This window comes from Streptomyces sp. BHT-5-2 (assembly GCF_019774615.1).
Lineage (GTDB): Bacteria > Actinomycetota > Actinomycetes > Streptomycetales > Streptomycetaceae > Streptomyces.
The window spans coordinates 5,952,991-6,010,661 of the sequence record NZ_CP081496.1 but is presented as its reverse complement, the minus strand read 5'-3'; the positions used below and the strand labels follow the sequence as shown (position 1 = coordinate 6,010,661).

47 protein-coding genes (2 of these 47 only partly in view) are annotated in these 57,671 nt (G+C 72.6%); 21 read left to right on the top strand and 26 right to left on the bottom strand.

Annotated elements, in window-relative coordinates:
* On the top strand, window positions 1–1,985 hold the 3' portion of the coding sequence (locus tag K2224_RS26590; protein WP_221909020.1) for an ATP-binding protein. Its footprint begins 2,626 nt before the window's first position; 1,985 of the gene's 4,611 nt are visible here — the last part of the coding sequence; the start codon falls outside the window, past its left edge; it ends in the stop codon at window positions 1,983–1,985.
* A 350-nt stretch (window positions 1,986–2,335) separates the two neighbouring features.
* Here K2224_RS26590 and glnA read toward each other — a convergent pair whose 3' ends face one another.
* Entirely contained in the window at window positions 2,336–3,745 is a 1,410-nt protein-coding gene (gene glnA / locus K2224_RS26585; protein WP_221909018.1) for a type I glutamate--ammonia ligase, read from the bottom strand.
* A 306-nt stretch (window positions 3,746–4,051) separates the two neighbouring features.
* Here glnA and K2224_RS26580 point away from each other — a divergent pair, with 306 nt between their 5' ends.
* Window positions 4,052–4,519, top strand: a complete 468-nt coding sequence (locus K2224_RS26580; RefSeq protein WP_221909017.1) for an RDD family protein — start codon at window positions 4,052–4,054, stop codon at window positions 4,517–4,519.
* A gap of 285 nt (window positions 4,520–4,804) precedes the next feature.
* On the opposite strand, the gene K2224_RS26575 is transcribed toward K2224_RS26580, so the two are convergent.
* From K2224_RS26575 to lipB, 4 genes are all read right to left on the bottom strand, one after another.
* Complete coding sequence (locus K2224_RS26575; RefSeq protein WP_221909016.1) at window positions 4,805–5,515, bottom strand: DUF4191 domain-containing protein; 711 nt, start codon at window positions 5,513–5,515, stop codon at window positions 4,805–4,807.
* A gap of 10 nt (window positions 5,516–5,525) precedes the next feature.
* Window positions 5,526–5,741 (bottom strand): hypothetical protein, encoded by a 216-nt coding sequence (locus K2224_RS26570; RefSeq protein ID WP_066987420.1) that lies wholly within the window; start codon window positions 5,739–5,741, stop codon window positions 5,526–5,528.
* A 220-nt stretch (window positions 5,742–5,961) separates the two neighbouring features.
* Window positions 5,962–6,912: a lipoyl synthase gene (gene lipA, locus K2224_RS26565; protein ID WP_221909015.1), complete on the bottom strand. Its 951-nt coding sequence runs from the start codon at window positions 6,910–6,912 to the stop codon at window positions 5,962–5,964.
* Window positions 6,913–7,053: 141 nt separating this feature from the next.
* Window positions 7,054–7,869 (bottom strand): lipoyl(octanoyl) transferase LipB, encoded by an 816-nt coding sequence (lipB, locus tag K2224_RS26560; RefSeq protein ID WP_260693329.1) that lies wholly within the window; start codon window positions 7,867–7,869, stop codon window positions 7,054–7,056.
* A 313-nt stretch (window positions 7,870–8,182) separates the two neighbouring features.
* Between lipB and K2224_RS26555 the strand changes: the two genes are divergently transcribed.
* A complete protein-coding gene (locus K2224_RS26555; RefSeq protein ID WP_221909014.1) occupies window positions 8,183–9,640 on the top strand; it encodes a regulator in 1,458 nt (485 codons plus the stop codon).
* A gap of 81 nt (window positions 9,641–9,721) precedes the next feature.
* On the opposite strand, the gene K2224_RS26550 is transcribed toward K2224_RS26555, so the two are convergent.
* The 3 genes from K2224_RS26550 to K2224_RS26540 form a co-directional block, all read right to left on the bottom strand.
* Window positions 9,722–10,978, bottom strand: coding sequence for an FAD-dependent oxidoreductase (locus tag K2224_RS26550; RefSeq protein WP_221909013.1), 1,257 nt, complete (start codon window positions 10,976–10,978; stop codon window positions 9,722–9,724).
* Between the two features lie 186 nt (window positions 10,979–11,164).
* Window positions 11,165–12,058, bottom strand: coding sequence for a TIGR01777 family oxidoreductase (locus K2224_RS26545; RefSeq protein WP_221909012.1), 894 nt, complete (start codon window positions 12,056–12,058; stop codon window positions 11,165–11,167).
* Window positions 12,059–12,120: 62 nt separating this feature from the next.
* Window positions 12,121–12,639, bottom strand: coding sequence for a DUF4240 domain-containing protein (locus tag K2224_RS26540; protein WP_221909011.1), 519 nt, complete (start codon window positions 12,637–12,639; stop codon window positions 12,121–12,123).
* A 250-nt stretch (window positions 12,640–12,889) separates the two neighbouring features.
* On the opposite strand from K2224_RS26540, the gene K2224_RS26535 reads away from it, so the two are divergent.
* Window positions 12,890–14,785, top strand: a complete 1,896-nt coding sequence (locus K2224_RS26535) for a hypothetical protein (RefSeq protein WP_221909010.1) — start codon at window positions 12,890–12,892, stop codon at window positions 14,783–14,785.
* A gap of 277 nt (window positions 14,786–15,062) precedes the next feature.
* Window positions 15,063–16,004: an SDR family oxidoreductase gene (locus tag K2224_RS26530; protein WP_221909939.1), complete on the top strand. Its 942-nt coding sequence runs from the start codon at window positions 15,063–15,065 to the stop codon at window positions 16,002–16,004.
* On the opposite strand, the gene K2224_RS26525 is transcribed toward K2224_RS26530, so the two are convergent.
* The 12 genes from K2224_RS26525 to K2224_RS26470 form a co-directional block, all read right to left on the bottom strand.
* Window positions 15,956–17,050 (bottom strand): YafY family protein, encoded by a 1,095-nt coding sequence (locus tag K2224_RS26525; protein ID WP_221909009.1) that lies wholly within the window; start codon window positions 17,048–17,050, stop codon window positions 15,956–15,958. The genes K2224_RS26530 and K2224_RS26525 overlap by 49 nt on opposite strands.
* Window positions 17,051–17,348: 298 nt before the next feature.
* A complete protein-coding gene (gene aceE, locus K2224_RS26520; protein ID WP_221909008.1) occupies window positions 17,349–20,036 on the bottom strand; it encodes a pyruvate dehydrogenase (acetyl-transferring), homodimeric type in 2,688 nt (895 codons plus the stop codon).
* A gap of 384 nt (window positions 20,037–20,420) precedes the next feature.
* Window positions 20,421–21,044 carry a GntR family transcriptional regulator gene (locus tag K2224_RS26515; protein WP_221909007.1) on the bottom strand — a complete coding sequence of 208 codons (624 nt, stop codon included), beginning with the start codon at window positions 21,042–21,044 and terminating at the stop codon, window positions 20,421–20,423.
* 210 nt (window positions 21,045–21,254) lie between these two features.
* Complete coding sequence (gene sucB, locus K2224_RS26510; RefSeq protein WP_221909006.1) at window positions 21,255–23,012, bottom strand: 2-oxoglutarate dehydrogenase, E2 component, dihydrolipoamide succinyltransferase; 1,758 nt, start codon at window positions 23,010–23,012, stop codon at window positions 21,255–21,257.
* Window positions 23,013–23,065: 53 nt separating this feature from the next.
* Window positions 23,066–24,454 (bottom strand): dihydrolipoyl dehydrogenase, encoded by a 1,389-nt coding sequence (lpdA, locus tag K2224_RS26505; protein WP_221909005.1) that lies wholly within the window; start codon window positions 24,452–24,454, stop codon window positions 23,066–23,068.
* Between the two features lie 359 nt (window positions 24,455–24,813).
* Window positions 24,814–26,358 carry a leucyl aminopeptidase gene (locus K2224_RS26500; protein ID WP_221909004.1) on the bottom strand — a complete coding sequence of 515 codons (1,545 nt, stop codon included), beginning with the start codon at window positions 26,356–26,358 and terminating at the stop codon, window positions 24,814–24,816.
* Between the two features lie 192 nt (window positions 26,359–26,550).
* Window positions 26,551–27,348, bottom strand: a complete 798-nt coding sequence (locus K2224_RS26495; RefSeq protein ID WP_221909003.1) for an adenosylcobinamide-GDP ribazoletransferase — start codon at window positions 27,346–27,348, stop codon at window positions 26,551–26,553.
* Window positions 27,349–27,397: 49 nt separating this feature from the next.
* The gene (locus tag K2224_RS26490; RefSeq protein WP_221909002.1) at window positions 27,398–28,126 is read right to left on the bottom strand and encodes a hypothetical protein; all 729 of its coding nucleotides are present in this window, start codon (window positions 28,124–28,126) and stop codon (window positions 27,398–27,400) included.
* On the bottom strand, window positions 28,123–29,955 hold the full coding sequence (locus K2224_RS26485; RefSeq protein WP_221909001.1) for a phosphatidylglycerol lysyltransferase domain-containing protein: 1,833 nt from the start codon (window positions 29,953–29,955) through the stop codon (window positions 28,123–28,125). Before K2224_RS26485 ends, K2224_RS26490 begins: the two co-directional genes overlap by 4 nt.
* A gap of 106 nt (window positions 29,956–30,061) precedes the next feature.
* Complete coding sequence (gene cobT, locus K2224_RS26480) at window positions 30,062–31,108, bottom strand: nicotinate-nucleotide--dimethylbenzimidazole phosphoribosyltransferase (protein ID WP_221909000.1); 1,047 nt, start codon at window positions 31,106–31,108, stop codon at window positions 30,062–30,064.
* Window positions 31,109–31,199: 91 nt separating this feature from the next.
* Window positions 31,200–31,865 carry a class I SAM-dependent methyltransferase gene (locus K2224_RS26475; RefSeq protein ID WP_221908999.1) on the bottom strand — a complete coding sequence of 222 codons (666 nt, stop codon included), beginning with the start codon at window positions 31,863–31,865 and terminating at the stop codon, window positions 31,200–31,202.
* Between the two features lie 62 nt (window positions 31,866–31,927).
* Window positions 31,928–33,157 carry a bifunctional adenosylcobinamide kinase/adenosylcobinamide-phosphate guanylyltransferase gene (locus K2224_RS26470; RefSeq protein WP_221908998.1) on the bottom strand — a complete coding sequence of 410 codons (1,230 nt, stop codon included), beginning with the start codon at window positions 33,155–33,157 and terminating at the stop codon, window positions 31,928–31,930.
* A gap of 213 nt (window positions 33,158–33,370) precedes the next feature.
* Between K2224_RS26470 and K2224_RS26465 the strand changes: the two genes are divergently transcribed.
* Window positions 33,371–33,583: a hypothetical protein gene (locus tag K2224_RS26465; RefSeq protein WP_221908997.1), complete on the top strand. Its 213-nt coding sequence runs from the start codon at window positions 33,371–33,373 to the stop codon at window positions 33,581–33,583.
* 61 nt (window positions 33,584–33,644) lie between these two features.
* Here the strand turns inward: K2224_RS26465 and K2224_RS26460 are convergent, their stop codons facing one another.
* Window positions 33,645–34,241 carry a DUF3043 domain-containing protein gene (locus tag K2224_RS26460; RefSeq protein ID WP_221908996.1) on the bottom strand — a complete coding sequence of 199 codons (597 nt, stop codon included), beginning with the start codon at window positions 34,239–34,241 and terminating at the stop codon, window positions 33,645–33,647.
* Window positions 34,242–34,551: 310 nt separating this feature from the next.
* Between K2224_RS26460 and K2224_RS26455 the strand changes: the two genes are divergently transcribed.
* The 6 genes from K2224_RS26455 (at window position 34,552) to K2224_RS26430 (ending at window position 42,678) form a co-directional block, all read left to right on the top strand.
* Window positions 34,552–35,337: a PspA/IM30 family protein gene (locus tag K2224_RS26455; RefSeq protein ID WP_221909938.1), complete on the top strand. Its 786-nt coding sequence runs from the start codon at window positions 34,552–34,554 to the stop codon at window positions 35,335–35,337.
* 79 nt (window positions 35,338–35,416) lie between these two features.
* On the top strand, window positions 35,417–35,695 hold the full coding sequence (locus tag K2224_RS26450) for a PspA-associated protein PspAA (protein ID WP_221908995.1): 279 nt from the start codon (window positions 35,417–35,419) through the stop codon (window positions 35,693–35,695).
* A gap of 124 nt (window positions 35,696–35,819) precedes the next feature.
* Window positions 35,820–37,100 carry a sensor histidine kinase gene (locus K2224_RS26445; protein ID WP_221909937.1) on the top strand — a complete coding sequence of 427 codons (1,281 nt, stop codon included), beginning with the start codon at window positions 35,820–35,822 and terminating at the stop codon, window positions 37,098–37,100.
* Between the two features lie 10 nt (window positions 37,101–37,110).
* Window positions 37,111–37,794: a response regulator transcription factor gene (locus K2224_RS26440; protein ID WP_221908994.1), complete on the top strand. Its 684-nt coding sequence runs from the start codon at window positions 37,111–37,113 to the stop codon at window positions 37,792–37,794.
* 234 nt (window positions 37,795–38,028) lie between these two features.
* Window positions 38,029–41,202, top strand: a complete 3,174-nt coding sequence (locus tag K2224_RS26435) for an efflux RND transporter permease subunit (RefSeq protein WP_221908993.1) — start codon at window positions 38,029–38,031, stop codon at window positions 41,200–41,202.
* 279 nt (window positions 41,203–41,481) lie between these two features.
* On the top strand, window positions 41,482–42,678 hold the full coding sequence (locus K2224_RS26430) for a glutamate--cysteine ligase (RefSeq protein WP_260693317.1): 1,197 nt from the start codon (window positions 41,482–41,484) through the stop codon (window positions 42,676–42,678).
* 38 nt (window positions 42,679–42,716) lie between these two features.
* On the opposite strand, the gene K2224_RS26425 is transcribed toward K2224_RS26430, so the two are convergent.
* Together K2224_RS26425 and nadA are read right to left on the bottom strand one after the other, a co-directional pair.
* Window positions 42,717–43,637, bottom strand: coding sequence for a 4Fe-4S domain-containing protein (locus tag K2224_RS26425; protein WP_221908992.1), 921 nt, complete (start codon window positions 43,635–43,637; stop codon window positions 42,717–42,719).
* Window positions 43,638–43,900: 263 nt separating this feature from the next.
* Entirely contained in the window at window positions 43,901–45,079 is a 1,179-nt protein-coding gene (gene nadA / locus K2224_RS26420) for a quinolinate synthase NadA (RefSeq protein WP_221908991.1), read from the bottom strand.
* A 338-nt stretch (window positions 45,080–45,417) separates the two neighbouring features.
* Between nadA and erpA the strand changes: the two genes are divergently transcribed.
* On the top strand, window positions 45,418–45,771 hold the full coding sequence (gene erpA, locus K2224_RS26415) for an iron-sulfur cluster insertion protein ErpA (protein WP_221908990.1): 354 nt from the start codon (window positions 45,418–45,420) through the stop codon (window positions 45,769–45,771).
* A gap of 111 nt (window positions 45,772–45,882) precedes the next feature.
* On the opposite strand, the gene K2224_RS26410 is transcribed toward erpA, so the two are convergent.
* Window positions 45,883–47,364, bottom strand: a complete 1,482-nt coding sequence (locus K2224_RS26410; protein WP_221908989.1) for a hypothetical protein — start codon at window positions 47,362–47,364, stop codon at window positions 45,883–45,885.
* Window positions 47,365–47,673: 309 nt separating this feature from the next.
* Between K2224_RS26410 and K2224_RS26405 the strand changes: the two genes are divergently transcribed.
* Complete coding sequence (locus tag K2224_RS26405) at window positions 47,674–48,648, top strand: carbohydrate kinase family protein (protein ID WP_221908988.1); 975 nt, start codon at window positions 47,674–47,676, stop codon at window positions 48,646–48,648.
* Window positions 48,649–48,681: 33 nt separating this feature from the next.
* Here the strand turns inward: K2224_RS26405 and K2224_RS26400 are convergent, their stop codons facing one another.
* Window positions 48,682–50,112, bottom strand: coding sequence for a cysteine desulfurase/sulfurtransferase TusA family protein (locus K2224_RS26400; RefSeq protein WP_221908987.1), 1,431 nt, complete (start codon window positions 50,110–50,112; stop codon window positions 48,682–48,684).
* Window positions 50,113–50,406: 294 nt separating this feature from the next.
* On the opposite strand from K2224_RS26400, the gene coxB reads away from it, so the two are divergent.
* The 4 genes from coxB (at window position 50,407) to K2224_RS26380 (ending at window position 54,899) form a co-directional block, all read left to right on the top strand.
* Complete coding sequence (coxB, locus tag K2224_RS26395; RefSeq protein ID WP_018539638.1) at window positions 50,407–51,369, top strand: cytochrome c oxidase subunit II; 963 nt, start codon at window positions 50,407–50,409, stop codon at window positions 51,367–51,369.
* The gene (gene ctaD, locus K2224_RS26390) at window positions 51,366–53,096 is read left to right on the top strand and encodes a cytochrome c oxidase subunit I (protein WP_221908986.1); all 1,731 of its coding nucleotides are present in this window, start codon (window positions 51,366–51,368) and stop codon (window positions 53,094–53,096) included. The genes coxB and ctaD overlap by 4 nt, the downstream gene beginning before the upstream one ends.
* Window positions 53,093–53,491 (top strand): cytochrome c oxidase subunit 4, encoded by a 399-nt coding sequence (locus K2224_RS26385; protein WP_221908985.1) that lies wholly within the window; start codon window positions 53,093–53,095, stop codon window positions 53,489–53,491. The genes ctaD and K2224_RS26385 overlap by 4 nt, the downstream gene beginning before the upstream one ends.
* A gap of 130 nt (window positions 53,492–53,621) precedes the next feature.
* Entirely contained in the window at window positions 53,622–54,899 is a 1,278-nt protein-coding gene (locus K2224_RS26380) for an Ig-like domain-containing protein (protein WP_260693309.1), read from the top strand.
* Between the two features lie 31 nt (window positions 54,900–54,930).
* Here the strand turns inward: K2224_RS26380 and K2224_RS26375 are convergent, their stop codons facing one another.
* Window positions 54,931–55,344 carry a hypothetical protein gene (locus K2224_RS26375; protein WP_221908984.1) on the bottom strand — a complete coding sequence of 138 codons (414 nt, stop codon included), beginning with the start codon at window positions 55,342–55,344 and terminating at the stop codon, window positions 54,931–54,933.
* Window positions 55,345–55,627: 283 nt separating this feature from the next.
* Here K2224_RS26375 and K2224_RS26370 point away from each other — a divergent pair, with 283 nt between their 5' ends.
* From K2224_RS26370 to K2224_RS26360, 3 genes are all read left to right on the top strand, one after another.
* Window positions 55,628–56,248 (top strand): heme-copper oxidase subunit III, encoded by a 621-nt coding sequence (locus K2224_RS26370; RefSeq protein ID WP_067352482.1) that lies wholly within the window; start codon window positions 55,628–55,630, stop codon window positions 56,246–56,248.
* 88 nt (window positions 56,249–56,336) lie between these two features.
* Window positions 56,337–57,146 (top strand): c-type cytochrome, encoded by an 810-nt coding sequence (locus K2224_RS26365; RefSeq protein ID WP_221908983.1) that lies wholly within the window; start codon window positions 56,337–56,339, stop codon window positions 57,144–57,146.
* On the top strand, window positions 57,143–57,671 hold the 5' portion of the coding sequence (locus tag K2224_RS26360) for a ubiquinol-cytochrome c reductase iron-sulfur subunit (RefSeq protein WP_221908982.1). 515 nt of this gene lie beyond the right edge of the window; the window shows 529 of its 1,044 coding nt (coding positions 1–529); it begins with the start codon at window positions 57,143–57,145; the stop codon falls past the right edge of the window. The genes K2224_RS26365 and K2224_RS26360 overlap by 4 nt, the downstream gene beginning before the upstream one ends.

Below are 57,671 nucleotides of genomic sequence, written 5' to 3'. Positions count from 1 at the left end.
TCGGCGACTACGAACATGCAGCTCGGGCACTGGCCTACCTGGCTTCCTACCACGGCGGCGTCGGTCACCTCGATGAGGCGGAAACGTACTTTGCCGACGCCCGAGACATGGCCAACCACCTAGGAAACCCCATCGTTATCGCCCAGACTCTGCAGAAGAACTCGGAATATCTATGGCACCGGGGCCGGATCGGCGAGGCCGTCACCAATCTGACGGAGGCGGTTCGCCTACTGGAAGGGACCGAAGAGAAACGCGGCTTGGCCCAGGCCAGGACCGCGCTGGGAGAAGCCCTGCTCGTCGCAGGTCGATGGCAGGAGGGTGCCCAGGCGCTGGAGTCGGTTGTCTCCGTGATGTCGGACGATGCATCCCCCGCCACCAGGGCTCAGGCGTCCCGTGCGCTTGCCGTCCTCTACTCGCGCCGGGGCCTTCACAGGGAGGCCATGTCGACGATCACCAAGGCGCTTGACCAGTGTGAGCGGGCCGGCGACAAGTCGGCCGTCCTGCACTGCAGGATGGCCTTGGCCAATGTCCACGCCCGGAACGAGGAGTGGAGCGAGGCGCTCGATCAGTACGACAAGGCCACCGAACTTGCTATGGAGCAGAAGGACCTTCATGTGCTCCTCACCGCCCGCGGCATGGCCGCGGTGGGACGACTGCACGGCGAGGAGAAGGAACAAGCTGTCGCCGAGATCGCCAAGCTCATGCCTGTGACCGAACAGTTGGGGATGCAGTCGCTTGAGGCCGCCTTGCATGTCAACGTCGGGGCATACCATGCATGCTCCGGTGATCACGAGAAGGCGATTACTGAATTCTGCAAGGCGTTGGCCCTCGTCGAGCAGCTCCAGGACGACACCCTGCGAGCCCCCTGTTTGCTCAACCTGGCTCGCTCCTACCGGGCGCTCGGCGATAGCGAGCGCTCCCGCGCGTATGCACGCGAAGCCTTCGGTGTCCACCACGAACTCGGCAGTTGGTCAGACGCCGGCGAGGCGCTTGTTCTACTCAGAGGGCTGTACTTCGACGCAAAATCGGACGACCCGGTTGAGCCGACGCTCGACGAGCTGGTAGGCACCGAGCAGAAAGTCGACGATCGTGTCTTGGAAGCCATCGGCTCTCGTCTCCGCGCTGTCAGCGATGGATCTGTCGCAAAGGCCCATCGCGAGGTTAGCCGTTCCGCTGCCGCCGTCGCCGTCGGGAGGAAGATCAATGTCTCGGATGCCGTACGACAGGCGCTAGCCGAGGTCAATCTCGAACAGCTCACCGCCCACCTCGGGAACTCTCGGCAGACATGCGTGGCCTGCAATCTCTTGATCGACGAGACAGGGGAGGCCGAACTACTCCAGATGAACCACCCGAGTATGAACCACCTCATGCTGCGGCTGGCGCACCCCCACTGCGTAGCCTCCAAGGTGGTTCAGCTGACGGGGAAGGCACCGAAGGAGCCGAAGGTCGTATTTGAAGTGGAATGCATCCTGTTCGGCGGAGACCGAGCCGGGATCATCGCTGACTGTTACGGCGGTTGGGGCTCATATGGCGACGGGCAATTCCAAGACCTCGTCCTCGCGAGCTACCGCAAGGCCGGATTCATCAACCTGCAGAACCTGCTCCAGATGGAGGACAGTAAGCCGCTGGACCTGCGTGACATCCCTGGTGTCGATGGAGGCGTTCAGGCTCGGCTCGAAGACAACGACCTCGCGATTACCGGCCCGGACGGCCAGCTCCTGCACCGAATGCCGCTGAATTTTCTCCCCCGCTGGTACCGGAGAGCGGCCGAGGGATCGTTGATCGTCGTGGTGGGCAGGAACCTACAGGGAATGGCTGCAGATGATCCCTCCTACCTGGTGCGCGCTATGGCCCTGGGAAACGCGGTTGGCGGCGCCGTACCGCTGACCGTGGTTCGGCCCAGCAGGAACCGCCTCTGCCCCTGCATGATGCGCACCGGACGTAAGTTCAAACACTGTTGCGGGCGCAGCACGGCCTTGAAGTAGCTGCTTCCGGGGGACATGTAGGGGCCGTCGCCAGCAATCAGTAAGGGGCCAGGCCAGCGACCTGTAGCAACCATCGCCGCAGGTTGCCGACTTGGCCCACTACTAGGAGACAAAGTCTTCTGAGCGGACGCTGAGCGACCCATCACACAAGTGAGGGCCGCCACCTCCTTCCCGGAGATGGCGGCCCTCACTCTCGTAACTGATTGTGGGTCAAGTGCCGAGGCGGTCGGTGCACACCCGGTGCACAAGACCCTGGAAAACAGCTGGGAACAGCGGGAACCGCTGAGCAGCGTTTTCCCAGGTCAGGGCGGGTCTCTGAGCCTCAGGCCCAGCTCACCCACCCCCACCCTTTAGATGTCGAAGTACAGCTCGAACTCGTGCGGGTGGGGGCGGAGCTGGATCGGGGCGATTTCGTTGGTGCGCTTGTAGTCGATCCAGGTCTCGATCAGGTCGGAGGTGAAGACGCCGCCCTGCTGGAGGTACTCGTTGTCCTCTTCGAGGGCGTCGAGGACCGCGGGGAGGGAGGTCGGGACCTGCGGGACGCCGGCGTGCTCCTCCGGGGCGAGCTCGTAGAGGTCCTTGTCGATCGGCTCGGCGGGCTCGATCTTGTTCTTGACGCCGTCGAGGCCGGCGAGGAGGAGCGCCGAGAAGGCGAGGTAGGGGTTGGACGACGGGTCCGGGGCGCGGAACTCGACGCGCTTGGCCTTCGGGTTGGAGCCCGTGATCGGGATGCGCATGGCGGCGGAGCGGTTGCGCTGCGAGTAGACGAGGTTGACCGGGGCCTCGAAGCCCGGGACCAGGCGGTGGTAGGAGTTCACCGTCGGGTTGGTGAACGCCAGCAGCGACGGGGCGTGCTTGAGGATGCCGCCGATGTAGTAGCGGGCGGTGTCCGAGAGGCCCGCGTAGCCCTGCTCGTCGTAGAAGAGCGGCTGGCCGCCCTGCCACAGCGACTGGTGGACGTGCATGCCGGAGCCGTTGTCACCGAAGATCGGCTTGGGCATGAAGGTGGCGGTCTTGCCGTTGCGCCAGGCGACGTTCTTGACGATGTACTTGAACAGCATCAGGTCGTCGGCGGCGGCGAGGAGGGTGTTGAACTTGTAGTTGATCTCCGCCTGGCCGGCGGTGCCCACCTCGTGGTGCTGGCGCTCGACCTGAAGGCCGGACTTCTCCAGCTCCAGGGAGACCTCGGCGCGCAGGTCGGCGAAGTGGTCGACCGGCGGGGCCGGGAAGTAGCCGCCCTTGTAACGGACCTTGTAGCCGCGGTTGTCCTCCAGGGCACCGGTGTTCCAGGCGCCGGCCTCGGAGTCGATGTGGTAGAAGCCCTGGTTCGCGGAGGTCTCGAAGCGCACCGAGTCGAAGACGTAGAACTCCGCCTCGGGACCGAAGTACGCGGTGTCCGCGATGCCGGTGGAGGCGAGGTACGCCTCGGCCTTCTTGGCGATGTTGCGCGGGTCGCGGCTGTACTGCTCGCCCGTGATCGGGTCGTGGATGAAGAAGTTGATGTTGAGGTGCTTCTCCTGGCGGAACGGGTCGAGGCGAGCCGTCGACAGGTCCGGGCGCAGGGCCATGTCGGACTCGTGGATCGCCTGGAAGCCGCGGATCGACGAACCGTCGAAGGCCAGCTCCTCGGCCGGGTCGAACGCCGCGGCGGGGATCGTGAAGTGCTGCATCACGCCCGGCAGGTCGCAGAAACGGACGTCGACGAACTTCACGTCCTCATCCGCGATGAACTTCTTCGCGTCGTCGGCGTTCTGGAACATCCAACTCCTCCTAGCCCGGTCACCGCTCGGCGGACGCGGGGTTGCGACTCGGAGCGCGACCTCGTGCGGTGGCGCGCTCGCCCGACCATAGGCAGGCGGGATTTCCCAAGCATGACCCATTTGTTTCGCCGAGGTTAACCGGCGCGCTGTCGCCCCCACCCCCAGTGTGCGCCCGCGGGAGCGGACGCGGCGCCGGGTGCGGCACGGCTGCGACAAGGCCGTCGGGGCGCGGCGGTGAGGGTGCGGCCGCGGTCGGCCGGGAACCCGGCGCCCGGGGAACGTATGCGGTCGCAGTACCGTGGACGGGTGGACAACAGGCAAGCAATCGGATCGTGGATCTCCGGGCCCCGGGCGGCGGCCGAGGACATGGGTGTCGACTTCGGCTACCGCGGGCAGCAGCTCGGGCTGCCCGAGGAGGGTCCGGGCTCGATCGCACGGGTCGGCCGCCGTTTCGGCGCGCTCTTCATCGACTGGGCGCTGTGCCTGCTCATCGCGTACGGGCTGCTCAGCGGCGGCAAGGCGCAGTCGGCCAGCAACTGGGCGCTGGTGGTGTTCGCGGTGCTGAGCGTGCTGACCGTCGGCACCGTCGGCTGCACCCCCGGCAAGCGGCTGCTGGGCCTGCGGGTGGTCGCCGAGGGCGGTGGCCGGATCACGCTGCCGCGGGTGGTGCTGCGGACGGTGCTGCTGGTGCTGGTCATCCCGGCGGCGATCTGGGACCGGGACGGCCGGGGGCTGCACGACCGGCTCAGCCGCGCGGTGCAGGTGCGGATCTAGGTTCTGGCCGGGAGATCCGGACCTCGGGTCCCGGCTCCGGGTGCAGGATCTCAGGCGCCGGGCGGTGTCCGTGGGGCGGTGTCCGTGAGCGGCGGGCCGGTGTCGTACACCTCGGCGCATCCCACAGCCCGGCACAACCCGGGCGCCACACGACGCCGTGCCCCCCCACATGGGGCCACTTGGAGTCGCCCCCCACCAACGCCCGACGCCCCGAGGCCAAGCCTCGGGGCGTCGCACGTAGTTGGGGGAAATCCCACGTAGTTGGGGGAAATCCGGCGTGGCCGGTCAGCGGGTCTTGCCACCGCCCTTGGGCATCCGCATGCCCTTGGGCATCGGGCCCTTCGGGACGGGCATGTTGCTCATCAGGTCGCCGAGCGCGCGCAGGCGGTCGTTGACGGCGGTCACCTGGGGGCCGGGGAGGACCCGCGGGAGCTTCAGCAGGTGGGTCCGCAGCTTCTTGAGCGGAACCTCGCCCTCGCCGTCGCCGACGATGATGTCGTGCACCGGGGCGTCCGCGACGGTGCGCGCCATCCGCTTCTTCTCGGCGCCCAGCAGTCCGCGCAGCCGGTTCGGGTTGCCCTCGCCGACCAGGACGATGCCGGCCTTGCCGACGGCACGGTGCACCACGTCCTGGCTGCGGTTCATCGCGACGGCGGGGGTCACCGTCCAGCCGCGGCCGACGTTCTCCAGGACGGCGGCCGCCGCACCGGGCTGGCCCTCCATCTGCCCGAAGGCCGCCCGCTCTGCGCGCCGGCCGAAAATGATCGCCATCGCGAGGAACGCCAGGACAAAGCCCAGGACGCCCGCGTAGACGGGGTGGCCGATCGCGAAGCCGATGGCGAGGAGGACGCCGAAGACGACGATTCCTGTGCCAGCGACGACAAGACCGACCTTGGAATCGACCCGACGGGTCATCTTGTAGGTCAGGGCGATCTGCTTCAGCCGCCCGGAGTTCTCAGCGCCGCCAGCGCCGGTTGCGTTTGCCTTCCTCGCCATACACCGAAGTTTACGTGGCGTGCGGGCGCCGGGTGGCCGCGGCCTCCAGGACGTATCCGGCGTCGTACCGGTCCTTGGCGCGGCGGCGGTCCTCCAGGACCGACGTCCAGGCGTTGCGGCGGGCGGTGCGCTGGCCGCCGCGCAGCAGGACGGCCTCGATGGCACGCAGTGCACCGGTGACGGAGGGGATGGGGCGGGCGGTGGCGCGGAGCGGCGCGGCCTCCATGGTGATGGTCTCCCTCGGACGAACGGAACGAACAGGGGGCGGGGGGGAGGTGTCTTGCGGTGCGTACATCCATCGTCACCGAAGGGTGTTACCAACGGATGACCTGCCGGTCAAACACCTATGAAACGTTGACGCGGCCACCACGCCCCCCTGTCCGGGGGAGTGCGGGGCCGCGTCTCTCAGCATGTGCCACGTTTCACAAGTTGGCGCGCCGGGGGCGTCAAACCGCCTGACTGGACGCCTCGACCTCGCGCCGCTCGACGGCCTGCTGGTAGAGGCGGCCGGCGCGGTAGGAGGAGCGGACCAGCGGGCCGGACATGACGCCGGCGTAGCCCATCTCCTCGGCCTCCTCCTTGAGCTCCACGAACTCGGCGGGCTTGACCCAGCGCTCGATGGGGTGGTGGCGGACCGAGGGGCGCAGGTACTGGGTGATCGTGATCAACTCGCAGCCCGCGTCGTACAGGTCCTGGAGCGCCTGGCTGATCTCCTCGCGGGTCTCGCCCATGCCCAGGATGAGGTTGGACTTGGTGACCAGGCCGGCCTCGCGGGACTTGGTGATCACCTCCAGCGACCGCTCGTAGCGGAAGCCGGGGCGGATCCGCTTGAAGATCCGCGGGACTGTCTCGACGTTGTGGGCCAGCACCTCCGGGCGGGAGGAGAAGACCTCGGCGAGCTGCTCGGGGATCGCGTTGAAGTCCGGGATCAGCAGTTCCACGCCGGTGTCGGGCATCGCGGCGTGGATCTGGCGGACGGTCTCGGCGTAGAGCCAGGCGCCGCCGTCCTCCAGGTCGTCGCGGGCGACGCCGGTGATCGTGGCGTACTTCAGGCCCATGGTCTGCACGGACTCGGCGACCCGGCGCGGCTCGTCGCGGTCGAGCGCCTGCGGCTTGCCGGTGTCGATCTGGCAGAAGTCGCAGCGGCGGGTGCACTGGTCACCACCGATGAGGAAGGTCGCCTCGCGGTCCTCCCAGCACTCGAAGATGTTGGGACAGCCCGCCTCCTGGCAGACCGTGTGCAGTCCCTCGCTCTTGACCAGGCCCTGGAGGTGGTTGTACTCGGGACCCATTTTCGCCCGGGTCTTGATCCACTCGGGCTTGCGCTCGATGGGGGTCTGGCTGTTGCGGACCTCCAGGCGCAGCATCTTGCGTCCGTCGGGTGCGACTGCGGACACGTCGGCTCCCTAACCACTTCGATTCTTCGGCGTACACCAGGGTACGCCCGTCAATTCGCACGCATTTCCACGTGCGGGTCATGCTTGGCCGAACCCCGGTCGGGAGGGCGGCATTCCCGCGGCCCGGCCGCGGGTGCGGCCTCAGACCGCGCGGGGGAGCAGGACGGCGTTCTCCAGGACGTCCGCCAGGTGTTTCTCGACGACCGGCAGGGCCTCGGCGATGGTCACCTCGCGGCCCAGCTCGCCGGAGAGCGAGGCGACGCCGGCGTCCCGGATGCCGCACGGCACGATCTTGTCGAACGACGTGGTGTCCGGATTCACATTGAGGGCGAAGCCGTGCATGGTGACGCCCTTGGCGACGCGGATGCCGATCGCGGCGAGCTTGCGGTCCTCGCCGCGCTGGCCGGCGTTGGACGGGGCGTACTCCGGGCCGTTCAGCCGCGGGTCGAACAGCTCGTCCGCGGTCCGCGGGTCGAAGTCGAGCTGCAGGCCGCCCAGGGCCGGCCGCTGCTCCGTCGGATCGCCCAGGACCCACACGCCGCTGCGCCCCTCGACCCGGGTGCCCTCGACGCCGAACTCGGCGCAGACCCGGATCAGGGCCTCCTCCAGCCGCCGGACGTGCGCGACCACGTCGACCGGGCGCGGCAGCTTCTGGATCGGGTAGCCCACCAGCTGGCCCGGGCCGTGCCAGGTGATCTTCCCGCCGCGGTCCACGTCGACGACCGGGGTGCCGTCCAGGGGGCGCTCGTCCTCGGAGGTGCGGCGGCCCGCCGTGTAGACGGCCTGGTGCTCCAGGAGCAGGCAGGTGTCGGGGATCTCGTCGGCGAACCTGGCGGCGTGCACGCGACGCTGCTCCTGCCACGCCGACTCGTACTCGACGGCGTCCGTCCCGAAGCCCAGATGCACAAAGCGCAGCCCCTCGGGTACGGGGGTCTCCCCCCGAGAGATCGCAGTCACGGCAGCTCCTCTTCGAACCCTTGTCGCAGATCCCTGCGACGTGCGATGCCTCTTGCGAGGCACTTGCGGTGCCACGTCGCGCCCAAGCCACTGTACGGCCGCCCGTTGCGCCCCCCGCACCGGGCCGGTGCTCCGCACGGCCCTCGAAGTGCCCGTGACGTGCTCACACGATCGGATGAACGCGGGGCGCAGGCCGCGAGAAAGGCGCTGAAGGCCGTTACATTCACGCCGTTCCACAAGGGCGAAGAGCATGCCGGACGGGCTCAGTCGAACCCGGCGGCCCGGCCCGGAAGGCAGGAGACCGGTAAAGCTGATGACGGAACGACCCCCGCACCACACGCCCAACCGCCAACTGGCCGCGCTCATCGCCGAGGCGGGCTTCTCCAACGCAGGGCTGGCCAGACGGGTTGATCAACTGGGCATCGAGCACGGCCTCGACCTGCGCTACGACAAGACGTCGGTGACGCGCTGGCTGCGCGGGCAGCAGCCCCGAGGCACCACCCCCGCGCTGATCGCGGAGGTCTTCACCCGCCGGCTGGGGCGCCGGCTGTCCGCGCAGGACCTCGGTCTGGACGCCTGCGCGCCGGTGTACGCCGGGCTCGAATTCGCCTCGACCCCCAGCGAGGCGGTGGACATCGTCAGCGGGCTGTGGCGCAAGGACTCCGGCAGCCATGCCGAGCTCCGCAAGATCGCGTTCACCCCGGCCGGCCTGGTGGTGCCCAGCCGGGACTGGCTCATCGGCCGCCCCGACGAACGCGTCGCGCACGGCGAGCCGGCGGGCGAGGCCGGCGACCGGGTCCCGCTCCAGGGCGGCCGCTCCGCGGTGCCCCGGCAACGGCAGACCGAGCGGGTCGACCGCACCCAGGGCGGCCGGGTCACCTCCGGCGACATCGCGGCGCTGCGCTCGGTCGGCGAACTGTTCCGCGCCCTGGACCACGCCTACGGCGGCGGCCACGCCCGCCAAGCCCTGGTGCGCTATCTGGAGCACGAGGCCGAGCCGATGCTGCGCGGCTCCTACGGGGAGACCGTCGGCCGACGGCTGTTCTCGGCCGCCGCCGATCTGACCCGGCTGGCCGGCTGGACCTCGTACGACATCGCCGCGCACGGCCTGGCGCAGCGGTACTTCGTCCAGGCGCTGCGGCTGTCCCAGGCCGCCGGCGACCGGGCGTACGGCGCCTATGTCCTGGTGACGATGAGCCGGCAGGCGGTCTATCTGGGGCACGGCCGGGAGGCCGTCCAACTGGCCCGGGTCGCCCAGCAGGGCGTCGGCAGCGGTGTGCCGCCCACCGTGCAGGCGCTGCTGCACGCCGCCGAGGCGCGCGGCCACGGCGTGCTCGGCGAGGTCCGGGCCTGCACGGCCGCGCTGGCCCGCGCCGAACGGGCCCTGGAGAGCGCCCGCCCCGGGGACGACACCCCCTACTGGGCGCGCTTCTTCGACGAGGCCCAGCTAGCCGACGAACTCGCGCACTGCCACCGCGATCTCCAGCAGTACCGCGCCGCCTCCCAGCACGCCGAGCGCTCGCTGCAACTGCGTGCCGCCGGATTCGCCCGCAGCCGGCTGTTCTGCCGGGTGGTGCTGGCCACCGCGCGGCTGGGCCTGGGCGAACTGGAGCAGGCGTGCACGCTCGGCGCCGAGGCGGCCCTGCAGGCGTCCGAGATGCGCTCCGTCCGGGCCCACGAGTACGTCCGGGACTTCGAGCGCAGGCTGGAGCCGTACCGGGACGCGCCGGCGGTGCGCGGCTACCGCGAGCGGGTGGCCGCGCTGGGCTGACGGGCCGGCGGGCCCGCCCGGGGCCCGTCGCCGAACTCCCGCCCGCCCTCCGGGCGAACGACGGGAGTTTGACGACACGCCCTAGGCCGCCGCGGGTACGGCGTCCGGTTCCGAGCGGGCCGGGAGGCCGAAGTCCTGGAGGAGTGCGCGGGCGGCGCGGTGGCCGGAGCGCAGGGCGCCCTGGAGGGTGCTGGTGTCCCGGTGGTCGCCGCACACGTAGAGCCCGGCCAGCACCCGTACGGCGCGCTGCGGGTCGTGCGGGGTGGCCATCGCCGGTACCGCGTACGGGTTGTGATGCCCCGTCAGGAGTTGCCAGTCGTCCGTCCGCACGCCGTAGATCCGGTCCAGCCGGGGCCGGACGGTCTTGTCGAGGACGTCCAGCGGCAGTGCCGCGGCGGGGCCGAGGACGACGGTGGTGACCAGCGGCCGGCCGGGCGGGGTACGGGACGGGTCGATCGCGCCGGCGAGGTAGCTGAAGCCGATCGGGCCCTCGGTCGGCAGGATCAGGGCGGTGTCCCGGGCCGGGCCGCCGCGGGTGCCGGCCGGGGCGTCCGCGGTGTGGTGCAGCACCGTCAGCGGGTGGAACGCGGGCACCCGCAGCCCCGGCAGCAGCGCGGCGGCGTCCCGCGCGCCGGTCGCCACCAGCACCGCCCGGCACGGTATCCGGCCGTGCTCGCGGGTGTGCACGCCGTTGGTGTCGACGGCCGTGACCGTCACGGAGGTCCGTACGGTGCCCGGCGGCAGACCGGCCGCCAGCAGCTCCGGCACGGCCGAGGCGCCGCCGGTCGGCAGCGCCAGCCGGCCCTCCGCGAAGGCCCGCAGCACCTGCGCCGCGCCCCGGCTGGAGCCGCCCAGCCGGGGATCGCAGAGCAGCGCGCCCAGCAGCGGCCGCAGGAAGGTGTCGTGGGTGCGGGGCGGGAACGCCGGGCGGCCGGCCAGGGCGTCGCTGACCGGACGGTCGGCGGTCCGCTCCGTGCGCCGGTCGGCGCGTGTGAGGGCGCGCGCCGCGGAGAGTGCGCCCCTTGTGCACCGCAGCGGACTGACGCGCTGCACCCGTTGCCCGTTGTGCAGGCCCAGCCCGGCCGCGAACGGACGCAGCGTCAGCTCGGCCAGGCCGGGGGTGCGGCGCAGCGCGACCGGGGAGACCGCCAGCGGACGGCCGCAGCGGTCCAGGCGGAAGCCGTCCACCTCGTCGGTGGCGGAGCGGCCGCCGACCCGCTCGGCGGCCTCCAGGACGGTGACCGCGAGCCCGGCCCCGGTCAGATGGCGGGCGGCGGCGAGGCCGGCCGGCCCGGCCCCCACGATGACGACGTCGACGGCCGATGCGGAGCGCAGCACATGCCCCTCCCGAGGTCGGTCCCAGCGGCAGCGCACGGTTCTCATGCCCGGTGCGGCCGCCCGGGATGCCCAGTGGTGTGTCAGAGGACCGTAGGGACCACCGCGCCACCGCCGACAGGGGCGCCCCGGGGGCGCGTCGGAGCGGCCCCCGCGCCACCTCCCGGCCGCGGGTGCCGGCAGCCGTCCCTACGGCGCCAGAGCGGCGCGCACCGCGTCGCCGATCCGCGGGTCCGTGAAGGCGAAACCGGACTCCAGCAGCCTTCGCGGCACGATCCGTTGACTGCCCAGCACGTCCTGTGCGAACTCCCCGAGGACGAGCCGCAGCACCGGCGCCGGCACCGTGCACAGCGTGGGGCGGCGCAGCACCCGGCCCATCACCGCCGTCGCCTCGCGGTTGGTGACCGGCTCCGGTGCGGTGAGGTTGACCGGCCCGGACAGCCCCTCGGTGACCAGCAGATGGCGGAGTGCCGCGAGGTGGTCCCGCAGGGAGATGAAGCTCCAGTACTGGCCGCCGTCCCCGAGCCGGCCGCCCAACCCCAGCCGGAACAGCGGGAAGAGCCGCCCCCAGGCCCCGCCGGAGCCCGCCACGACCAGGCCGGTCCGGGCGAAGACGGTCCGGATGCCGGCCTCCTGGGCGGGCGCCGCCGCCTCCTCCCACGCCACGCACAGCTCCGGCAGGAAGCCCGTGCCGGCCGGCGCGCTCTCGTCCGTGCGCCGGTCGCCGGTGTCGCCGTAGAAGCCGATGGCGCTGCCGCTGACGAGGACCCGCGGCGGCTCGTCCATCGCGGCCAGCGCGGTGGCCAGCGTCCGGGTGCCCAGTACCCGGCTGTCGTGGAGCTCCTGCTTGTAGGCGGCCGTCCAGCGGTGGTCGGCGACGCCCGCCCCGGCGAGGTGCACCACCGCCGCGCAGCCGGCCAGCGCGGCCGGGTCCAGCCGCCGCCCCTTGGGGTCCCAGGTCACCTCGTCGGCCGCCGCCGGCCGTCGGCGGACGAGCCGGACGACGTCGTGGCCGTCCGCGCGCAGGTTCCGGACGAGGGCCGTGCCGATGAGTCCGGTCGAGCCGGTGATCGCGATCCGCATGGGGCCATCCTGCCCGCAATCCGGGGCGGGGCAGGGGACCGGCCGGAACGGCCCGGGCGGGTTCAGCGGCGGAAGCGGGTCCACAGGCGCGGGAAGCGCTCGGCCAGGGCCGCGTCGTCGTCGAAGTCGAGGTAGCCGCCGAGGGGTTCCGGCGGGGCCGGCGGCAGCCGCAGATCGGGCATGACGACGCCGGTCAGCTGCTCGTACGCCTCGTCGGCGGCGTAGCCCAGCTCCTCGGCGTCGCCGTCGGTGTCCTCGTCGAAGTCGCCGACGAGCCGGGCGAGCTGGTCCGGATCGTCCAGCGCGCCCTCGAAGACGTGCCGGCCCTGGCCGATCAGCCAGCAGCGGAAGTAGTCGAAGGCGTCGTCGCTCGCGCCGTCCAGCATCAGGGCGGCGGCGGCCCACAGGTCCCAGGTGTAGGCCCGGTTGTAGCGTTCCTCGAAGTGGCGGGCGAAGTCGACGACGCGGTCCGGGTCCAGTCCGAGCAGCCGCTCGACCAGTGCGTCGGCCTGCTCCTCGGGGTCGCCCCCGGCAGCCGCGCGGGAGCCGTCGATCAGCTCCCAGAAGTCCGTCTCGTCCATCACCGCTCCAGCATCCGCCCTGCCGCCGCGCCCCGCACGCGGAGTGCCCCGGACGCGGCGGGGTGCCGTCCGGGCCGGCCCGCCCGGGGCGCCGGGAGGGGTGACCCGGCGGTGACCGTGCCGGGACTCCCTCGTTGTGCGGCATGGACGGCGGCAGCACAAACCTGTCGCAATCCCCCCACACAATCCCACGCAGCACTCCCCCACCCCCCGCACTCCCACTTCGTGAAGGGCGCACACCGCCATGCCCATGGACGAACGAACCCGGGCCGAGGTCGAACGCGCCGAGGCGGCCCTCGTCGAGCACTACCCGCGACTGGTCCGCCTCGCCTATCTCGTCCTGCCCCCGTCGATGGGCCGCCACCGCAAGGTCCTCACCGCGCACGGCCTGGTGCAGCGGGCACTGCCGTGGCGCCTGCCCCGCCGGCCGGCCGGCGCACTGCCCGCCCAGCGCGGCCCGGACGCCGGCGCCGGCTACGACCTGGTCCGCCAGCGCACCGTGGAGCTGGCGCTGGCCTACGAGGACCGGCAGCGGCCCGCGGTGCTGCTGCCGACCGTGCCGTTCGTCTGGGGGCTGCGGCTCTTCCCGCGGGCCGGCGGCGCCGACGAACTCGCCCTGGACCAGGCCCTGTCGGCGGTCCCGGCCGCGGTCCGGGCCGCGCTGGGGCTGTGGCACCTGGAGGGGCTGGACGCGGACGCGGCGCGCACCGTCCTGGCGCGGGCCGGCGTCCCGGACCCCGACATGGCGCAGCGGGCCGCGGCGCAGCTGGACCGGCGGACCGGTGCCGGGGCCGGGGCGCTGCTGAACTCCGGGGAGTTCGACCCCTGCACGATCCAGGCCCGGCCGACCGACCTGCTCCGCCGCCGGCAGCGGGTACGGGCGACGGCCGCGCTGGCGGCGGTGGTGGTGGCCGGCGTGGTCGCCCTGGCGCTGCCCACCGGCCGGCCCGCGGACGGCGGCGTGCCCACCGCCGCCGCGCAGGCCCTCGACCCGGGCCGGCTGCTGCGCGCCCCCGACGAGCAGTGGGCCCGGACCGCGCGGGTGGACTTCACCGCCTGGCCGCCGCGCGGCCGCCAGGCCGGCGACCAGGAGCTGCTGGCGCGGGCGCTGCGGGTGTGGGCCGCGCCGCCCCCCGGCACCCGGATCGTCACGGCCGCGGACACCTCCAGCCGTCCGCCGGCCGCCCCGCCCCGGCTGCTGTACGCCGGCCTGATCGACAACGTGATGGTGGTGGTCTTCCACGACGGCGAGCGGCTGGTGCGGTACGCCGAACCGGAAGGCGCCACGCCCACCCTGCACTTCGCCCGGGTCGACAACGCCGACCTCACCTCCGCCGGCGGGCTGGTGATCGGCCGCGGCAACGGCTGGATGCGCTATCTGATCGCGCCCTGGGTCTCCGGCGTCGCGGTCCGGGACCTGCTCGCCCCGGGCGCCCCGCCGCGCGGGCTGCACCTGGCCCCGGACGGTGTCACCGACCGCATCCCCCTCCCGCCCGCGGACGGCGCCCCCTGCGGGAGCTGGCCGGTGGCCGAGTTCCGCTCCTCGCCGCGGATCGACGACCGCCGCTCCTTCCTGGTGACCGACCTCGGCGATCTGGCGCCGGTGCATCTGACGTACCTGCCGCCGCCCGCGGCCGGCGGCGGGCCCGGCGAGGCCACCGGCGCCCCGGCGCTGCGCAGCTGGGCCCGTACCGCCTGCACCCTGCGGGCGCTGCGCGGCACCGGCGTACGGTCCGTCAACAACTGGGTCTACGCCCAGCAGGTCCTCCCGGAGGGCGGCGGCACCGCGACCTGGGTGTGCAACCGCGCCGACACCTGGCGCGGCCCGGGCCGGGCCATGGTGCAGTTCCAGCCGTCGACGGCCGGGCCGACCGACCCGGGGCGGGTCGCCGGCCGGGCCGTCGGCACGGCGGTGTGCAGCCGCTACGGCCGGCATGTGCTCGGCAACATCCACTGGCAGGCCAAGTCCGGGAAGTGGTACCTGCTCGCGGCGGGCAGCGGTGAGGTGTCCGCGATCGACGTGACCGGCGGGGTGCGGGCCGGCGCCGCGGCGCCGACGCTGGCGGTCCCGGCCACCCGGGACACCCCGGTGCAGGTCGCCGGGCGGCTGCGGGACGGCGGGGGCCTGCGGGCGCTGCGGCCGTAGGCGGGGCGGGCGGGTGTCGGCATCCGTGAAGCCTTCTCCGGCAACCGCCCGTGAAACGGCCCGTGAATCCGCCCGTGAAATCGCCCGTGGAAATCCCGACAGGAGGTGTCGGGATTCGCTGTCAGGGTCGCCCTGCAACGACCGCACAGCAGGCAGCAGCGAGGAGCGAGACGTGACGGCGCAGGAGAAGGCGGCGCAGGAGAAGACGGCGCAGCGGGGGGCGGAGGACGGGCGGACGGTCGCCGCGGCACCCGGCGGGCGGGCGCCCGGGGGTGATCTGACCGGGCGGGTGGCGCTGGTCGCCGGCGCCACCCGGGGCGCGGGCCGGGCGATGGCGGTGGAACTGGGCCGGGCCGGCGCGGTGGTCTACGTCACCGGCCGCACGACCCGGGAGAACGTCAGCGAGGTCGGCCGGCCCACGGAGACCATCGAGCAGACCGCGGAGCTGGTCGACGCGGCGGGCGGCACCGGGATCGCGGTGCCCACCGACCACCTGGAGCCGGAGCAGGTCAGGGCGCTCGTCGAACGCATCGACCGGGAGCAGGGGCGGCTGGACGTCCTGGTGAACAGCGTCTGGGGCGGCGACCGGCTGATCCAGTTCGACACCAAGGTGTGGGACCTGGACCTGGCCGGCGGACTGCGGATGTTCCGGCTCGGTGTCGACACCCACGTCATCACCGGCCACTTCGCGCTGCCGCTGCTGATCCGGCGGCCCGGCGGACTGGTCGTCGAGGTCACCGACGGCACCGCCGACTTCAACCGCACCTACCGCGACAGCCTCTGCTTCGACATCACCAAGAACGTCCCGCACCGGATCGCCTTCGGACTCGCCGCCGAACTGCGCGAGTACGGCGGCACCGCGGTCTCGCTGACCCCGGGCTTCCTGCGCTCCGAGGAGATGCTGGACCACTTCGGCGTCACCGAGGAGACCTGGCGCGACGCGATCGCCCGGGAACCGCACTTCGCCATCGCCGAGTCCCCGGCCCTGATCGGCCGCGCGGTACGGGCCCTGGCCGCCGATCCGGACAAGGCGCGCTTCAGCGGCCGGTCGCTCTCCAGCGGTCAGTTGGCGAAGGAGTACGACTTCACCGACACGGACGGCACCCGGCCGGACTGCTTCGGCTACTTCGCGGACGTGGTGCTGGGCGGCAAGGACGCGAGCCCGGAGGACTACCGCCGGGGCGGGTCCGGACCGGCGGCCTCCTCAGCCGGGGCGTAGAGCGCGGCGGCGCGGCGGGCGGCCGCCGCGAACCGCTCCCGCAGCCCGGCGGGCGCCAGCGCCTCTGCCTCCGGGCCGAGCGCCAGCAGCTGGGCGTAGGCGACCTCCTCGGACTCCACGGCGAGGGTGACCGTCAGCCACCCCCGGGCATCGGGCCCGCCACCGGCCGTCGCCCGCTCGACGGCCTCCCGGGCCGCGGCCGGCTCGGTGACGTAGGGAAGTTGCAGGACGCCGCGCGGGGAGAGCCGGAGCACCACCTCCGCGCGCAGCAGCGACCGCCGGAACTGCTCGGCCCGCTCGGCCCAGAAGGCGGGCAGGTCGAACTCCGGATCGCGGACGAAGCGCCCGCCGCCCGCCGCGTCCCCACCCGGGCCGCCGCCCCAGGGGGCGTCCGGCGGGCGGTGCGGCTCGGCGGCGGTGAACCGGTCGACGCGGTACACCCGGAAGCCGGCCGTCGCCGCCGCGGGCCCCTCGGGCGGCTCGGCCACCCGGGCCGCCAGATACCAGACGCCGGCCTTCAGCACGAGGCCGTAGGGCTCCAGCTCCCGGGACACCTCGTGGCCCGCGCGGAGATAACGGGCCGTCAGCCGACGGTCGTCCCACACCGCGTCGGCGATCACCGGCAGCAGCGCGGGCGTCTCCGGATCGTGGTACCAGCGCGGCGCGTCCAGATGGAACCGCTGGGCGGCGCCCGACGCGGCGTCCCGCAGCTCCGGCAGCAGCGCGGCGGAGACCTTCAGCCGGGCCGCGGACGCGACGTCGGCCAGGCCCATCTCGCGCAGCGCGGAGGGCACTCCGGACAGGAAGAGCGCCTCCGCCTCGCTGCGGCCCATGCCCGTCAGCCGGGTGCGGTAGCCGCCTATCAGGCGGTAGCCCCCGGAGCGGCCGCGGTCGGCGTAGACCGGCACGCCGGCCTCCGAGAGGGACAGCACGTCCCGGGCGACGGTGCGCTCCGAGACCTCCAGCTCCCGCGCCAGCTCGCCGGCCGTCATCGACGGCCGCGACTGGAGCAGCAGCACCATTCTGATCAGCCGTGCGGCACGCATGGATCCATCATGCGGGGCACCACTGACAACGCCCCGCCGCTCTGTGCGCCGCGGATCGCGGCACACAGAGCGGCAGGCGGAGCGCAGAACGAAAAGGGTCCCGTGCGAAGACCCCGGGCGCGGAAGGTGGCCTTCGCACGGGAGATCGTGGGCGGGCGGCACCCGGTGTCGGCCGGGACCGCCCGCTCCGGTGCAAGCACCGTTCCCCAAGCTCTCAACTCCGTTCGAGCAGGGGAGGCCCCATTTCACTGGAGCGGTTGGCGCCGCGCCGCCTTGACGGCCTGTCGAGGGCCCGGGCTCACAGCCCGTAGCGCTCGCGGGCCTCCTTGACCGCTTCCGGCTTGACGTCCCCGCGCCGGGCCAGGGCCGCCAGCGCCTGGACGACCACCGACTGCGGGTCCACGCCGAAGTGCCGGCGGGCCGCCTCGCGGGTGTCGGACAGACCGAAGCCGTCCGTCCCGATGGAGGTCCAGTCCTGCTCGACCCACGGGGCGATCTGGTCCGGGACCGCCCGCATCCAGTCGCTCACCGCGACGACCGGGCCGGGCGCACCGGCCAGCGCACGGGTCACGTAGGGGATGCGGTCCTCGCCCTCCAGGCGGGCCGCGTCGCACTCCAGGGCGTCGCGGCGCAGCTCCGTCCAGGACGGCGCGGACCACACGTCCGCCGCCACGCCCCAGTCGGCGGCCAGCAACTGCTGCGCCTCCAGGGCCCAGTGGATCGCGGTGCCGGAGGCCAGCAGCTGGAGCCGCGGGACCTCGGCGCCCCCGGGGGCACCCTCGACGGAGCCGGCCTCCTTGAAGCGGTAGAGGCCCTTGAGGATGCCCTCCTCGACGCCCTCCGGCATCGGCGGCTGCACCTTGGTCTCGTTGTAGACCGTCAGGTAGTAGAAGACGTCCTCCGCGTCCGGACCGTACATCCGGCGCAGGCCCTCCTTGACGATCACGGCCACCTCGTAGGCGAACGCCGGGTCGTACGAGAGCGCCGCCGGGTTGGTGGAGGCGATCAGGTGCGAGTGGCCGTCGGCGTGCTGGAGGCCCTCACCGGTCATCGTCGTGCGGCCGGCGGTGGCGCCGATCACGAAGCCGCGGCCCAGCTGGTCGGCGAGCGCCCAGAACTGGTCGGCGGTCCGCTGCCAGCCGAACATCGAGTAGAAGATGTAGAACGGGATCATCGGCTCGCCGTGCGTCGCGTACGACGTCGCGGCGGCGGTGAAGTCGGCCAGCGAACCGGCCTCGGTGATCCCCTCGTTGAGGATCTGGCCGTTCCGGGCCTCCTTGTACCAGAGCAGCTGGTCCCGGTCGACCGGGTCGTAGGTCGCGCCCTTGGGGGAGTAGAGGCCGGCGGTCGGGAAGAGCGACTCCATGCCGAAGGTGCGGGCCTCGTCCGGGACGATCGGGACCCAGCGCTTGCCGGTCTCCTTGTCCCGCATCAGGTCCTTGACCAGCCGGACGAACGCCATGGTGGTGGCGATCTCCTGGCTGCCGGAGCCCTTCTTCAGCGCGTCGAAGTTCTTGTCGGCGGGCATCGGCAGCGGCTTGGCCACGACCTGGCGGGCCGGGGCCGGGCCGTCCAGGGCGGCGCGCCGGGTGCGCAGGTACCGCATCTCGGGGGAGTCCTCGGCCGGGCGCCAGTACGGCACCAGGTCGCCCTCCAACGCGCTGTCCGGGATGGGGAGTTCGAGCAGGTCCCGCATGGTGCGGAACTCCGCCATCGTCAGCTTCTTCATCTGGTGGTTGGCGTTGCGGGACTCGAAGCCCGTGCCCAGGGTGTAGCCCTTGACGGTCTGCGCCAGGATGACCGTCGGCGCGCCCTTGTGCTCGACGGCGGCCTGGTACGCGGCGTACACCTTGCGCGGCTCGTGGCCGGCGCGGGAGGTCTGGAACAGCTCCAGCAGCTTGGCGTCGGAGAGCTGCGCGCCGAGCGCCTTCAGGGCGTCGCTCGCGCCGAAGAAGTGCTCGCGCAGATAGGCGGCGTCGCGGGTGGCGTACGTCTGGAACTGCGCGTCCGGGGTCTCGCGCAGCCGCTGGAGCAGCACGCCGTCGGTGTCGAGCGCGAAGACCTCGTCCCACGCCCGGCCCCACAGGGCCTTGACGACGTTCCACCCGGCGGCGCGGAACTGGGCCTCCAGCTCCTGCACGATCTTGAAGTTGGGGCGGACCGGGCCGTCCAGGCGCTGGAGGTTGCAGTTGATGACGAAGGTGAGGTTGTCCAGCCCCTCGCGGCCGGCCAGCGCCAGCGCGGCGGTCGACTCCGGCTCGTCCATCTCGCCGTCGCCGAGGAACGCCCACACGTGCGAGTTGGCGGTGTCCTTGATGCCGCGGTGCTCCAGGTAGCGGTTGAAGCGCGCCTGGTAGATCGCGGAGAGCGGGCCCAGGCCCATGGAGACGGTGGGGAACTCCCACAGCCAGGGCAGCCGCCGCGGGTGCGGGTACGAGGGCAGGCCCTCGCCGCCGGCCTCCTGGCGGAAGTGGTCGAGCTGGTCCTCGGTGAGCCGGCCTTCGAGGAAGGCGCGGGCGTAGATGCCGGGGGAGGCGTGGCCCTGTATGTAGAGCTGGTCGCCGGAGCCGTCGCCCTCCTTGCCGCGGAAGAAGTGCTGGAAGCCGGTCTCGTAGAGCCAGGCCGCCGACGCGAAGGTCGCGATGTGGCCGCCCAGGCCGAGCTTGGAGCCGCGGGTCACCATGGCCGCCGCGTTCCAGCGGTTCCAGGCGGTGATCCGGGCCTCCAGCGCCTCGTCACCCGGGAAGGCGGGCTCGGCGGAGGTCGGGATGGTGTTGACGTAGTCCGTCTCCAGCAGCGAGGGCAGGTCGGTGCCCTCGGTGTGGGCGGTGTGCTCCAGGGCGCGGCGCATCAGGTACGCGGCGCGGTGCGGGCCCGCTGCCTTGGCGACGGCGTCCAGCGACTCGCGCCACTCGGCCGTCTCCTCGGGGTCGCGGTCCGGGAGCTGGTCGAGCTGGCTGTACGGCAGGCGCACGGGATCGGGCATGGGTGGCCCCTTTCCGGACGGGTGGGAATGCGAGTTCGGCAGGCATTCGGCAGGCAGGGGTGTCGCGCCCCGGGAATCGACGATAACTCTCTGATCGATGATCGATCAACGTCGAAGGGAGGAAAAACCGCAGGTCGGCACGGGGTGCCGCAATTCGGGGCACGGCGTGCCAGCTCCGGAGTCCGCCTCCGTTACGCCCCGGAGCGCCCCCGGCACGCCCCGGAGCCGGCGACCGCTCCCGAGGTCCGGAGGCCGACTCCGCCGCCCCTCGTCACACGCCGACGGGCGACCCCGCGGAACACTCCGCGAGGCCGCCCGCCGACGCCGCCCGTGCTGTCCGTGCCGTCTGCGCTGCCCGTGCCGTCTCCGTCCCCGGTACGCGCGTCAGACCCGCGGCGCGCAGCTCAGCACATGCGCCTTGAGGAGCGCGCCGATCCGCGGGTCGCGCCGCCGGAACGCGTCCACCAGCTCCTGGTGGTCCTGGGCGTGCGAGCGCGGCTCGGGGCTGAACCAGCGGATCGACAGCGTCGTCCAGACCTCGACGCCCAGCGACTCCCAGGTGTGCAGCAGCACGGCGTTCCCGGCCGCCCGCACGATCTCCCGGTGGAAGGCCACCGTGTGCCGCACCTGGGCCTCGCCGTCGCCCGCCGCGTCGGCCTCCCGCAGGGCCGCCACCTCGCGCTCCAGCGCCGCGGTGTCCTCCGCCAGCCGGCCCGCCGCCAGCTCCGCGGCGACCTGCTCCAGCCCGGCCCGGACCGGGTAGCTCTCCTTGAGGTCGTCCGCGGTGAGATTGCGCACCCGGACGCCCTTGTTCGGCGCCGACTCGATCAGCTGGAGCGACTCCAGCTCCCGCAGCGCCTCCCGCACCGGCGTCTGGCTGACCTCCAGCTCCACCGCGATCCGCCGCTCCACGATCCGCTCGCCCGGCTGCCAGCGGCCGCTGACGATCCCCTCCAGGATGTGCTCGCGGATCTGTTCGCGCAGCGAGTGGACGACGGGCGGGGTCATGAGGTGCTCCTTCAGAGCGGATCGGGCCGCGAGACGTGGTGCCGGGGCCATTATCGCCGGACGCGGACGTGCCAAAGGGCCGGCCCCGGCTCGTCGGAACGAACCGGGGCCGGCCCCTGGGTGCAACTGCCTTTTCCCTGGCGGGAGTCGGCGTCGGAGACCGCTTTCGGTCTCGTTGCGATCCTCGGTCGCTGCGAGAGCGACCGCCGCTCAGAGACCGATCTCGGTCTCGAACTCCGCGGCCTCCAGGATCTGCTTGACCGTGGTCAGGTAGCGGGCCGCGTCGGCGCCGTCCACCAGACGGTGGTCGTACGACAGGGCCAGGTAGGTCATGTCGCGGATGGCGATGGTCTCGCCGAGGTCCGGGTGGTTGATGACCACCGGGCGCTTGACGGTGGCACCGATGCCCAGGATGCCGACCTGGTTCGGCGGCACGATCACGGTGTCGAACAGGGCGCCGCGCGAACCGGTGTTGCTGATGGTGAAGGTCGCGCCGGACAGCTCGTCCGGGGTGATCTTGTTGCCGCGGACCTTGCCGGCCAGCTCCGCGGTCTTCCGGGCGATGCCGGCGATGTTGAGGTCGCCCGCACCCTTGATGACCGGGGTCATCAGGCCCTTCTCCGCGTCCACCGCGATACCGACGTTCTCGGTGTCGAAGTAGGAGATGGTGCCCTCGTCCTCGTTGATCCGGGCGTTGACGACCGGGTGGGCCTTCAGCGCCTGGACTGCGGCCTTGACGAAGAACGGCATCGGGGAGAGCTTGACGCCCTCGCGCTGCGCGAACGCGTCCTTGGCCTTGTTGCGCATCCGCATGATCGCGGTGATGTCCACCTCGACCACGGAGGTCAGCTGCGCCTGGCCGTGCAGGGCCTTCATCATGTTGTCGCCGATGACCTTGCGCATCCGCGGCATCTTGACGGTCTGACCGCGCAGCGGCGACGCCTCGATGACCGGAGCGCCGGCCTTGGCCGGGGCGGCGGCCGGCGCGGCCGGAGCCGGGACGGCGGCCTTGAGGGCCTCGGCGGCGGCGATGACGTCCTGCTTGCGGATCCGGCCACCGACACCGGTGCCCTTGACCGTGGCGAGGTTCACGCCGTTCTCCGCCGCGAGCTTGCGGACCAGCGGGGTGACGTAGGCGCCGTCCGCCTCACCGGCCGCCGGGGCGGGGGTGACAGGGGCGGGCGCGACCGGAGCCGGAGCCGGCGCGGGGGCCGGGGCGGCCGGTGCCGGGGCGGCGGCCGGGGTGGCGGCCGGGGTGGGCGCCGGAGCCGGGGTGGGCGCCGGAGCCGGGGCGGGCGCCGGAGCGGCCGGAGCCGGCGCGGGGGCCGGAGCCGGGGCGGCCGGAGCCGGGGCGGCGGCCGGAGCCGCACCCTTGACGCCGATCACCGCGAGCTTGGCGCCGACCTCGGCGGTCTCGTCCTCGGCCACCAGGATCTCCAGCAGGGTGCCGGAGGTCGGGGCGGGGATCTCGGTGTCGACCTTGTCGGTGGAGACCTCGAGCAGCGGCTCGTCCTCGGAGACCTCCTCGCCGACCTCCTTCAGCCAGCGGGTGACGGTGCCCTCGGTGACGCTCTCGCCGAGGGCGGGGAGGAGCACGTCGGTGCCCTCGGCACCGCCCGCGGGGGCGGCGGCGGGGGCCTCGGCCACGGGGGCCGGGGCCGGCTCGGGCTGTGCGGCCGGGGCCGGGGCCTCGGCGGCGGCCGGAGCCGGCGCGGCCGCCGGGGCGCCGCTGCCGTCGTCGATGATGGCCAGCTCGGCGCCGACCTCCACGGTCTCGTCCTCGGCCACCTTGATGGAGGCCAGAATGCCGGACGCCGGAGCCGGAATCTCGGTGTCGACCTTGTCGGTCGACACCTCCAGCAGCGGCTCGTCGGCCTCGATGCGCTCGCCCTCGGCCTTCAGCCAGCGGGTGACGGTGCCCTCGGTGACGCTCTCGCCGAGCGCCGGCAGGGTTACGGAAACCGCCATGGTTTCAGTTGCTCCTATCGCAAGTACGGATGTGGTCGCGCCCGGGACTGGGGTCAGTCGTGGGAGTGGAGGGGCTTGCCGGCCAGGGCCAGGTGGGCCTCGCCGAGCGCCTCGTTCTGCGTGGGGTGCGCGTGGATGAGCTGCGCAACCTCGGCCGGCAGGGCCTCCCAGTTGTAGACCAGCTGGGCCTCGCCGACCTGCTCGCCCATACGGTCACCGACCATGTGGACGCCGACCACGGCACCGTCCTTGACCTGGACGAGCTTGATCTCGCCCGCGGTCTTGAGGATCTTGCTCTTGCCGTTGCCCGCAAGGTTGTACTTCAGCGCCACGACCTTGTCCGCGCCGTACAGCTCCTTGGCCTTGGCCTCGGTGATGCCCACCGACGCGACCTCGGGGTGGCAGTACGTGACGCGCGGGACGCCGTCGTAGTCGATCGGGACGACCTTCTGGCCGGCCAGCCGCTCCGCCACCAGCATGCCCTCGGCGAAGCCGACGTGGGCGAGCTGGAGGGTGGGGACGAGGTCGCCGACGGCCGAGATGGTCGGCACGTTGGTCTGCATGTACTCGTCGACCAGGACGTAGCCGCGGTCCATCGCGACGCCCTGCTCCTCGTAGCCGAGACCGGCGGAGACCGGACCGCGGCCGATGGCGACCAGCAGCACCTCGGCCTCGAAGGTCTTGCCGTCGGCGAGGGTGACCTTGACGCCGTCGGCGGTGTACTCGGCCTTGTCGAAGAAGGTGCCGAGGTTGAACTTGATGCCCCGCTTGCGGAAGGCCCGCTCCAGCAGCTTGGAGCTGTTCTCGTCCTCGACCGGGACGAGGTGCTTGAGGCCCTCGACGACGGTGACGTCGGTGCCGAAGGACTTCCACGCCGAGGCGAACTCGACGCCGATCACGCCGCCGCCCAGGATGATCGCGGACTTCGGGACGCGGTCGAGCGTGAGCGCGTGGTCCGAGGAGATGATGCGGTTGCCGTCGATCTCCAGGCCCGGCAGCGACTTCGGCACGGAGCCGGTCGCGAGCAGGACGTGACGGCCCTGGACCTGCCGGCCGTCGACCGCGACCGAGGTCGGGGAGGACAGCCGGCCCTCGCCCTCGATGTAGGTCACCTTGCGCGAGGCGATCAGACCCTGCAGGCCCTTGTACAGGCCCGAGATGACCTCGTCCTTGTACTTGTGGACCGCGTCGATGTCGATGCCCTCGAAGGTGGCCTTGACACCGAACTGCTCGCTCTCACGAGCCTGGTCCGCGATCTCGCCGGCGTGCAGCAGAGCCTTCGTGGGGATGCAGCCGTTGTGCAGGCAGGTGCCGCCGACCTTGCCCTTCTCGATCAGGGCGACGTCGAGACCCAGCTGCGCCCCGCGCAGAGCGGCGGCGTAACCGCCGCTGCCGCCACCGAGGATCACTAGGTCGAAAACGGTGCTGGCGTCGTTCGCCACGTCACGTCCTCCATGCATGGGTGCGCCGGAGCCGGTCTTCGGTGACCGGTCCGCGGCTGTTGTTCGGCCGCTTTAACTCGGCCCTGGGTAAGGGGGGCCCTGTCCTGCCGAGAACCCATCTTCGCACTTGTTCCACGAAGGCGGGACGCGGGGCCGGGCTGTGGACGGCCGATCAGCCGCCTCGTCGGGGTCGGTGGACCGCACGAACAGGTACGGCGGCGCGTAGCGCCACCTGGGAAGGGGGGTGGGTGACGGGTGGGCGGATTTCGTCGAGGGCGAACACGTCGTGGCAAGCCTACGACGGCCCCGGGCGCCGCCCGGGGCCGTGCCGCACCTCCGACCGGGCCGACCGGCCCGGGTCAGCCCAGGTCGCCCTCGGCGGTCCGCTCGGCCAGCCGCACCAGGGTGCGGACCGAGGAACCGGTGCCGCCCTTGGGGGTGTAGCCCCAGGGTCCGCCCTCGTGGAAGGCCGGGCCGGCGATGTCCAGGTGCGCCCAGGGGATGCCCTCGCCGACGAACTCCTTCAGGAAGAGGCCGGCGACCAGGCCGCCGCCCATCCGCTCGCCCATGTTGGCGAGGTCGGCGACCGGGGAGTCCATGCCCTTGCGGAGGTGGCCGGGCATCGGCATCGGCCAGGAGTCCTCGCCGACCTCCTCGGCGATCTCGTGGATCGAGGTGCGGAAGGCGTCGTCGTTGGCCATGATCCCGAAGTGGCGGTGGCCCAGCGCCAGCACCATCGCGCCGGTGAGCGTCGCCACGTCCACGATCGCGTCCGGCGACTCCTCGGAGGCCCGGGTCAGCGCGTCGGCCAGGACGAGCCGGCCCTCGGCGTCGGTGTTGAGCACCTCGACGGTCTTGCCGCTGTACATGGTCAGGACGTCGCCGGGGCGGGTGGCGGCGCCGGACGGCATGTTCTCGGCGAGCGCCAGCCAGCCGGTGACGTTCACCGGGAGGTCCAGCCGGGCGGCGGCCACGACCGCGGCGAACACCGCGGCGGCGCCGCTCATGTCGCACTTCATGGTCTCGTTGTGGCCGGCCGGCTTCAGCGAGATGCCGCCGGAGTCGTAGGTGATGCCCTTGCCGACCAGCGCCAGCGTCCGCTCCGCGTCCGCGTGCGTGTGCGCGATCCGCACCAGCCGCGGCGGCGCCTCCGAGCCCTGGCCGACGCCCATCAGACCGCCGTAGCCGCCCTTCTTGAGCGCCTTCTCGTCCAGTACCTCGACGGTCAGGCCGAACTCCTTGGCGGCGGCCTGGGCGTGCGCCGCGAACTGCTTGGGGTCCAGCGCGTTGGACGGGGTGTTGATCAGGTCGCGGGCGCGGTTGATCTCCGAGGCCAGCACCTGGGCGCGCTCCGCGGCGGCCTTGAACTCCTTGTCCCGCGGCTTGCCGCCGAGGACGGTGGCCTCGCCCAGCGGCGCCGACTTGGCGTCCGCCTTGCGGCCCTTGGCGGCCTTGCCGTTCCCGCCGTCGCCGCGGAAGGCGGTGAAGGCGTACGCGCCCAGCAGAGCGCCCTCGCCCACCGCGGCGGCCGCCCCGGCGTGCTCGACCGGCAGCGCGAAGGCGGCCTTCTTGGTGCCGGTCAGCGCCCGGGCCGCGCTGCCCGCCGCGCGGCGCAGCGCCTCGTGGTCGTAGGACTCGCCCTTGGCCGGGGCGTCGCCCAGGCCGACCGCCAGCACGACCGGTGCCTTGATGCCGTCGGCCGCGGGGAGCTTGGTCACCTCGCCCTCGGCGCCACTCGCGCCGAGGGTCTCCAGCACGGCGGCGAGCTTGCCGCCGAACGCCTTGTCCACGGCCTCGGCGCCGGGGGCGACCACGACGCCCTTGGCGCCCTTCGCCGCGCCGACGACGACGGCATCCGCACGCACCGTTGCGGCGGAAGAAGTACTGAGGGTCAGTGCAGTCACGGTGATGAAAGTCCTGTTCCGTCCGGGGAATCCGTTTCGCGCGTACGCGCTGCTGCGGCCGAGCCTACGCTCGGTGGCGCCGCCCGGCCCGGCCGGTTACGGCACCGGCACCTGACGGGGCGTCGCCCGCATCCGGACGTTCCCCGCAACTCGCCCGGGAGGCAAGGGGGTTGACGTCGGTCCCGGTGGTGTTCAGCCAAGAGTGAGCAGTACCAACGCGGTGAGCCCGGCGCACTCGGCCAGCGCGCCGAAGACATCGCCGGTCACCCCGCCGAACCGCCGCCGGCAGTGCCGCAGCAGCAGTTCCCCGCCGGCCAGCCCCAGCAGCGCGGCCGCGCCCGCGTGCAGCGCGCCGTACGGGCCGCCGGCCGCCGCGCCGAACGCCGCGCAGCCGGCCGCCACCAGCGCCGCGCAGCCCGCCGCGGCCGGCACCGGGACGGTCCCGGCGACCGCCGCGCCCAGCCCCTCCGGCCGGGCCGCCGGCACCCCCGCCCGGGAGGCCAGGGTCAGCGCGCCGCGGGCGGTGACCGCCGCCACGACCGCCCCGGCGGCGCCGGCCGCCCAGCCCGCCGCGTACAGCCCGGACAGCGCCGCCACTTGGGCGAGCAGCGTGAACAGCAGGGTGATGACGCCGAACGGCCCGATGTCGGACCGCTTCATGATGCGCAGCGCCTCCTCGGCCGGCCGGGCGCTGCCCAGGCCGTCCGCGGTGTCCGCGAGCCCGTCCAGGTGCAGGCCGCGGGTGAGCACCGCGGGCACCGCGGCGCTGCCGGTCGCGGCCAGCAGCGGGCCGCCGCCGAGCAGCAGCACCCCGCCGAGCGCCGCCGCGCACAGGCCGACCACCAGCCCGGCCACCGGCGCGCACAGCATCCCGCCGCGCGCCGCGGCCCGGTCCCAGCGGGGCACCCGCACCGGCAGCACGGTCAGCGTGCCGAACGCGAAGCGGAGCCCGTCGAGGGGCGAGGCGGGGGAGGGGGCGGTGTCGGTCACCGCGGCAGCGTACCCGGGGACGCCGGGCGGCCCGCCGGTCCGGGGCAGGTCACCAGGCGTGGCCCCGGCCCCGGGTGTACTGGGCGTCGTACGGCTTGAGCGGCCGCCACCAGTCCCATGCCATGCACAGCGCCAGCACCACCAGCACCGCCGCGACGTGCTCCTTGCCCGCCAGGTTGTTCTTGATGAACACCACCTCGACGACCATCGCCACGACCACCGCGGCGCAGGTCAGACGGGCCCGGTAGCGCCAGCAGACGACCACCGCCAGGCCGACCACGGCCGCCGACGGGCCGGTGTCGACGACGAACTTGTCGGAGTCCGGCAGCCCGATCGGGCTGTCCGGGCCGATCCACAGGCCGATCCGGGCGTACATCGTTCCCGCGAGCGTGGCCGTGTAGGCGACCAGCAGCGTCTGCCACCGGCCCAGGCAGATCTCGGCGATCCCGAAGACCACCAGGATCTGCGCCAGCGCGCCCCACACCGGCAGGTCCAGGGCCGGTACGAACAGCGACAGCGGGGTGCGCAGCAGCGCCAGCCACAGGTGCTCGTACGCCTGGACCGAGCCGATGTCCTGGACGGCGTGGTAGCCCCAGGACTGCTTCTGGACGAAGTGGAAGGTCAGAGTCAGGCACACCGCGGTCAGGGTCAGCGGGATCGCCCGGAGCCGGCGGGCCACCAGCGCGGGCCACACCGTCCACAGCAGCCGGCCCCACTCGGCGCGGACCGCGCGTCGTATGCCGGACGCCGTCCCCCGCCCTCTGCCGGGGGCGCTCATCTGCCCTTCTCCAGCTGCTTGCGGTTCAGCCACTTCGGCAGCCCGGGCGCTTCGAGGAAGCCCTCGGCGCGGGCGGCGGCCAGGCCGATCCGCAGCACGTCGGTGCTCTTCTCGAAGAGCATGTAACGAGGTTCCCAGACGGGCCGGTATTTCGCGTTGGCGCGATAGAGCGATTCGATTTGCCACCACCGGGAGAAGAAGCCGAGCAGGGAGCGCCACAACCGCAGCACCGGGCCCGCGCCGAGCCGCGACCCCCGTTCGAAGACGGAGCGGAACATCGCGAAGTTGAGCGAGAGCCGAGTGATCCCCACCTCGTCCGCGCGCTGGATCAGCTCCAGCACCATGAACTCCACGAGCCCGTTGTCGGAGTCCCGGTCGCGCCGCATCAGGTCCAGCGACAACCCCTCGGTCCCCCATGGGACGAAGCTCAACAGGGCCCGCAACCGGCCCTCGGCGTCGGTGCATTCGAGCATCACGCAGCGGCCGTCCGAGCGGTCGCCCAGCCGTCCCAGCGCCATCGAGAAGCCCCGCTCGGTGTCCCCGTCGCGCCAGTCATCCACCAGGCGCACCAGGTGCGCCATCTCGTCCGCGGGGATGTCCGCGTGCCGCCGGATACGGACGGCGTAGCCGGCCCTTTGCACGCGGTGGTACGCCTGCCGCACGCTGCGCATGGCCCGGCCGCCCAGGGTGAACTCCGCGGTCTCCACTATCGCCTCGTCGCCCAGCTCCAGCGCGTCCAGCCCGTGCCGGGCGTAGATCGTGCCGCCCTCCTCGCTCGCGCCGATCACCGCGGGTGCCCAGCCGTGCTCCCGGGCCTCGGCCAGCCATCGGTCGATCGCCCCCGGCCACGCCTCCGGGTCGCCCAGTGGATCGGCGGAGGCCAACGAGACCCCGCCGACCACCCGGTACGTCACCGCCGCCTTGCCGCTGGGGGAGAACACCGCGCTCTTGTCCCCGCGCAGCGCGAAGTACCCCAGCGAGTCCCGGTCGCCGTGCCGGTCCAGCAGCCCGCGCAGCCGCTCCGCGTCGTCCGCGGTGATCGGGTCGATGGTGCGCACGGACCGGAACGCGGCCCACAGCACGGCCGCCAGCAGCACCGCGCTGAGCACGTTGATGGTGCCGTTGACCCAGTTCGGGGTGGCGATCCCGGGGAATCCGCGGTCGTCGGCGGCGAGCGAGACCAGCCGCAGCAGGCCGTACCGCCAGCGCTCGGCGAACGTCGAGGCGTCGGCGGACTGCGCGGCGGCAGCCGCTCCGGTGAAGGGGGCCTCCCCTGCTCGAACGGAGTTGAGAGCTCGGGGAACGGTGCTCGCACCGGGCGCGTTGGTGAGCGTCACCAGCAGGGCCGCCAGCAGCGAGGCGACCAGCAGCCCGCCGGCCGCGGTGAGTGCCGCCAGCTTCGGGTTGGCCCGGTCGCCCCGGGCGTAGAACTCCCGGCGCCCGGCCAGCAGGGACGCCGTGAACGCCAGCGTCAGCGCCAGCGAGACCCAGTTCTGCGGCCGCGCCCGGTAATCCGGGTCGAGTGTCATCAACACGGCGACCAGCAATAGGAAGAGCCCGGACAGCACCACGTTCAGGATCCACGCCGCCCGCTTCCGCCGCCGCAGCGTCACCGCCAGGAACAGCGAGAACGCGGCCGAGGCGAAGCCCGCGGTGAGCAGGTACGGGGTGAAGAGGTCCGCGGCGTTGTGGCGCCGGATGTCGTTGCCGAGCGACACCCACACCGCCCCGAGGACGTTCACGAGGGCGACGGCGCGCAGGTACCAGACGCCGAACGCGGCACCGCGGCGTGCCCACCGGCCGCGGGGGAGGTCTTCCTCCGGACTCAAAGCGATCTCTCCCGAAAAAACGTGCAAAAGCGATCTTACGGGGAGCCGTCGCCGGGCCGGCCGGGTGCCGTCGCGGACGGGCGGTGCGCGGGCGCGCCCGGTGGTGTCAGTCGTGCACCGGGAGCTCCGCCGCCAGGGCGGCGGCCGCCCGTACCAGCGGCAGCGCCAGCAGTGCCCCGGTCCCCTCGCCCGCTGTGACGCCGTGATCGAGCAGAGGGTTGAGCGCGATCCGGTCCAGCGCCTTGGCCTGCGCGGGTTCGCCGCTCGCCTGTCCCGCCACCCACCAGTCCGGCGCCCGGAACGCCACCCGCTGCGCCACCAGCGCACAGGCCGCGGACACCACACCGTCCAGGATCACCGGGGTGCGGCGGACCGCGCACTGCAACAGGAAGCCGGTGGCCGCGGTGAGGTCGGCGCCGCCGACGGTCGCCAGCAGCTCCAGCTGGTCGCCGAGGACCGGCCGGGCCCGGCGCAGCGCGTCCCGGATCGCCGCGCACTTGCGCATCCAGGCCAGGTCGTCGATCGGCCGGCCGCCGCGTCCGGTGACGACCGAGGCGTCCGTCCCGCACAGCGCGGCGATCAGGGTGCCCGCCGCGGTGGTGCCGCCCACGCTCAGATCGCCCAGCACGACCAGGTCGGTGCCGGCGTCCGCCTCCTCGTCGGCGATCGCCACACCGGCCCGGAACGCCGCCTCGGCCTCCGTGAGGGTCAGCGCGTCCTCGACGTCGATCCGCCCCGAGCCGCGGCGCACGCGGTGCCGGGTGACCTCCGCCGGCAGCTCCGCCGGGTCGCAGTCCACCGCCATGTCGACCACCCGCACCGGCACCCCGGCGGAGCGGGCCAGCACCGCGGCCGGGCTCGCCCCGTCCAGGACGGCCCGCACCAGGTCGCGGGTGCCGCCGGCCGGCCGGGCCGAGACGCCCAGCCGCGCGACGCCGTGGTCGCCCGCGAACAGCAGCGCCCGCGGCCGCTCGACGGGCCGCACCGGCACCTGCTGCTGGACGGCGGCGAGCCAGCCGCCGAGGTCGTCCAGCCGCCCCAGCGCGCCGGGCGGCACGGCCGTCCGGGCCCGCCGCTCCTCGGCGGCGCGGCGGACATCGCCGTCGGGGCGCTCGATCAGTTGGGCGAAGTCATCGAGGTTCAGGGCGCTCATTGGGCGCAGATTACCGGCAACGGCGCGCCGGCGGGGCGTGCGCCGGGGACGGCGCCGCACCCGGGCGCGCCCGCGCGGTGCCGACGGGCCGTCAGGCGGCCTGCGCGGCGGCGAAGTGCACCTCGCACACCGCCGTCCACGGCAGCCACCGCCGCCCCGGCCGGGCCGGTCCGGACGGCCGGCGGGGCGGCAGGGGCCGGGCGTGCACCGCGGCGACGCCCCGATGGTGGCGGACCGTCAGGAACACGGCCGCCACCGCCCGCCAGGGCAGCGCGTCCAGGACCAGCGCCCCGCCGGGGAACCGCGCCGCGCACACCGCGAGCAGATCCCGTACCGCGCCCGCCGGCAGCCCCGCGGGCGCCCCCGGCACCGCCACGACCACCCCGCGCTCCACCGTGCCCACCAGGGCCGGCCAGCCGGCACCGGTTCCCGGGCGGCCGACGGTGCGCCGCCGGGGGCCGTCCGGCAGCAGCATCCGGCGGGCCGCCGCGTCCCCGGGCGGCAGCACCGAGAGCCAGGTCAGCCGCCCGTTGTCCAGCCGCCGGAAGCCGGTTCCCGGGCCCTCGCCGAGGACCACCACGGTGGCTTCCGGGCGGCGCGCCAGATAGCCGCGGACGGCCGCCTCGGCGGGGGCGCTCAGTTCGCCGGGACCGCTGCGGTCGTCCCGCCCGGGACGGCCGGAGGCGCCGTGCCGCGAACGGCGGCGCCGGAAGGGGGAGGTGCAGGTGCACCCGCGATGCCGGGAGAGTTCGGTCACGGTCCCAGCGGACCCGCCGGCGTCCCCCCGGGCAAGCGGACACGGGCCGCGCCGGGCCGTTGTCAGCCGCGCAGCGCAAGCGCCTGGCCGGCGACCACCAGCAGCAGCTGCTCGCACTCCGCGCCGAACGCGGCGTTCAGCCGCCCGAGTTCGTCCCGGAAGCGGCGGCCCGCCGGGGTCGCCGGGACCACCCCCGAACCGACCTCGTTGCTCACCGCCACCACCCGCCGCCGGGTCTCCCGCACGGCCGCCACCAGGGCTTCGCAGCGCTCCCGCAGCGCCCGCCGGCCGTCCGCCTCCCACACCGCGTCGTCCCACGCCCCGGCCTCGTCCATGGCGTGCGTCAGCCACAGCGCCAGGCAGTCGACGAGCAGCGGCGGCGCGGTCGCGGGCTCCGCCAGCAGCGGCACCAGGTCGCAGGTCTCGACGGTCCGCCAGCCCGCCGGGCGCCGCTCGCGGTGCAGCGCCACCCGCAGCGCCCAGTCCTCGTCGCCCTCCCGGGTGCCGCCGGTGGCCACGTACACCACCTCGGGGAACGCCAGCAGCCGCCGCTCGGCCTCCACCGACTTGCCGCTGCGCGCCCCGCCCAGCACCAGCGTCCGGCGCGGCAGATCGGGCACCGCGTGGTACTCGCCGACGACCAGCGTGCTGCCGTCCGCCACCGTGCGGGCGCCCAGCGCCGCCAGCCGCCGGTGGAGTTCGGGCCCGGGCGGCACGTTGTGGTCCAGGTGCACCGCGACCACGTCGGTCGCCGCGTCCACCGCGCCGCCCGCCCGCAGCCGGGCCAGCGCCTCCGGCCGCGCCAGCACGTCCAGCAGCACCAGGTCGTACGGCGCCGGGGGCGTCCCGGACGGGCCGTTCCCGGCCTCGTCGAGCCCGGCCGGCGCCGCGCCGGGCGGAAGGTACAGCAGCCGCTCGCCGTCGCCGCCGGTGATCTCGTAGCCGGTGCCGGGCACGTCCACCGCGACCGCCCGCACCCGGTGCCCGTCGAGCAGTGCCAGCTTCCGCCCGTCGGCCACCCGGCCCGGCTGCGGCAGCCCGGCCGGCACCTCCAGGGCCGGCCCGTCGTGCGGGTGGGAGAGCAGGACCTGCCGCACACCGGTGAGCGACCGGCCCGCGCGGGCGGCCGCGAAGGCCGGGCCCGGGGTCAGGTCGAGCAGCAGCGCGCCGTCGACGAGCAGGGCGGTCGCCGCCCGCGCCTCGTCGCCGACGGCGGTCGCGCAGGCGGCACACGGGCAGTCGGGACGCGGCAGCCCCAACGGGGCGCCGGTGCCGAGGAGAGTCAGGTCCACCCGGGTAAGTCTCTCGCGTCCGGCCCGCGCCAGCGCGGCGGGGCGCCTGCGGACACCGTCGCCCGGAGCGCGCGGAGCACCCCTCGACACGGCCGTTAGGCTTCCGATCAAGCGGGGAAGCACGATCAGCAGGCACGGCGCGGCGCGGGGCATCCGGCGCACGCGGTGGGATCGGCGGACCCGGCGGACCCGGTGGGACTCCAGGAGGCGCACATGGCGTGGACGTGGCGGTTCGAGAAGACGGACGGTTCGGAGGCGGTGCCCACCGTGGAACCGGAGGAGTTCACGACCCAGGGGGACGCCGAGTCCTGGATCGGGGAGCAGTGGCGCGACCTGCGCGACGGCGGCGTCGACCAGGTCCGGCTCTTCGAGGACGGTACGGAGATCTACGCCGGGCCGATGAGCCTGCACGCCGACGAGGAATGAGTGAAGACAGCAGCGGTGGGGGCCGGCACGGCCGGCCCCCGTCGTCCCGAGCCGCCCTGGATCAGGGGCGCTGGCCGCGCTTGACCTGCGGCTTGGGCAGCCGCAGCCGGCGCATCTGGAGCGTGCGCATCACCGCGTAGGCGCGGACGCCCTTGAGGTTTTCCTTGGGGAAGCGCTGCTGGAGCACCTTGCCCAGCCGGAACCAGATCAGCACGGAGTCCAGCACGATCAGCACGATGATCACCAGCCACAGCAGCAGCGCCAGGGACTGGATCTGCGGCACCCGGATCATCGTCAGCACCAGGATGATCACGGCCACCGGCAGGAAGAACTCCGCCGCGCACCACCGGGAGTCGACGTAGTCCCGGGCGAAGCGGCGCAACGGGCCCTTGTCGCGCACGGGAAGATAGCGCTCGTCGCCGTTGGCCAGCGCCTCGCGCTGACGGGCCAGGTCGGCGCGCCGGGCCTCCCGCTGCGCCTTCATGGCGTCCTTGCGGTTGGTCGGTGTGTGTGCGCGCGTGCGGCGCTGCGACTGGGCGTCGCTGCGCTTGGGCGTCGGGCGACCCTTGGGGGCCTGCGGGTCGCGGGGCTGCTGGGGCTGGGACGCGGTCACCTTGGCGGCCGCGGCCTGCTCATCCTTCGAACGGCTTCGGAACACAACACCCAAGAGTACGTGCTCGCCGCGAATGAGCCACAGGTCGACGGGGAACGATCCGACAACGGCACCGCCCTCCCCGTGGGGGCATAAGGGGACGGACCGGGCGGTGCGGTGGCACCTCGGGGGCGCTCTACTCCCTGGGCTGGAGAAGCCGGACGGTCTGATCGTCCTGGAGGAGGAGCGCATCCGGGCCCGAACAGTGCGGTAATGGAACCAGGGCCCGTACTGTGGGGTCTGTAGATGTGCTGGAGCCTAAGCCCGATGCAAGTCGGTCAGAAGGGGGCGCGCGAGGCCCATGAGCGATGGTGTCATGAAGCGGATGGGGATGATCTTCCGCGCGAAGGCCAACAAGGCCCTTGACCGGGCCGAAGACCCGCGCGAGACCCTCGACTACTCGTACCAGAAGCAGCTCGAACTGCTGCAGAAGGTGCGCCGCGGCGTCGCCGACGTGGCGACCTCCCGCAAGCGCCTGGAGCTTCAGCTCAACCAGCTCCAGGGCCAGTCCACCAAGCTGGAGGACCAGGGCCGCAAGGCGCTGGCGCTCGGCCGCGAGGACCTGGCCCGCGAGGCCCTGACCCGGCGCAGCGCGCTGCAGCAGCAGGTCACCGACCTGGAGACGCAGCACCAGACGCTCCAGGGCGAGGAGGAGAAGCTGACGCTCGCCGCGCAGCGGCTCCAGGCCAAGGTCGACGCCTTCCGCACGAAGAAGGAGACGATCAAGGCCACGTACACCGCCGCCCAGGCGCAGACCCGGATCGGCGAGGCGTTCTCCGGCATCTCCGAGGAGATGGGCGACGTCGGCCTGGCCATCCAGCGCGCCGAGGACCGCACCGCGCAGCTGCAGGCCCGGGCCGGTGCCATCGACGAGCTGATGGCCTCCGGCGCGCTGGACGACCCGTCGGGCATGGCCAAGGACGACATCACGGCCGAGCTGGACCGGCTCTCCGGCGGCAGCGACGTCGAGCTGGAGCTGCAGCGGATGAAGGCCGAGCTGGCGGGCGGCCCGTCCGCGCAGCAGCAGGCCATCGAGGGCGGCCAAGGCGGCGCCGCCCAGCAGGCGCCGCCGCAGCAGCACCCGCGTCTCGACAAGCAGTGACCGACGGCGGCGGACCGCCCGCGAGGACGGCCCGCCGCCGCAGCCGCGACCCCGCCCGACCGGAACAAGGGAGACCGTCGTGATCGTACGGATCATGGGGGAGGGGCAGGTGAAGCTGGATGACGCCCACTTCATCGAGCTCAACAAGCTGGACGACGAACTGCTCGCCGAGATGGAGAGCGGTGACGAAGCCGGATTCCGGCGCACCCTGGGGGCCCTGCTGGACTCCGTCCGCCGCCTCGGCACCCCGCTGCCGGACGACGCCCTGGAACCCTCCGAGCTGATCCTGCCCTCCCCGGACGCCAGTCTGGAGGAGGTCCGGGAGATGCTCAGCGACGACGGGCTGATCCCGGGCTGAGCCCGCGGCCGCACCCGCACGACCCAGCGCACTACGGACAGCGCCCCGGCCCCGTTGGGGGACCGGGGCGCTACCGTTTCTCCCTGTGAACCCGTCGCCAGCCACCGCCCCGGGCGCCTGCGCCGTGCGCCACGGTGATGTCGCCGCCCAGGACGTCACCCGCGTCGCCCGGCTCCGCCAGTGGCACACGACGCACCGGCTCGCGTTCGACGCCGCCGTGGCGGTGGTGGTCTTCGTCGCGATCCTCTGCGGCGCGGTGGCCGGGCCGCACGGCCCGCACGGCGCCCACTTCCCCCGCTTCGGGGTCCGCGAGCTCACCGCCACCACCGTGGTGCTCGCCGCCCTCGCCTGCGGCGCGCTGGTGCTGCGCCGGCGGCTGCCCCGCACGGTGCTGGCCGCGACCGGCGCGCTGACCGTCGTCGAACTGGTCGTCCAGTCCGACGACCCGCGCGCCCCGGTCGCCGGCGCGGCGGTGATCGCCCTGTTCACCGTGGCCTCCCGCACCGACCGGCCCACCACCTGGCGGATCGGCGCGCTCACCAGCGTGGTGCTGACCGCCGCCGCGATGTTCTTCGGGCACCGCGCCTGGTACGCCCAGGAGAACCTCGCGATCCTGGCCTGGACGGGCATGGCGGCGGCCGCCGGCGACGCGGTCCGCAGCCGCCGCGCCTACGTCGACGCCATCCGCGAGCGCGCCGAGCGCGCCGAACGCACCCGCGAGGAGGAGGCCCGCCGCCGGGTCGCCGAGGAGCGGCTGCGCATCGCCCGCGAGCTGCACGACGTGGTCGCCCACCACATCGCCCTGGTCAACGTCCAGGCCGGGGTCGCCTCGCACGTCATGGACAACCGCCCCGACCAGGCAAAACAGGCCCTGGCACACGTCCGGGAGGCGTCCCGGTCGGCGCTGGAGGAGCTGCGTGCCACGGTCGGCCTGCTGCGCCAGTCCGACGACCCGACGGCGCCCACCGAGCCGGCGCCCGGCCTCGGCGTCCTGGACCAGCTGGTCGACGGGTTCGTCCGGGCCGGCCTGCCGGTCGCCCTGGACCTGCCGCCCGGCCCGCAGCCGGCCCTGCCCGCCTCGGTGGACCTGACCGCCTACCGGGTCGTCCAGGAGGCGCTGACCAACGTCCGCAAGCACGCCGGCGACGGAGCCCGCGCCACGGTGCGGATCCTGCGGACCGAGGGCGCGCTGACGGTGACCGTCCAGGACGACGGCCGGGGCGCCGGCCCGGGGGAGGGGGCCGTGCCGGAGTCCGGCGGCGGCCATGGTCTGATCGGGATGCGCGAGCGCGTCCAGGCGCTGCGCGGCACGGTCGTCACCGGCCCCCGCGCGACCGGCGGCTTCCAGGTGCGGGTCACCCTGCCCCTGGGCGGCGCGCGCACCGGCGGGACGACACGAGCGTGAGGGCGACGGGATGACCATCAAGGTGCTGCTGGCCGACGACCAGACACTGCTGCGCAGCGCGTTCCGCATCCTCGTCGACTCCGAGCCGGACATGCGGGTGGTGGGCGAGGCGTCCGACGGGGCGCAGGCGTACGAACTCGCCCGCCGGGAGCGCCCGGACGTCGTCCTGATGGACATCCGGATGCCCGGCACCGACGGGCTGGCCGCCACCCGCCTGATCACCCGGGACCCGGAGCTGACCGGCGTCAAGGTGGTCATCCTCACCACCTTCGAGGTCGACGACTACGTCGTGCAGTCGCTGCGGGCCGGTGCCAGCGGCTTCCTGGGCAAGGGCGCCGAACCGGACGAGCTGCTGCACGCGATCCGGATCGCGGACGGCGGCGAGGCGCTGCTCTCGCCCGCCGCCACCAAGGGCCTGATCGCCGAGTTCCTGGCGCAGGGCGACGGCGCGGCCCAGGGACCCGGCGGCGCCGGCGCCGAGCGGCTGGCCACGCTCACCGGCCGGGAGCGCGAGGTGCTGGTGCTGGTCGCCGGCGGGCTGTCGAACGACGAGATCGCCGAGCGGCTCGACGTCAGCCCGCTCACCGTCAAGACGCACGTCAACCGTGCGATGGCCAAGCTCGGCGCCCGCGACCGGGCCCAACTGGTCGTCATCGCCTACGAGTCGGGACTGGTCCGCCCGCGGGCGCACTGAGCGGGCGCAGCCGCCCGTACGCCCAGGGGTGCAGGGCGGGTGGAGCCGGCCGTACTGCGGACGCGGTACGGGCCGCGGCCGGAAACCGACCTGCGAGCGACGAAAACCGCTCCGGCCGTGGCGGAGGGTGTAGGTGGGCCGGTGTCGGCCCTGCCGCAGGTGCCGGGCACGGCTCCCGCCGGTGTGCCCAGCCCTCGAATCCCGCTTTTCTGAACAGAAGAGAGACCCCTACCCATGTCCTGGCTGTCCCGTATCAGCCTCGTACAGCGGGGCCTGATAGCGCTGATGTCGATCGTCGCGATCGCCTTCGGCGCCATCGCGATCCCGCAGCTCAAGCAGCAGCTCCTGCCCTCCATCGACCTGCCGATGGTCTCCGTGATCGCCCCCTACCAGGGCGCCGCGCCCGACGTCGTCGAGAAGCAGGTGATCGAGCCGCTGGAGAACGGAATCCAGGCGGTCAACGGCATCAAGAGCGTCACCTCCACGTCGAGCGAGGGCTCGGGCGTGCTGATGGCGCAGTTCGACTACGGCAACGACGCGAAGCGCCTGGTCGCCGACGTCCAGCAGGCCGTCAACCGGGCCCGGGCGAAGCTGCCCAAGGACGTGGACCCGCAGGTGGTCTCCGGTGGCACGGACGACCTGCCCACCGTCGTCCTCGCGGTGTCCTCCACCACCAAGGACCAGCAGACCCTCGCCGACCAGCTCAACCGCACCGTCGTCCCGGACCTGAAGAACATCGACGGCGTCGGCCAGGTCAACGTCAGCGGTGTGCAGGACCGGATCGTCGCGGTGACCCCCGACGAGAAGAAGCTGGCCGCCGCGGGCCTGAACTCCGCCGCGCTCGGCCAGGCGCTGCAGGCCGGCGGCACCGCCGTCCCGGCCGGCGCCTTCGCCGAGGACGGCCGCAGCAGGACCGTGCAGGTCGGCGCCGGCTTCACCTCTGTCCAGCAGATCAAGGACCTGATGGTCACCCCGGCGGCCGGTGCGATGGGCGGCGGCCAGGGCGGCAAGCCGGTCCGGCTCGGTGACGTCGCCACCGTCGCGGAGACCTCGGCCACCCCGACCTCGATCACCCGCACCGACGGCCGGCCCAGCCTCTCGGTCACCGTGACGATGAACCAGGACGGCAGCGCGGTCGCCATCTCCGACGCGGTCAAGGGCAAGCTGGACGGCATCCGCAAGGACCTGGGCGAGGGCGCCCATGTCACCGTCGCCTCCGACCAGGGCCCGCAGGTCTCCAAGTCCATCGAGTCGCTGACCACCGAGGGCCTGCTGGGCCTGGTCATGGCCGTGGTCGTGATCCTGGTCTTCCTGCTGAGCCTGCGCTCGACGCTGGTCACCGCGGTCTCCATCCCGCTGTCCGTGGTCATCACCCTGATCGTGCTGTGGACCGGCGACCTGTCCCTGAACATGCTCACCCTGGGCGGTCTGACCATCGCGATCGGCCGGGTCGTGGACGACTCGATCGTCGTCCTGGAGAACATCAAGCGGCACCTGGGATACGGCGAGGAGCGCCGCGAGGCCATCCTCAAGGCCGTCAAGGAGGTCTCCGGCGCGATCACCTCCTCGACCCTGACCACCGTCGCGGTCTTCCTCCCGATCGGCGTGGTCGGCGGCATGGTCGGCGCCCTCTTCGGCTCCTTCTCCATCACCGTCACCGTCGCCCTGCTCTCCTCACTGCTGGTCTCGCTGACCGTGGTGCCGGTGCTGTCGTACTGGTTCCTGCGCGCCCCGAAGATCCCCGCGGGCACCGACCCCGAGGAGCTGCGCCGCAAGGCCGAGGAGAAGGAGACCCGCAGCGCGCTGCAGCGGCTCTACGTCCCGGTGCTGCGGTTCGCCACCCGCCGCCGCGCGCTCAGCGTGCTGATCGCCGTGGTGATCCTCCTGGGCACCTTCGGGATGGCGCCGCTGCTGAAGACCACCTTCTTCGACCAGGGCAAGCAGGACACCCTGAGCATCAAGCAGGAGCTGACGCCCGGCACCAGCCTGGGCGCGGCCGACGCGCAGGCCAAGCGGGTCGAGAAGGTGCTCGCGGCCGACAAGGACGTGCAGGACTACCAGGTCACCGTCGGCTCCTCCGGGATGATGGCGGCCTTCGGCGGCGGCTCCGGCGCCAACCAGGCCAGCTACCAGGTCAGGCTCAAGAGCTCCGCCGACTCCGACAAGGTCACCGAGCACCTCCGCGCCGAGCTGGCGAAGCTCGGCCCGGCCGCCGGCGACACCTCCGTCGGCGCGGGCGGCGGCGGCTTCGGCAACCAGAACCTCAGCGTGGTGGTCAAGGCCGGTGACGCCGAGGTGCTGAAGCAGGCCAGCGAGCAGGTCCGCAAGGCCGTCGCGGGCCTGGACCACGTCACCGACGTCCAGAGCGACCTGGCGCAGAGCGTCCCGCGGATCTCCGTGACGCCCAACGACAAGGCCGCCGCGGCCGGTTACAACCAGGCCACGCTCGGCGCGGCCGTCGCCCAGGCGGTGAACGGCACCCCCAGCGGCAAGGCCGTGCTCGACGACACCGAGCGTGACGTGGTGATCAGGTCGGCCCACCCGGCCACCACCGAGGCCCAGTTGAAGGACCTGCCGCTGCCGACCCCGTCCGGGACGGCCCGGCTCGGCGACCTGGCCACCGTCAAGACCGTGGCCGGACCGGTCCAGATGACCCGGATCGACGGCGCCCGCTCGGCGACCGTCACCGCCAAGCCGACCGGCGACAACACCGGCGCGGTCTCCGCCAAGCTGCAGAGCGAGATCAAGTCGCTGAAGCTGCCGGCCGGCGCCACCGCCACCGTCGGCGGTGTCTCGCAGGACCAGACCGACGCGTTCGGCAAGCTCGGCCTGGCCATGCTGGCGGCCATCGCGATCGTCTTCCTGCTGCTGGTGGGCACCTTCCGGTCCATCGTCCAGCCGCTGATCCTGCTGATCTCGATCCCGTTCGCGGCGACCGGTGCGCTCGGCCTGCTGGTCGCCACCGGCACCCCGATGGGCGTCCCCGCCATGATCGGCATGCTGATGCTGATCGGCATCGTGGTCACCAACGCCATCGTCCTGATCGACCTGATCAACCAGTACCGGGCCAAGGGGTACGGCGTGGTCGAGGCGGTCGTCGAGGGCGGCCGGCACCGGCTGCGCCCGATCCTGATGACGGCGCTGGCCACGATCATGGCGCTGCTGCCGATGGCGCTGTCGGTCACCGGTGACGGCGGTTTCATCTCCCAGCCGCTGGCCGTGGTCGTGATCGGCGGTCTGATCACCTCGACCCTGCTCACCCTGCTCCTCGTCCCGACGCTCTACGCGATCATCGAGCTCCGCAAGGAGCGCCGGGCGGCGAAGAAGGCGGCCCGGCGGGCCGGGAAGGACGACGGCCCGGCGGCCCCCGCCGACACCGACCGCACGCCGGAGCCGGCCGGCGTCTGACGCCCGCCCCGCACCACCCCCGGATCCCCCGCGACCGCACCCGGCGGCCGCGGGGGATCCGTGCGTCGGGGGCCCGGAATCCGCACGTCCGGGGCCGGCGCCCGCGCGTCCCGACGGCACCGCCGGCCGCCCGGCGCGCCCCGGCGGACGGGGTGGCCGGAACGCGCCGCTGCGGTGCCCGGTACGCCGACGCGTACCACCGTGTCGCCCATGGGCGCCCTTATCATCAGGCGCGCAGTATCGGCGAGTTGACCGCCCCGCCCGGAAGGTTGTCGCATCGTGCTGTTAGAGCCGGAAGGCAAGAGAGTCCCGACGCCCCGCCCCGACACCGGGTGCGGGCGTCCCTCCTCCGGGGCCCTGCCGACGCTCGGCGTCGAGGAGGAGTTCTTCCTCGCCGACCGGGTCACGCGGGCCACCGTCGCCCGTGCCCCCGACGTCATCGCCCGCACCCGCGCCGACTTCCGCGACCACATCGGCGCCGAACTCTTCACCACCACGGTCGAGACCCGCACCCCGCCCGTCACCACCCTGGAGGACCTGCGGCAGCAGCTCGGCGCGCTGCGCGCGGACCTGGTCGCCGCCGCGGCCGAGGCCGACTGCAAGGTGGTGGCGTCCGGCACGCCGGTCATCCCCTTCCCCGGCCCACCGGAGATCGCCGACAACGCGCGCTACCGGCGGATGGCCGACTACTACGCCCCGCTCGTCACCGGCGACCGCAACACCGGCGTCTGTGCATGTCATGTCCATGTAGCCGTACCGGGGCGCGAGGAGGCCGTACAGCTCTGCAACCACCTGCGGCCCTGGCTGCCGACGCTGCAGGCGCTCGCCGCCAACTCGCCCTTCCAGGACGGCCGGGACAGCGGATTCGCCGGCTGGCGCGTGCTCCATTTCGGTCGTTGGCCGCACGCCGGCCCCACGCCGCTGTTCCGGGACGCGACGGCCTACGACACCTTCGTCGACACCCTCGTCGCCTCCGGCATGCTGCTCGACCGCAAACTCGTCTACTGGTACGCCCGCCCCTCCGAACGCTGGCCGACGCTGGAGGTGCGCGTCCCCGACGTCAACGCGGACCTGGACACCGTCCTGCTCGTCGCCGCCCTGACCCGCGCGCTGGCCGGCACCCTCCTGGCCGACGTCCGCCGGGGCCGGCCCGCCCCCGAGGTCGACGACGCACTGCTGCGGGCCGCGCACTGGCGGGCCGCCCGCGACGGCCTGTCCGGCTCCGGCCTGGACCTGACCACCGGCCGCCTGCGGCCCGCCGTCGACCTGGCCGCCCGCCTCATCGGCCGGGCCGCACCGCTCCTGGAGGAGGCCGGTGAACTGCCCTTCGTCCGCTGGGTGTGGCAGCGCCTGCGGCAGCGCGGCGGCGGCGCGGAGCGGCAGCGCGCCGCCTATCGCCGCCGCGGCGACCTGCGGGACGTCGTCGACCTGCTGAGCCTGGACCTGGAGGCGGGCACCGCACCCGTCCGGCCCTGACCCGGCCGCCCCGCCCGTTCACCCACTGCCCCGCCCGTTCACCACCGCACCGCGGTGAAGTCCACCGGCCGCGGCCGCAGCGCCCGGGTGCGGGCGGCCAACTCCCGCATCCGCCGCGCCATTTCGTCCTCCGGAAGATGCGCGCGGTCCCCGTGCCCGGGCAGCAGCCACCGGAAGCGGAGCCGTGCCACCGTCCGCTCCAGCGACGCGGCCAGCTCGGTGACGGAGTACCAGGTGACGCTCTCCGCCACCTCGACGTCGCCGGTGGACCGCGACCAGTAGAAGCTGTCGCCGCTGAAGCAGTACCGCTCGTCCGCGACGTACAGCACGCTGCCCTCGGTGTGGCCGGGCAGCGGATGGGCCACCACGCCCGGGCCGACGTCCGTGGGTCCGGTGCCCCGCAGCACCCGGTCCGCGTCCGGCGCCGCCGCCAGATCCCCCTCGTGGATCCACAGCCGGGCGCCGAAGCGGTCGGCGTAGCGGCGGCCGTGCGCGGCGTGGTCCCGGTGCGTGAGCAGTACGTCGGTCACCGCCCCGGCCGCCTCGAAGCGGACGGCCAGCGCCTCGGCGAACCGCGGGGTGTCGATCATCATCTGCGTCCCGTCCGGCCGGCGCAGCAGATAGGCGTTGGCCCCGGCGGTGTGCGGCGAGTTGTGCCCGCAGAAGCTCACCGCGTCGTCCAGCCGCAGCGGGAACGGGTCCAGCTCCGCCGCCACCCGGCCGCCGGTCCGCCGCACCGACCGCGTCGGACAGGCGAACGCCGCCGCGGCCAGCAGCCGTTCCTCCGCCGCCCCGTGCGGCTGCCGGACCACTTCGGACCGGCCGCCGATCTGCTCGATCAGCCCCGGCGCGAGCTGCCGTGCCACATCGCAGTCGGTGCAGCGCCCGTCGACGTACCAGTCGCCCGCACCGCCCGTCCCCGAGTCCGCCGCACGGTCGTCACCAGTGGTGGTGTTCACGGTCCTCCGCCTCCTCGCCCGTCTGCCCGGCAGCGCCTGGTCGTGTCCTGCCTGCGGGTCTTCCCCGGCCACGAGGTTCCCCCGCCGGAACCAGAAAGCGAAAGGGGCGCGGGGTCTTGTTTCTGCTGTTCAGGGCGTCTCTCACGGGGAGGCGCGGGAACGCATGTCATGAATGCGTCAATCCTTGCCGCGACCCCGGCACGGCCGCGGGGCGGCCCACCCCCGTAGGACCGCCCCGCTCGCCGTACCGCCGCGTCGCCGCGCTACGGCAGCGCCAGCATCCGCTCCAGCGCCAGCTTGGCGAAGTGCTCGGTCTCCTCGTCGACCCGGATGCGGTTGACGACCTTGCCGTCCGCCAGCGACTCCAGCGCCCACACCAGGTGCGGCAGGTCGATGCGGTTCATCGTCGAGCAGAAGCAGACCGTCTTGTCGAGGAAGACGATCTCCTTGCCCTCGGGCGCGAAGCGGTTGGCCAGCCGGCGGACGAGGTTCAGCTCGGTGCCGATGGCCCACTTGGAGCCGGCCGGGGCCGCCTCCAGGGCCTTGATGATGTACTCGGTCGAGCCGACCTCGTCGGCCGCCGCCACGACCTCGTGCTTGCACTCCGGGTGGACCAGCACGTTCACGCCGGGTATCCGGGCGCGGACGTCCTCCACCGACTCCAGTGAGAAGCGGCCGTGGACCGAGCAGTGGCCCCGCCAAAGGATCATCTTCGCGGCCCGCAGCTCCTCCGCCGTCAGACCGCCGTTCGGCTTGTGCGGGTTGTAGACCACGCAGTCGTCGAGCGACATGCCCAGGTCCCGCACGGCGCTGTTCCGGCCGAGGTGCTGGTCGGGCAGGAAGAGGACCTGCTCGCCCTGCTGGAAGGCCCACTCCAGCGCCCGCTTCGCGTTGGAGGAGGTGCAGATGGTGCCGCCGTGCCGGCCGGTGAACGCCTTGATGTCCGCCGAGGAGTTCATGTACGACACCGGCACCACCCGCTCGGCGATGCCCGCCTCGGTGAGCACGTCCCAGCACTCGGCGACCTGCTCGGCGGTGGCCATGTCGGCCATCGAGCAGCCCGCGGCCAGGTCGGGGAGGATCACCTGCTGGTCGTCGCCGGTGAGGATGTCGGCCGACTCCGCCATGAAGTGCACACCGCAGAAGACGATGTACTCGGCGTCCGGCCGGGCCGCGGCGTCCCGCGCGAGCTTGAAGGAGTCGCCGGTGACGTCCGCGAACTCGATGACCTCGTCGCGCTGGTAGTGGTGCCCCAGGACGAAGACCCTGTCGCCCAGCCTGGCCTTGGCGGCGCGGGCGCGCTCGACCAGGTCCGGGTCGGAGGGCGCCGGCAGGTCACCGGGGCACTCCACGCCGCGCTCGCTCCTGGGGTCGGCCTCGCGGCCGAGGAGGAGCAGCGCCAGCGGGGTCGGCTGGACGTCCAGGGGCTGGGCGGTGGTCACGACACGCACCCTCTCTTCTCTGCGGAAAGTCCTTGCGGACGGTCTCTGCGAAGACGGCGGGGTGCGCAGCGGCACCGCCTTTTCGTCTATTTGACGCTATCTATCATAGCTCGTTCACGTCACTTTGACGATGGCCATAGTGTCGATGTGACGCATCAGCCCCGCGGGCCCGGCGGGCACCCGTGTGCACCCGCGGCCCGCCGTGTCCGGCGGCCGGTGTGCGAGCATGAAGAAAGAGAAGGACAGATCACGCGCAGCCGGAATTAATCCGGGACGCCGCCGGTTAGACCTGTTCGCAACCGATGGCAAGCGGTCCGTACAACCCGGGAGAGATGTAGATGAGCGTTCAGGACGAGACCACCGTCACCGACGGCATCATCCTGTCCGACGCGGCCGCGTCGAAGGTCAAGAGCCTGCTGGAGCAGGAGGGCCGGGAAGACCTCGCGCTGCGGGTCGCGGTCCAGCCCGGCGGCTGCTCGGGCCTGCGCTACCAGCTCTTCTTCGACGAGCGCTCGCTCGACGGCGACGTCGTCAAGGAGTTCGACGGTGTCAAGGTCGTCACCGACCGGATGAGCGCTCCCTACCTGGGCGGCGCCTCCATCGACTTCGTCGACACCATCGAGAAGCAGGGCTTCACGATCGACAACCCGAACGCCACGGGCTCCTGCGCCTGCGGCGACTCCTTCAGCTGAGCCGAGTCGGGCCCACGGGCCACGACGTGCAAGGGCGGCGCCCCCTCCGGGGAGCGCCGCCCTCGTCGTCTTCCGCGCAGGGCCCCGGGCCGTCACCGGGGCCTCGGGCCGTCACCGCAGCGGCACCGCCTTGCCGGACGTGCCGTCCACGACCTTCCGGCCGTCCAGCGGCTTCTCCAGCGTCACCGTCTTGCTGAAGTCCTTGGCGATCTTCACGCAGATCTGCCCGGGGTGCTGCTCCCTGCCGGTGAGCGAGACCTGCACGGTGTCGGCCGACTCCCGGGCGCTCGCCTCGTAGGTGCTGCACACCCCGCCCCAGAAGTGGACGGTCAGCGTCCGGCCGCCGTCGCCCACCGTGTAGCCGGACAGCGCCATCGCCGTCGTCCCGGGCGCGGACGGCTTCGGCGCCGGCGGCTCGCTGCCCCGCAGGTACTTCGGGTCCACCGCGGTCCCGGCGATCGTCGAGGTGCTGCCCTGCGTGCCCCCGGAACCCGGCGTGCGCAGCGTGTACAGCCAGGACGGCACCAGCACCTCCCCGCCGTGCGAGTACCGCGCGGCGAGCCCGAAGACCGCGCCGGTCACCTCGGAGACCGGCTGCCGGCCGGTCGGCGCCGGCTCGCAGGGCGCGATCCCGCCGCGCTGCGGGGCCTTGCCCTCCTTGTGCTGGAAGGTGGGCGCCGAGGGGCAGTGGGCCAGCGGCCGCATCGTCCGGCCGTCGCCGCCCAGCGTGTTCAGCGTCGTCCGGGCGTCCTGGACGGGGTAGGTCGCCCCCTTGACCGGCTGGGCCAACTCGCCGCTGCCGCCGACCAGTTGACCGTCCGAGCCGACCTGGAGCCGGCTCTGCCAGCCGTAGGTGGGCAGCCCGCCGATCACCGGGTCCGCGGTCACCACCCGCACCGCCGCGTACGTCTGGTGCGTGTCGAGCCGGGCGTCCGGCTGGCCGAGCGCCGCCAGCACCGGCCGGACCGCCTGCCGGGCCGTGGCCTCGGACGCCGGACCGCTGCCGGCGTCCCCGCCCGCGTCGGCCCCGCCGTCCGTGCCGCCGCGGTACGAGGGGCAGCCCGGCCGGTCGTCCACCAGCGGGCACTTGGTCCCGCCCCCGCCGCCGTAGCGGCTGAACACCCAGTTCCCCGCACCGGACTTGGCGACCCGCAGTGTGGTGCCGCGCCCGTCCGGACCCGGCGTGCCGACCGTCCACCAGTTGCCGTCCGACCGCACCGTTCCGGCCACGTCCAGGGACTTCGCCAGTCGCGCCACGGCGGACTGCTCGATTCCGCCCGCCGGTCGGTACACGGGCGCGGACCGCGGGCCCCCGGGAAGGGTGCCCACCACGCGGTAGTGGTCCTGCTGCGGGGCGGGCTCGCCGGCCGCGATCGACGCCGAGTCCAGCGCCAGCGGCGGGGGGCCGCCGTCGGCCGGGCCGGCCGGACCGGCGCCGCCCGACGCCGACGAGGCCCAGTACGCCGCGCCGCCCCCGGCCACCAGTACCGCGCCGGCCACCGACGCGATCACCAGGGGGGTGCGCCGCCCGCGCCGTCCGGTCCGGGCGGCCTGGGGGGTGTCCTGCGTCTCCGGGGTGTCCTCGGTGCTCACGCTTGGCTCCTTCAGCTCCGCCGGTCGTCTGACGTGCCACCCGGCAGGGTGGACGCCGATGGGACGGAACAGGGGCGCGTACGGTTCCCCGCGCGCCGGCCGCCCCGCCGCCCGCCCGGCCTGTGACGGCGCTCACAGACCGGGCCCGCCGGCGGGAGATCGGCCCCCGGCTGGCCGGCGAAACGCCCTATGATGAGGTGTTTTCTTCCCGTGACGAGTGTCCAGGAATGGGCAGATGCCGGGCCTGCCGCCGGGTAGCGTTGCCCTCCGTCCGCCCAACCCCACGCCCTCCGCAGGAGCAGACCCGCCGTGCGTATCGCAGTCTCCGGCTCCATCGCCACCGACCACCTGATGACCTTCCCCGGCCGCTTCGCCGACCAGCTGGTCGCCGACCAGCTGCATACGGTCTCCCTCTCCTTCCTGGTCGACCAGCTCGACGTCCGCCGCGGCGGGGTCGCCCCCAACATCTGCTTCGGCATGGGCCAGCTCGGCATCCGGCCGATCCTGGTCGGCGCCGCCGGCAACGACTTCGAGGAGTACCGCGCCTGGCTCGACCGGCACGGCGTCGACACCCGCTCGGTGCGCATCTCCGAAGTCCTGCACACCGCCCGCTTCGTCTGCACCACCGACGCCGACCACAACCAGATCGGCTCCTTCTACACCGGCGCCATGAGCGAGGCCCGGCAGATCGAACTGCAGGCGGTGGCCGAGCGGGTCGGCGGCCTGGACCTCGTCCTGATCGGCGCGGACGACCCCGAGGCGATGATCCGGCACACCGAGGAGTGCCGCACCCGCGGGATCCCCTTCGCCGCCGACTTCTCCCAGCAGATCGCCCGGATGGACGGCGAGAACATCCGCCTCCTCATGGAGGGCGCCACCTACCTCTTCAACAACGAGTACGAGGCCGGGCTGATCGAGTCCAAGACCGGCTGGACCGCCGAGGAGATCCTCACCAAGGTCGGCACCCGCGTCACCACCCTCGGCTCCGACGGCGTCCGCATCCAGCGGGTCGGTGAGCCGGACATCGAGGTCGGCGTTCCCGAGGAGAAGGCCAAGGCCGACCCGACCGGCGTCGGCGACGCCTTCCGCGCCGGCTTCCTCGCCGGCCTGGCCTGGGGCGTCGGCCTGGAGCGCGCCGCCCAGATCGGCTGCATGCTGGCCACCCTCGTCATCGAGACCGTCGGCACCCAGGAGTACGAGCTGCACCGCAGCCACTTCATGGACCGCTTCACCAAGGCGTACGGCCACGAGGCCGCCGCCGAGGTCCGGCAGCACCTGCTCTGACCTCAAGGCCCCGGCCTTCCGGAGGTCTCGGCCTCAGACGCGGCGCCGCACCACGTACGCGGCGCCGCGCTCGGCCGGCTCCTCGCCCACGTACTCCTGCTCCCGCATCGCGCACCACGCGGGGATGTCCAGCCGCGCCGCCTCGTCGTCGGAGAGCACCGTCACCGTGCCGCCGACCGGCACCTCGCCGATCACCTTCGCCAGCTCGATGACCGGGATCGGGCAGCGCCGGCCGAGCGCGTCCACCACCAGGCCGGGCGCCGCCCCGGCCGCCGCCTCCGGGGCCGCCGCGACCGGTTCGGCCGGCCGGGGCGCGGCCCCCGCCGCCGGCACCCCGAACCGCTCCCGCACCGAACGCACCGCCTCCGGCAGCACCCGGAGGAACCGCTCCACCTCCGCCGCCTCGGTACCGAACGGCAGCGAGACCCGGACGTTCCCCTCCGACAGCACCCCCATCGCGCGCAGCACATGGCTCGGCGTCAGCGTGCTGGACGTGCACGACGAACCGGAGGAGACGGAGAAGCCGGCCCGGTCCAGCTCGTGCAGCAGCGCCTCCCCGTCGACATAGAGGCAGGAGAAGGTGACCAGGTGCGGCAGCCGGCGCACCGGGTCGCCGACCACCTCCACGTCCGGCACCAGCTCCGGCACCCGGGCCCGGATCAGATCCACCAGCCCCCGCAGCCGCGCCGCCTCGTCCGGACCGCTCTCGGCGGCGGCCCGCAGCGCGCGCAGCGCCGCCGCGGCGGCCACCACCCCCGGAAGGTTCCCGAACCCCGGGCTGCGGCCCGACTCCCGTTCGTCCAGCGGCCCCTGGGGCGCGAACCGCGTCCCCTTGCGGACCACCAGCAGCCCCACCCCGGGCGGCCCGCCCCACTTGTGCGCGCTCGCCGTCAGCACCGACCAGGCGCCGGGCACCGGCCCCCACGGCAGCGACTGCGCCGCGTCCACCAGCAGCGGCACCCCGGCCTCCTGGCAGTGTGCGGCCACCTCCTCCACCGGCTGGGCGGTGCCCACCTCGTGGTTGGCGGACTGCAGGCACGCCAGCGCCGCGTCCCCGCCGAGCGCCGCGGCCACCTCCGCGGCCGACACCCGGCCCGTCCGGTCCACCGGAACCTCCGTCACCGTGCCGCCGGCCGCGGTGTGCACCTCGGCGGCGTGCAGTACGGAGGAGTGCTCGACGGCGGAGTGCACCAGGCGCCGCCCGACGCGCCGACGGGCCGCCAGCACGCCGGACATGCCCGAATGCACCGCATGCGTCCCCGAAGGGGTGAACGTCAGCTCGTCGGGCCGGCACCCCACCGCACCGGCGGCCGCCTCCCGCGCCGCGTCCAGCAGCAGCCGGGCCCGCCGCCCCTCGCGGTACAGGCGGGCCGGATCGGCCCACCCCTCGTCGAGCGCGGCGAGCAGGGCCTCCCGCGCGACCGGGTGCAGCGGAGCGGTGGAGGCGGCGTCGAAGTAGGGCACGTACGAGACGGTAGAGCACCGGCCGCCGGGCCGCCGGACGGGTCGCCGGGCGGGCCGTCAGATGCCCGGCGGAGACGGGCGATAGCGGTCCGGACCGGGCGTCCCGAAAGGGCCCGGCCACCCCTTGGGGGTGCGACGCGGCGCGTTGGGCACCCTCCCCGCGCGACCCCAAATAGCGTCCAGTAGGGTTTGGTCCGCATAAACATCCAAACCCCTGCCCGACGCAGGGCGGCGACCGACCAGCGAGTAAGGCCGCAGCCGACCGCGCGGGCGAGACTCTCGGGAAGGCGCTACGTGAGTCCCAACGGCTCCGACCGCTCGTCGCGGCGCCCGATGCGGCGGAAGCTGCCGCAGGTGCTTGCTGCGGGCCTGGTCCTGGCAACCGCGACCGGTTGCACATACAAGGACTTCCCCCGCCTCGGTATGCCGACGCCCGTCACCGACGAGGCGCCGCGGATCCTCTCTCTTTGGCAGGGCTCCTGGGCCGCCGCCCTCGCAACGGGCGTGCTGGTGTGGGGCCTGATCATCTGGAGCGTGATCTTCCACCGCCGCAGCCGGACCAAGGTGGAGGTCCCCGCCCAGACGCGGTACAACATGCCGATCGAGGCGTTGTACACCATCGTCCCGTTCATCATCATCGCGGTGCTGTTCTACTTCACCGCACGTGACGAGAGCGCGCTCCTCAAGACGTCCAAGAAGCCGGACCACGTCGTCAACGTGGTGGGCTTCCAGTGGAGCTGGGCGTTCAACTACCTGGAGAACGTCGACGGCAACCCGAAGACGACGAACATCAACTCTCCGGAGCTCGCCGCGATCCCGGACAAGTGGAAGAAGTCCGCGCCCCAGGGTGCGGACGGCGTCTACGACTACGGCACGCCGGCCACGCGCAACCCGCAGACCGGCAACCCGGGCCCGACGCTGTGGCTGCCGAAGGGCGAGACGGTCCAGTTCGTGCTGACCTCGCGCGACGTCATCCACTCCTTCTGGGTGGTGCCGTTCCTGATGAAGCAGGACGTCATCCCGGGCCACACCAACGTCTTCGAGGTGACCCCCAACAAGGAGGGCACCTTCATGGGCAAGTGCGCCGAGCTCTGCGGCGTCGACCACTCCCGGATGCTCTTCAACGTCAAGGTCGTTTCTCCTGCCAAGTACCGGCAGCACCTGAAGGACCTGGCGGCGAAGGGTCAGACGGGATACCTGCCGGCTGGTATCAAGCAGACCGACCACGCCAGGAATGCGGAGACCAAGAACCAGTGAGCATCCTCAACGAACCTCAGGGTGCCGCCGCCGAATCGGCTCCGGCAGCACCGCCCGCACGCAAGAAGCAACCAGGCATTGCTGCCGTCAAGTGGCTGACCACCACTGACCACAAGACCATCGGCACGATGTACCTGGTCACGTCGTTCGCGTTCTTCTGCATCGGCGGCCTGATGGCGCTCCTCATGCGCGCCGAGCTGGCCCGGCCGGGTACGCAGATCATGTCGAACGAGCAGTTCAACCAGGCGTTCACGATGCACGGCACGATCATGCTGCTGATGTTCGCGACGCCGTTGTTCGCCGGTTTCGCCAACTGGATCATGCCGCTGCAGATCGGCGCGCCCGACGTGGCGTTCCCGCGGCTGAACATGTTCGCCTACTGGCTCTACCTCTTCGGCTCGCTGATCGCGGTCGCCGGCTTCCTCACCCCGCAGGGCGCCGCGGACTTCGGCTGGTTCGCCTACTCGCCGCTCTCGGACGCGGTGCGTTCGCCCGGCGTCGGCGCCGATATGTGGATCATGGGTCTGGCCTTCTCGGGCTTCGGCACGATTCTGGGTTCGGTCAACTTCATCACCACCATCATCTGCATGCGTGCGCCGGGCATGACGATGTTCCGGATGCCGATCTTCGTGTGGAACGTGCTGCTGACCGGTGTGCTGGTCCTGCTGGCCTTCCCGGTTCTGGCGGCCGCGCTGTTCGCGCTGGAGGCGGACCGTAAATTCGGTGCGCATGTCTTCGACGCGGCCAATGGCGGGGCATTGCTCTGGCAACACCTCTTCTGGTTCTTCGGGCATCCGGAGGTGTACATCATCGCGCTGCCGTTCTTCGGCATCATTTCCGAGGTCATTCCGGTCTTCTCCCGGAAGCCGATGTTCGGTTACATCGGTCTGATCGCCGCGACGGTGTCGATCGCGGGTCTTTCGGTGACGGTGTGGGCGCACCACATGTACGTCACCGGTGGCGTGCTGTTGCCGTTCTTCTCCTTCATGACGTTCCTGATCGCGGTGCCGACCGGTGTGAAGTTCTTCAACTGGATCGGCACGATGTGGAAGGGTTCGTTGTCCTTCGAGACGCCGATGCTCTGGGCGATCGGCTTCCTGATCACGTTCACCTTCGGTGGTCTGACGGGTGTGATCCTGGCGTCGCCGCCGATGGACTTCCACATCTCGGACTCGTACTTCGTGGTGGCGCACTTCCATTACGTGGTGTTCGGTACGGTCGTGTTCGCGATGTTCGCCGGTTTCCACTTCTGGTGGCCGAAGTTCACCGGCAAGATGCTGGACGAGCGGCTGGGCAAGATCACGTTCTGGACGCTGTTCATCGGTTTCCACGGCACGTTCCTCGTCCAGCACTGGCTCGGCGCCGAGGGCATGCCCCGCCGTTACGCGGACTACCTCGCCGCCGACGGCTTCACCACGCTGAACACCATCTCCACGATCAGCTCGTTCCTGCTCGGCCTGTCGATCCTGCCGTTCCTCTACAACGTCTGGAAGACCGCCAAGTACGGTCAGAAGGTCGGCGTGGACGACCCGTGGGGCTACGGCCGTTCGCTGGAGTGGGCGACCTCCTGCCCGCCGCCGCGGCACAACTTCCTCACCCTGCCGCGCATTCGCTCCGAATCCCCGGCGTTCGATCTGCACCACCCCGAGATCGCCGCGCTGGACGCGCTGCACAACGGTCACGAGGGTGACAAGGCGCTGGCCGGCGGCAAGGAGGCAGGCAAGTGAAGATCCAGGGCAAGATGTTCATCTGGCTGAGCGTCTTCATCCTCGCCATGGCCGTGGTCTACGGCGTGTGGTCGAAGGAGCCGGCCGGTACCACTGCGCTCTTCCTGGCCTTCGGCCTGTGCATCATGGTCGGCTACTACCTGGCCTTCACGGCCCGGCGGGTCGACGCGGGCGCACAGGACAACGAGGACGCCGAGGTCGCGGACGACGCCGGTGAGCTGGGCTTCTTCAGCCCGCACAGCTGGCAGCCGCTCTTCCTCGGCATCGGCGGCGCGCTCGCCTTCCTGGGCGTCGTCTTCGGCTTCTGGCTGCTGTACTTCTCGCTGCCGGTGATCCTCGCGGCCCTCTTCGGCTGGGTCTTCGAGTACTACCACGGCGAGAACCGCACCCAGTAGCACGCGCCAGCGCGACACCGCGGCGGACACGCCGTACGGTCGGGCCCGGACACTCCAACAGGTGTCCGGGCCCGACCCGTTTGCAGTCATCCAGCGCGCCGCCGAACGGGATGCTTCGTACGTTTGGGGCATGAGTCACAGACCTCGAACCCGGACGGTGCTGAGCTGCGGTCTCCTGCTCGTGCCCCTCGCGGTGAGCACCACCGCGTGCGGGGGCTCGTCGTCGGAACCGCTCTCGGCCAACCCCTACGACGCGTCCGACCAGATATCGGCGAACATCCCGGCGGACGGCAGGCACAAGGCGGACCCCGACAAGCCGCTCGAGGTCTCCCTCAACGGCGACGACGCCCGGATCACGGATGTGACCGCCACCGACGCGGCCGGCCGCCACGTCCGCGGCGAACTGAGCGCCGACGGCCGGCACTGGCGCACCACCGTGCCGCTGGCCGCCGGCACCCGCTACACCGTGCAGGTCAGCACCGAGGAGGAGGACGGCACTCCCGGCAGCAAGACCCTGGTGGTCGACACCAAGGACGCGGACGACCGGCTGACCGTCAAGTTCGGTCCGCAGAGCGGCGTCTACGGCGTCGGCCAGCCGATCACCGCCGAGCTCAGCAAGCCGGTGAACGACCCCCAAGCCCGGGCCGTCGTCGAGAGCGCCCTGAAGGTCGACTCCTCGCCCCGGGTGGAGGGCTCCTGGCACTGGGTGGACGGCAAGAAGCTGCACTTCCGCCCCAAGGACTACTGGCCCGCGCACACCACTGTCGCCGTCCACAGCAACCTCGACGGCCTGAAGATCGCCGGCGGGCTCTACGGCGGCCCGGCCAAGCCGGTCCGGCTCACCACCGGCGACCGGCTGGAGGCCGTCACCGACGCCGCCGCGCACCGGATGACCGTGCTGCGCAACGGCAAGGCGATCAACACCATCCCGGTCACCACCGGCAAACCCGGCTTCTCCACCCGCAACGGCGTCAAGGTCGTGCTCGGCAAGGAGAGCTTCGTCCGGATGCGCAGCACCACCGTCGGCATCGCCGCCGGGAGTTCGGACTCCTACGACCTGCCGGTCTACTGGGCGACCCGGGTCACCTGGAGCGGCGAGTACGTGCACGCCGCGCCCTGGTCGGTCGGCTCCCAGGGTGCCGCCAACGTCAGCCACGGCTGCACCGGCATGTCCACGGGCAACGCCCAGTGGTTCTTCAACACCGTGCGGGTCGGCGACATCGTCAAGGTCGTCAACAGCGGCGGCGCCACCATGACTCCGTTCGACAACGGCTTCGGCGACTGGAACATGCCCTGGAAGGACTGGCGCGCCGGCAGCGCGCTCAGGAACAAGGCCCCCGCGACCACAGGCGCGGCCGAGCGGGAGCAGGATCCCGCCGCCGACGCCCGGCTGCGCCCGCAGGTCTGAGGGCCGCTCAGCGCCCCCGTGAGGGCCTCGCTCAGGCCGGCACCGCGTCCTGGGCGAGCGGCCGCCGGCGCAGCAGCGCGGCGAGCGCCTCGGCGAACGCCACCGGGTCCAGCGGATGGGTCACCGCGGCGTCCGCGCGGCTCCAGGTGGCCAGCCAGGCGTCCTGCGGGCGGCCGATCAGCAGCAGCACCGGCGGGCACCGGAAGACCTCGTCCTTGATCTGCCGGCAGACACCCATACCGCCCGCCGGCGCGGTCTCGCCGTCCAGCACGCACACATCGATCCCGCCCTGCTCCAGGGCCTCCAGGACGGCCGGGGCGGTGGCGCACTCCAGGATCTCGATCTGCGGGGCGTCGGGGGCCGGACGGCGTCCGGCCGCCAGCCGGACCTGCTCGCGGGTGTTGGCGTTGTCGCTGTAGACCAGCACCGTGGCAGTCGCCTGCATCGTTCCTCCACCTTTGTCGCGGCACGTTCGTAGCGGCACGGTTCCGGATCAAACCGTTGCGCGATGCTACTCCCGGACAGGGCCCCGGCAGGAGGGGCCGTACGGCCCCCGAATGTGGCCGACGGCCCGTCAGGACCGGCCTTCCCAGGGGCCGCGGGCGGCTCCGGAGTACGCGCGTCCCTCCATCGGGCGACCATCGCGACCGCCCGAACGAGCAGCGCATATGGCCTTGACACACCGAACGGCACCCCCCGGAGTGAGGGCGGGATAAGCGACCGACATAATGTCGGTCGTGGCGACAGCAACGACAGTAGAAACCGGGCACGCGCACCCGTCGGTCAATCGGCCGAACCTCACCAGCGTCGGAACCATCATCTGGCTGAGTTCCGAGCTGATGTTCTTCGCGGCCCTCTTCGCGATGTACTTCACCCTTCGATCGGTGACGGGCGAGGCGTATTGGAAGGAATCCGCCGATGCGCTGAATCTTCCGTTCTCCGCGACCAACACCACGATCCTGGTGCTCAGCTCCCTGACGTGTCAGCTCGGCGTTTTCGCGGCCGAGCGCGGCGACGTCAAGAAGCTGCGCGCGTGGTTCGTGGTCACCTTCATCATGGGTGCGATCTTCATCGGCGGTCAGGTCTTCGAGTACACGGAGCTGGTCAAGCACGAGGGCCTCTCGCTCTCGTCCGGCCCCTACGGCTCGGTGTTCTACCTGACCACCGGTTTCCACGGACTGCACGTGACGGGCGGTCTGATCGCCTTCCTGCTGGTCCTGGGCAGGACGTACGCGGCCAAGAGGTTCACCCACACGCAGGCCACCGCGGCCATCGTCGTGTCCTACTACTGGCACTTCGTCGATGTCGTCTGGATCGGCCTCTTCGCCACGATCTACCTGATTCGGTAACAGGTCCGACCGGAATCGGACCGGAACCGCATATCGGACAGACATAGCCAAAGCATCGACGCAGAAGATCCTGACACCGGGGTAATCCGTGAAAAAGCTCTCCGCACGACGGCGCCATCCGCTGGCGGCGCTCGTCGTCCTACTCTTCGCGCTGGCGGTCACTGGGGGGCTGTACGCCGCGTTCGCGCCGGCGGACAAGGCTCAAGCCGATGACACCGCCCAGTCTCTTGCCATCAAGGAGGGCAAGAAGCTCTTCGCCGTGGGCTGTGCAAGCTGCCACGGCACCGGCGGTCAGGGCACCTCCGACGGCCCGAGCCTGGTCGGCGTGGGCGCCGCCGCCGTCGACTTCCAGGTGGGCACCGGCCGCATGCCGGCCCAGCAGCCCGGCGCCCAGGTGCCGCGGAAGCGGAACATCTACAGCAACGCCCAGATCGACCAGCTCGCGGCCTACGTCGCGTCGCTGGGCCCGGGCCCGTCCGTGCCCGACAAGTCGCAGTACAGCGCGGACGGCGCCGACGTCGCCAAGGGCGGCGAGCTGTTCCGCACCAACTGCGCGCAGTGCCACAACTTCACCGGTAAGGGCGGCGCCCTCACCAACGGCAAGTTCGCACCGACGCTCGAGGGCGTGGACCCCAAGCACATCTACGAGGCCATGCAGACCGGCCCGCAGAACATGCCCTCCTTCGGTGACGGCACGCTGAGCCCGCAGAACAAGAAGGACATCGTCGCGTACCTCGGTGCCGTCAACGGCGACAAGACCGCGAGCCCCGGCGGTATGGAACTCGGTGGTCTGGGCCCGGTGACCGAAGGTCTCTTCGGCTACATCTTCGGCCTGGGCGCGTGTGTCGCGGTCGCCATCTGGGTCGCAGCCCGGACTACGAAGGCCAAGAAGTCATGAGTGAGACAGAAGAAAACCTTCCCAGTGAGCGGGAGACGGCTCACGAGGGCACGGTGGGGAAGGCGGACAACCCCTTCGCCGACCCCGGGCTGCCGCCCCACGAGCACCGCATCCAGGACATCGACGAGCGGGCCGCCAAGCGCTCCGAGCGCACCGTCGCCCTCCTCTTCCTGGTCTCCATGCTCGCCACCGTCGCGTTCATCGCGTCGTACGTGGCCATCCCGATCGACAAGATCGTCTACATCTTCCCGCTGGGCCACATCAGCGGCCTGAACTTCGCGCTCGGTCTGACGCTGGGCGTGGCGCTCTTCTGCATCGGCGCCGGCGCGGTCCACTGGGCCCGCACGCTGATGTCGGACGAGGAGGTCGCCGACGAGCGGCACCCGATCGAGGCCACTCCCGAGGTCAAGGCCAAGGTTCTGGCCGACTTCGCGGAGGGCGCCAAGGAGTCGCAGTTCGGTCGGCGGAAGCTGATCCGCAACACGATGTTCGGCGCGCTGGCCCTGGTGCCGCTCTCCGGCGTCG

Bases quoted from the DNA above. Each gene is read 5' to 3' on its own strand.
- K2224_RS26515 (WP_221909007.1), bottom strand. From the start codon at position 21,044: ATGACCCCGCCCGTCGTCCACTCGCTGCGCGAACAGATCCGCGAGCAC.
- erpA (WP_221908990.1), top strand. From the start codon at position 45,418: ATGAGCGTTCAGGACGAGACCACCGTCACCGACGGCATCATCCTGTCC.
- K2224_RS26555 (WP_221909014.1), top strand. From the start codon at position 8,183: ATGACGGAACGACCCCCGCACCACACGCCCAACCGCCAACTGGCCGCG.
- K2224_RS26545 (WP_221909012.1), bottom strand. From the start codon at position 12,058: ATGCGGATCGCGATCACCGGCTCGACCGGACTCATCGGCACGGCCCTC.
- K2224_RS26380 (WP_260693309.1), top strand. From the start codon at position 53,622: ATGAGTCACAGACCTCGAACCCGGACGGTGCTGAGCTGCGGTCTCCTG.
- K2224_RS26540 (WP_221909011.1), bottom strand. From the start codon at position 12,639: ATGGACGAGACGGACTTCTGGGAGCTGATCGACGGCTCCCGCGCGGCT.
- K2224_RS26465 (WP_221908997.1), top strand. From the start codon at position 33,371: ATGGCGTGGACGTGGCGGTTCGAGAAGACGGACGGTTCGGAGGCGGTG.
- K2224_RS26575 (WP_221909016.1), bottom strand. From the start codon at position 5,515: ATGGCGAGGAAGGCAAACGCAACCGGCGCTGGCGGCGCTGAGAACTCC.
- K2224_RS26490 (WP_221909002.1), bottom strand. From the start codon at position 28,126: ATGAGCGCCCCCGGCAGAGGGCGGGGGACGGCGTCCGGCATACGACGC.
- K2224_RS26455 (WP_221909938.1), top strand. From the start codon at position 34,552: ATGAAGCGGATGGGGATGATCTTCCGCGCGAAGGCCAACAAGGCCCTT.
- K2224_RS26570 (WP_066987420.1), bottom strand. From the start codon at position 5,741: ATGGAGGCCGCGCCGCTCCGCGCCACCGCCCGCCCCATCCCCTCCGTC.
- glnA (WP_221909018.1), bottom strand. From the start codon at position 3,745: ATGTTCCAGAACGCCGACGACGCGAAGAAGTTCATCGCGGATGAGGAC.
- sucB (WP_221909006.1), bottom strand. From the start codon at position 23,012: ATGGCGGTTTCCGTAACCCTGCCGGCGCTCGGCGAGAGCGTCACCGAG.
- K2224_RS26370 (WP_067352482.1), top strand. From the start codon at position 55,628: ATGTCGGTCGTGGCGACAGCAACGACAGTAGAAACCGGGCACGCGCAC.
- K2224_RS26525 (WP_221909009.1), bottom strand. From the start codon at position 17,050: ATGCGTGCCGCACGGCTGATCAGAATGGTGCTGCTGCTCCAGTCGCGG.
- K2224_RS26535 (WP_221909010.1), top strand. From the start codon at position 12,890: ATGGACGAACGAACCCGGGCCGAGGTCGAACGCGCCGAGGCGGCCCTC.
- K2224_RS26435 (WP_221908993.1), top strand. From the start codon at position 38,029: ATGTCCTGGCTGTCCCGTATCAGCCTCGTACAGCGGGGCCTGATAGCG.
- K2224_RS26440 (WP_221908994.1), top strand. From the start codon at position 37,111: ATGACCATCAAGGTGCTGCTGGCCGACGACCAGACACTGCTGCGCAGC.
- aceE (WP_221909008.1), bottom strand. From the start codon at position 20,036: ATGCCCGATCCCGTGCGCCTGCCGTACAGCCAGCTCGACCAGCTCCCG.
- cobT (WP_221909000.1), bottom strand. From the start codon at position 31,108: ATGAGCGCCCTGAACCTCGATGACTTCGCCCAACTGATCGAGCGCCCC.
- K2224_RS26375 (WP_221908984.1), bottom strand. From the start codon at position 55,344: ATGCAGGCGACTGCCACGGTGCTGGTCTACAGCGACAACGCCAACACC.